The 57,671-nt window shown below is 71.2% G+C and carries 39 protein-coding genes and 3 pseudogenes (1 of these 42 running past the window's edge); 15 read left to right on the top strand and 27 right to left on the bottom strand.

Translation table 11 applies throughout. The features are described from left to right. Window positions 1-812: the 3' portion of a hypothetical protein gene (locus ABT160_RS31190; protein ID WP_351651278.1), read on the top strand. The gene continues 232 nt to the left of window position 1, outside the view; the window shows 812 of its 1,044 coding nt (coding positions 233-1,044); its start codon lies off the left edge, out of view; the stop codon is at window positions 810-812. Window positions 813-922: 110 nt separating this feature from the next. Here ABT160_RS31190 and ABT160_RS31185 read toward each other — a convergent pair whose 3' ends face one another. Continuing rightward, the gene (locus ABT160_RS31185) at window positions 923-1,231 is read right to left on the bottom strand and encodes a hypothetical protein (RefSeq protein WP_351651277.1); all 309 of its coding nucleotides are present in this window, start codon (window positions 1,229-1,231) and stop codon (window positions 923-925) included. Between the two features lie 344 nt (window positions 1,232-1,575). Here ABT160_RS31185 and ABT160_RS31180 point away from each other — a divergent pair, with 344 nt between their 5' ends. The 3 genes from ABT160_RS31180 to ABT160_RS31170 are packed head-to-tail and all read left to right on the top strand — an operon-like array spanning window position 1,576 to window position 4,190. Beyond that, the gene (locus ABT160_RS31180; RefSeq protein WP_351651276.1) at window positions 1,576-2,319 is read left to right on the top strand and encodes an ATP-binding cassette domain-containing protein; all 744 of its coding nucleotides are present in this window, start codon (window positions 1,576-1,578) and stop codon (window positions 2,317-2,319) included. 3 nt (window positions 2,320-2,322) lie between these two features. Further along, complete coding sequence (locus tag ABT160_RS31175; protein ID WP_351651275.1) at window positions 2,323-3,591, top strand: DUF7224 domain-containing protein; 1,269 nt, start codon at window positions 2,323-2,325, stop codon at window positions 3,589-3,591. After that, window positions 3,588-4,190, top strand: coding sequence for a hypothetical protein (locus tag ABT160_RS31170; protein WP_351651274.1), 603 nt, complete (start codon window positions 3,588-3,590; stop codon window positions 4,188-4,190). The genes ABT160_RS31175 and ABT160_RS31170 overlap by 4 nt, the downstream gene beginning before the upstream one ends. 246 nt (window positions 4,191-4,436) lie before the next feature. On the opposite strand, the gene ABT160_RS31165 is transcribed toward ABT160_RS31170, so the two are convergent. Further along, a complete protein-coding gene (locus ABT160_RS31165; protein WP_351651273.1) occupies window positions 4,437-4,610 on the bottom strand; it encodes a CsbD family protein in 174 nt (57 codons plus the stop codon). Window positions 4,611-4,748: 138 nt separating this feature from the next. On the opposite strand from ABT160_RS31165, the gene ABT160_RS31160 reads away from it, so the two are divergent. The 3 genes from ABT160_RS31160 (at window position 4,749) to ABT160_RS31150 (ending at window position 6,674) form a co-directional block, all read left to right on the top strand. Beyond that, complete coding sequence (locus ABT160_RS31160) at window positions 4,749-4,910, top strand: DUF5670 family protein (RefSeq protein ID WP_351651272.1); 162 nt, start codon at window positions 4,749-4,751, stop codon at window positions 4,908-4,910. A gap of 472 nt (window positions 4,911-5,382) precedes the next feature. Continuing rightward, window positions 5,383-5,979 (top strand): VanZ family protein, encoded by a 597-nt coding sequence (locus ABT160_RS31155; protein WP_351651271.1) that lies wholly within the window; start codon window positions 5,383-5,385, stop codon window positions 5,977-5,979. Between the two features lie 428 nt (window positions 5,980-6,407). Next, window positions 6,408-6,674, top strand: a complete 267-nt coding sequence (locus ABT160_RS31150; RefSeq protein ID WP_351651270.1) for a hypothetical protein — start codon at window positions 6,408-6,410, stop codon at window positions 6,672-6,674. 110 nt (window positions 6,675-6,784) lie between these two features. Here ABT160_RS31150 and ABT160_RS31145 read toward each other — a convergent pair whose 3' ends face one another. Then, a complete protein-coding gene (locus tag ABT160_RS31145) occupies window positions 6,785-7,471 on the bottom strand; it encodes a DUF4328 domain-containing protein (RefSeq protein WP_351651269.1) in 687 nt (228 codons plus the stop codon). Between the two features lie 456 nt (window positions 7,472-7,927). Between ABT160_RS31145 and ABT160_RS31140 the strand changes: the two genes are divergently transcribed. After that, window positions 7,928-8,788, top strand: a complete 861-nt coding sequence (locus ABT160_RS31140) for a hypothetical protein (RefSeq protein ID WP_351651268.1) — start codon at window positions 7,928-7,930, stop codon at window positions 8,786-8,788. 496 nt (window positions 8,789-9,284) lie between these two features. Here the strand turns inward: ABT160_RS31140 and ABT160_RS31135 are convergent, their stop codons facing one another. Next, window positions 9,285-9,671: a hypothetical protein gene (locus tag ABT160_RS31135; protein ID WP_351651267.1), complete on the bottom strand. Its 387-nt coding sequence runs from the start codon at window positions 9,669-9,671 to the stop codon at window positions 9,285-9,287. 289 nt (window positions 9,672-9,960) lie between these two features. Between ABT160_RS31135 and ABT160_RS31130 the strand changes: the two genes are divergently transcribed. Further along, window positions 9,961-10,629 carry a DUF6193 family natural product biosynthesis protein gene (locus tag ABT160_RS31130; RefSeq protein ID WP_351651266.1) on the top strand — a complete coding sequence of 223 codons (669 nt, stop codon included), beginning with the start codon at window positions 9,961-9,963 and terminating at the stop codon, window positions 10,627-10,629. A gap of 377 nt (window positions 10,630-11,006) precedes the next feature. Here the strand turns inward: ABT160_RS31130 and ABT160_RS31125 are convergent, their stop codons facing one another. Further along, entirely contained in the window at window positions 11,007-16,778 is a 5,772-nt protein-coding gene (locus ABT160_RS31125; RefSeq protein WP_351651265.1) for an RHS repeat-associated core domain-containing protein, read from the bottom strand. A 767-nt stretch (window positions 16,779-17,545) separates the two neighbouring features. On the opposite strand from ABT160_RS31125, the pseudogene ABT160_RS31120 reads away from it, so the two are divergent. Then, a pseudogene (locus ABT160_RS31120) lies at window positions 17,546-17,755 on the top strand (diadenosine tetraphosphate hydrolase); the annotation flags it as partial. A 180-nt stretch (window positions 17,756-17,935) separates the two neighbouring features. Here ABT160_RS31120 and ABT160_RS31115 read toward each other — a convergent pair. From ABT160_RS31115 to ABT160_RS31085, 7 genes and pseudogenes are all read right to left on the bottom strand, one after another. Next, window positions 17,936-18,241, bottom strand: a complete 306-nt coding sequence (locus tag ABT160_RS31115) for a hypothetical protein (protein ID WP_351651264.1) — start codon at window positions 18,239-18,241, stop codon at window positions 17,936-17,938. A gap of 38 nt (window positions 18,242-18,279) precedes the next feature. After that, window positions 18,280-18,513, bottom strand: a complete 234-nt coding sequence (locus ABT160_RS31110; protein ID WP_351651263.1) for a hypothetical protein — start codon at window positions 18,511-18,513, stop codon at window positions 18,280-18,282. A gap of 327 nt (window positions 18,514-18,840) precedes the next feature. Then, window positions 18,841-19,404: a hypothetical protein gene (locus ABT160_RS31105; protein ID WP_351651262.1), complete on the bottom strand. Its 564-nt coding sequence runs from the start codon at window positions 19,402-19,404 to the stop codon at window positions 18,841-18,843. 351 nt (window positions 19,405-19,755) lie between these two features. Beyond that, the gene (locus tag ABT160_RS31100; RefSeq protein ID WP_351651261.1) at window positions 19,756-19,971 is read right to left on the bottom strand and encodes a hypothetical protein; all 216 of its coding nucleotides are present in this window, start codon (window positions 19,969-19,971) and stop codon (window positions 19,756-19,758) included. Window positions 19,972-20,086: 115 nt separating this feature from the next. Further along, window positions 20,087-20,458: pseudogene (locus ABT160_RS31095) on the bottom strand (glycoside hydrolase domain-containing protein); the annotation flags it as partial. A 67-nt stretch (window positions 20,459-20,525) separates the two neighbouring features. Further along, on the bottom strand, window positions 20,526-21,221 hold the full coding sequence (locus ABT160_RS31090) for an ADP-ribosyltransferase (protein ID WP_351651260.1): 696 nt from the start codon (window positions 21,219-21,221) through the stop codon (window positions 20,526-20,528). Between the two features lie 122 nt (window positions 21,222-21,343). Further along, window positions 21,344-23,611, bottom strand: coding sequence for an alpha/beta fold hydrolase (locus tag ABT160_RS31085; RefSeq protein WP_351651259.1), 2,268 nt, complete (start codon window positions 23,609-23,611; stop codon window positions 21,344-21,346). Between the two features lie 429 nt (window positions 23,612-24,040). Here ABT160_RS31085 and ABT160_RS47145 point away from each other — a divergent pair. After that, window positions 24,041-24,179: pseudogene (locus tag ABT160_RS47145) on the top strand (transposase); the annotation flags it as partial. 386 nt (window positions 24,180-24,565) lie between these two features. Beyond that, window positions 24,566-27,580, top strand: a complete 3,015-nt coding sequence (locus ABT160_RS31075; protein ID WP_351651258.1) for an AfsR/SARP family transcriptional regulator — start codon at window positions 24,566-24,568, stop codon at window positions 27,578-27,580. An 80-nt stretch (window positions 27,581-27,660) separates the two neighbouring features. Here ABT160_RS31075 and ABT160_RS31070 read toward each other — a convergent pair whose 3' ends face one another. The 10 genes from ABT160_RS31070 to eccD all read right to left on the bottom strand — a co-directional run bounded on the left by ABT160_RS31070 (window position 27,661) and on the right by eccD (window position 45,322). Continuing rightward, the gene (locus tag ABT160_RS31070; RefSeq protein ID WP_351651257.1) at window positions 27,661-29,061 is read right to left on the bottom strand and encodes a hypothetical protein; all 1,401 of its coding nucleotides are present in this window, start codon (window positions 29,059-29,061) and stop codon (window positions 27,661-27,663) included. Between the two features lie 55 nt (window positions 29,062-29,116). Then, window positions 29,117-37,099 carry a WXG100-like domain-containing protein gene (locus ABT160_RS31065; protein WP_351651256.1) on the bottom strand — a complete coding sequence of 2,661 codons (7,983 nt, stop codon included), beginning with the start codon at window positions 37,097-37,099 and terminating at the stop codon, window positions 29,117-29,119. Window positions 37,100-37,108: 9 nt separating this feature from the next. Further along, window positions 37,109-37,423 carry a hypothetical protein gene (locus ABT160_RS31060; RefSeq protein ID WP_351651255.1) on the bottom strand — a complete coding sequence of 105 codons (315 nt, stop codon included), beginning with the start codon at window positions 37,421-37,423 and terminating at the stop codon, window positions 37,109-37,111. Next, a complete protein-coding gene (locus ABT160_RS31055; RefSeq protein WP_351651254.1) occupies window positions 37,420-37,941 on the bottom strand; it encodes a YbaB/EbfC family nucleoid-associated protein in 522 nt (173 codons plus the stop codon). Before ABT160_RS31055 ends, ABT160_RS31060 begins: the two co-directional genes overlap by 4 nt. Window positions 37,942-38,072: 131 nt before the next feature. Then, a complete protein-coding gene (locus ABT160_RS31050) occupies window positions 38,073-40,943 on the bottom strand; it encodes an AAWKG family protein (protein ID WP_351651253.1) in 2,871 nt (956 codons plus the stop codon). Window positions 40,944-41,024: 81 nt separating this feature from the next. Further along, window positions 41,025-41,510, bottom strand: a complete 486-nt coding sequence (locus tag ABT160_RS31045; protein WP_351651252.1) for a type VII secretion system-associated protein — start codon at window positions 41,508-41,510, stop codon at window positions 41,025-41,027. A gap of 51 nt (window positions 41,511-41,561) precedes the next feature. After that, entirely contained in the window at window positions 41,562-41,906 is a 345-nt protein-coding gene (locus tag ABT160_RS31040; RefSeq protein WP_351651251.1) for a WXG100 family type VII secretion target, read from the bottom strand. Between the two features lie 51 nt (window positions 41,907-41,957). Continuing rightward, window positions 41,958-42,302 (bottom strand): hypothetical protein, encoded by a 345-nt coding sequence (locus ABT160_RS31035; RefSeq protein WP_351651250.1) that lies wholly within the window; start codon window positions 42,300-42,302, stop codon window positions 41,958-41,960. 158 nt (window positions 42,303-42,460) lie between these two features. Then, entirely contained in the window at window positions 42,461-43,918 is a 1,458-nt protein-coding gene (gene eccB / locus ABT160_RS31030; RefSeq protein ID WP_351651249.1) for a type VII secretion protein EccB, read from the bottom strand. Window positions 43,919-43,930: 12 nt separating this feature from the next. After that, window positions 43,931-45,322: a type VII secretion integral membrane protein EccD gene (eccD, locus tag ABT160_RS31025; protein WP_351651248.1), complete on the bottom strand. Its 1,392-nt coding sequence runs from the start codon at window positions 45,320-45,322 to the stop codon at window positions 43,931-43,933. Between the two features lie 162 nt (window positions 45,323-45,484). On the opposite strand from eccD, the gene eccCa reads away from it, so the two are divergent. After that, entirely contained in the window at window positions 45,485-49,462 is a 3,978-nt protein-coding gene (gene eccCa, locus ABT160_RS31020; protein WP_351651247.1) for a type VII secretion protein EccCa, read from the top strand. 72 nt (window positions 49,463-49,534) lie between these two features. Here the strand turns inward: eccCa and ABT160_RS31015 are convergent, their stop codons facing one another. Then, window positions 49,535-50,719 carry a S8 family serine peptidase gene (locus ABT160_RS31015; RefSeq protein ID WP_351651246.1) on the bottom strand — a complete coding sequence of 395 codons (1,185 nt, stop codon included), beginning with the start codon at window positions 50,717-50,719 and terminating at the stop codon, window positions 49,535-49,537. Between the two features lie 82 nt (window positions 50,720-50,801). Further along, window positions 50,802-54,074, bottom strand: a complete 3,273-nt coding sequence (locus ABT160_RS31010; protein ID WP_351651245.1) for a right-handed parallel beta-helix repeat-containing protein — start codon at window positions 54,072-54,074, stop codon at window positions 50,802-50,804. 226 nt (window positions 54,075-54,300) lie between these two features. Between ABT160_RS31010 and ABT160_RS31005 the strand changes: the two genes are divergently transcribed. After that, entirely contained in the window at window positions 54,301-54,720 is a 420-nt protein-coding gene (locus tag ABT160_RS31005; RefSeq protein ID WP_351651244.1) for a DUF8189 domain-containing protein, read from the top strand. Window positions 54,721-54,807: 87 nt separating this feature from the next. Here ABT160_RS31005 and ABT160_RS31000 read toward each other — a convergent pair whose 3' ends face one another. Then, a complete protein-coding gene (locus ABT160_RS31000; RefSeq protein WP_351651243.1) occupies window positions 54,808-56,364 on the bottom strand; it encodes a carboxylesterase/lipase family protein in 1,557 nt (518 codons plus the stop codon). Window positions 56,365-56,459: 95 nt separating this feature from the next. Here ABT160_RS31000 and ABT160_RS30995 point away from each other — a divergent pair, with 95 nt between their 5' ends. Beyond that, window positions 56,460-57,032 carry a TetR/AcrR family transcriptional regulator gene (locus tag ABT160_RS30995; RefSeq protein ID WP_351651242.1) on the top strand — a complete coding sequence of 191 codons (573 nt, stop codon included), beginning with the start codon at window positions 56,460-56,462 and terminating at the stop codon, window positions 57,030-57,032. Between the two features lie 172 nt (window positions 57,033-57,204). On the opposite strand, the gene ABT160_RS30990 is transcribed toward ABT160_RS30995, so the two are convergent. Then, window positions 57,205-57,465, bottom strand: coding sequence for a hypothetical protein (locus tag ABT160_RS30990; protein ID WP_351651241.1), 261 nt, complete (start codon window positions 57,463-57,465; stop codon window positions 57,205-57,207). Beyond that, the coding region (locus ABT160_RS30985) for a DUF6247 family protein (protein ID WP_351651240.1) at window positions 57,462-57,671 on the bottom strand (210 nt) is incomplete at its 5' end. The genes ABT160_RS30985 and ABT160_RS30990, both read right to left, overlap by 4 nt.

Genomic DNA, 57,671 nt, shown 5'->3' with positions numbered 1-57,671 from the left:
GGTGGATCGCCCTGAAGAACGCTCACGCTTTCACGGACCGCGCGCACCGGGGCGATTCCATCGCCCTGTATTCCTGGCGCGGTGACGTGCGTACGGTGGTCACCGGCAACCGCTCCTACGACACTGCCCGTACACCTGTGGGGAGTTGGGGTACGGCGATGGGCTGGGCGGCAGGATTGTTCCCTGGCGGGCTCGCCGTCCTCGCCTGCGGATGGTGGTGGCTGGCACGCGGCGCCGCGCACAGGGCGGCGGCTCCGTGGCAGGTGGGCCTGATCGGCACAGTGGGTATCGTCACCGCGGTCTTCGTGGGCGTCTGGGCCGGTCAGGGCCCGGTCACCGTCGGCCAGGCCCTGCGTGGCGCGGGGGCGGCCTACACCGCCGGGCTCCTCCTGGTGCTCCTCTGCTGGCCATTCCTCGCCCGCAGGGAACGCCGACGTGGCGACAGCATCCGCGTCACGCCCCTTCACGGCCCCGCCGAGCAGGTCATCGCGGTCAGCATCCCCGGCGAATCCCGCTACGCGGGCTTCCCCTACCTGGTGGTCCGGCCGGACGCACTGGCCATGAGCACTGATCCCACCGGGCGCGTGGGCTGCCGTCCTCTGCCCAACGACTTGTCCCTGGTCCGGGTCCGCCGACAACGGCGTACCGACCCCTTCCCCTACATCCATGCCGGACGCTCCATCGAGCCGTACGTCATCGGCGAATGCCACGCAGGGGAGAACACGCTGCTCTTCGCGGGGAAGGCGAAGGCGTTCGACCGCATGGCCGGGGCACTGGCGGCACGGCGGCCGGACGTGCGGCAGCCCGCATAGGGGGTGGTGATGGAGTCGCAACCGTCACCGGGTTCCTGCTGAGGGGCCGTGCCTGGCCGGAGCGGAACTGGACGATCACCGGCCCTGCCGTCCAAGGCCACCCCGGCACATCAGCAGCGTACGCGCGCCCTCTGGCCGCCGATGCGAACAATGCACTGGTGGAAGAGGGGTAAGGTCCGGCCGTCTATCTCGTCGACGAGCGTCATCCCCAGGGCCATCAATGGCTTGATGTACGCACTGTTGCGCTGCCCGTCCGGATCGGGACCGGACAGCGAATCCCAGCCTTCGAACAGCGCACGGACCTCCTCCCAGCCAGGCCCGGCCGTGAAGTGGCACAGGAACCAGGGCTGGTCGACTCCGTCGAGGCGTAGCTCACCCACCAGTGTGTCCCCATGCATCAGCCGCCAGCTGCGTTCCATGCCGGACCCTTCCTGCCAGTGATGGTGTGCCACCCACGACGGCAGGGCGGCCCGCGCGGACTCCCGCGGCCGGATGCTCTCCTGGTGCGTGTTCGACGGTAGCTGCTCGGGTCGTGTCCCGTAGGGCGGTTGGACCAGGCAGCCCGCCGGGACAGCCAGAGGCGCTCGGCTTGTCCTCGGCCTGCGCCTGGGCGCGGCCTGCCCGGTCCTTTCCCGCGTCAGGCGCGTGATGTGCGCCTGAGGAGAGGGCAACAACGCAGTAGAGGGCGACAGTGCGCTCCTGCCCCAACTCCTCTTCACCAGGCGGCTCCTGGGCTGTCGGGTGGCGGATTACGCTCTGCGTCATGGCTCTGCAGTTCAGCGATATCGGCTTCCGATACAACCGCAAGACTCCGGTGCTCGACGGCCTCGACCTCCGCCTCGACGCCCCCTCCACGGTCCTGCTGGGCCCCAACGGAGCGGGTAAGTCGACCCTGATGGCGCTCGCCGCCTCCCAGCTGCGGCCCGCACGCGGCACGGTCACCTGGAGGAACCTCTCCTCCACCGGCCGCCGCGACCGCACCGCCTACCGGCGGGCCGTGGCCTGGATCCCGCAGCAGATCACCGCGGTCCCCGGGCTTACGGTGCGCGAGCAGGTCGCGTACGCGGGCTGGCTCAAGGGCCTGTCCCGCACCGCCGCCTGGGAGGCCTCCGGGCAGGCCGTGGCGCGGGTCGGGCTGAGTGAGCTGGCCGGGCGCAAGAGCCATCAGGTCTCCGGCGGTCAGCTGCGCCGCATGGGCATCGCCGGGGCCCTGACCCACCGCAGCGACGTGATCTTGATGGACGAGCCGACCGCCGGCCTGGATCCCCAGCAGCGCGCCGTCTTCCGCACCCTGGTCGAGGAACTGAGCGTCAGCGTGCAGGTGGTGGTCTCCACCCACCAGACCGAGGATCTCGCCGACCTCTACCAGCAGGTCGTCGTCCTGGACCGCGGCACGGTGCGCTTCCAGGGCACATCCGGTGACTTCCACGCCCTGGCCGTGCCCACCCAGTCGCCGCGCGAGCAGGCCGAGGCCGCCTACGCCCAGCTCGTGGGCCGGGAGGTCTGAGCGATGCTGCTGCGCACCCTGATCCGTTCCTCGGCGGCCACCTACCTGCTGCCCTTCCTCCTCGGCTTCGTCCTGATCGCCCTCAACGATGACCTGTCCAGCTGGGTGACCGCGCACTACTGGCTGTCGGTGACCGGCACGTCCACGTTCACGCTGCCCTTCGTCAGCGCCGCCTGCGCCGCTGTCGCTGCGTGGGAGGGAGCCCGCCTGCACCGCGGGCGCGTCTTCGACCAGGCGCCGGTCCGTAGCCAGCTGGCCATCAGCCTGCCGGTCCTGCTGCCGGTGGCGGTCATGGGGCTGCTGGGCATGCTCGCCGCGCTCTTCGCCGCCGCCAGCGCCGCCGACGTCGGCCCCGGCCTGCCGCACCCCGGGATCCTGACGGTGATCCTCGGGGTCCTGCTGGCCAACACCTTGGTCGGCTACATCGTCGGCCGCGTTCTGTCCGCGGTCCTAGCCGTGCCGCTGGCCCTGATCGGCAGCTTCTTCGCAGGCGCCTACCCCTCCTCCTGGAGCATCTTCTGGATGCGCCACCTACTCGGCGGCGCCCTGGACAACTGCTGCGCCGCCGACGGCCAGGTCGATGCCCGCGCCCTGGCCGCACCGCTGGTGTTCACCGGCGCCGTGATCATCAGCGCGCTGCTCCTCATCCAGCTGCGCGGCCGCACGGTCACCCTGGCCGCGGCCGCCGTCGTGACCGCCGCCGGGATCGCGGGCGCCGGCTACCTCGCCCGCGACCTCGGACCCGACCCCGTCACCGCCCGCCCCACCAGCGCCCTGCAGTGCCAGGGGGAGGCGCCCCGCATCTGCCTGTGGCCGGAAGTCGAAGACCCCACCGGAGTCGCACGTCAGACCCGGGCGGCGGTGACCCGCCTCACCCAGGCAGGCCTGACCGTACCGACGACCCTGACCATGGCCGCCCATCCCGCGGCCGGCGCTGCCAAGCTCGGCATCGCCACCAACCCCCGCCCCGCCGACATCCCCGGCGGCGTCGCCTCCGGGCTCCTGCCCACCGAGCCGCCGCAGTGCGCCCGCGACGGCCAGCCCTACCCCGGCGGTAACGCGATGATCCCGCTCACCGCCTGGCTGTACGCCACCGCCGGAGAGCCCGCCGACAGCGTCGCCGGCCGCTTCGGCCCCCAGGACTTCGCCGTCGTCCAGCCCGTCCTGAAGCAGCCCCGCGACGTCCAGCTTGCCTGGTACCGCACGAACCTGAGCGCCCTGAGCTCCTGCGGCGTCCAGCCCCAGCTCGCGCCCAAGGGGAGCGCGTCGTGACCTGGTGGCTCAAAGTCCGTACGGCTCCGGGCCTGCTCGCCGCGCTCGGCGGAACGATGCTCCTCGGCCTGCTCATCGGTGATGCCGAACTCCCGGTGCCCGCGCTGACCGGGCAGTCCGGCCGGTTCCTGCTCGGCCACCTGCTCACCCTCACACCCGCCGTGGTGTTCCTGTTCGGCACCGGCCGCGGCGACACCGCCTCCGAGAGCGTCGCCATACGCCCCGTCCGCCGCTGGGACGTCGCCCTCGCCCTGACTACCGCCGCGCTGGCCCTGGCCGCCGCCGGCGTGGTGCACACCCTCGCGCCGGACAGCATCGCCCTGACCCTGGGCAGGAACACGACCGGCTACCTCGGCCTGGCCCTGCTCCTGTACCCCTTCCTCGGCCACCGCCTGGCCGGCGCTGCGATCTGCGCCGTCCCGCTGATCTGCGCGGGCGCAGGATGGGCCCAGGGCGGCCAGCCCGAACCCTGGGCCTGGATCCTCTACCCGCCCAACTCCGCCCCCGCCCTCACCGCCGCCCTCACCATCCTCGCCACCGGAACCATCGCGGCCCTCACCTGGCAGCGCCAGCCCTGGAACCCCCAGGCAGCCCGCTGACCCCGGAGCGGACCTGAGGGTGGGCGTGCGTCGGCCCCTGGCAGTGGTCTTGGAGAAAGAGTGCGGGGCTCTCGCTATTCGACGGCAGAGCACATGGTGCGAGTGGCCCACCGGTGAGGCGGTGCCGGTAGAGCCTGCTGGCTGGTCTTCGTCGCCGGCGGGTGCGTGGGCCAGTACTTCACGTAAATGGCCTCCCCAAGAACTCGGGGAGGCCATTCCTTTTACTCTGTCGCGTGTGCTGGTGAGTCAGCGTTTGAAGGCGTCGCTGGCCTTTTCCTTGGCCGCGCGAGCCTCGCCCTTACTCTGCTCGATCTTGCCTTCGGCGGTCATCCGCTCGTTGCCCACGGCGTTGCCCAGGGTCTCCTTGGTCTTGCCCTTGGCCTGCTCCGTGGTGGCCTTGGCCTTCTCGCTGGCGCTCATGGAATACGCCTCCTCAACGCTGTACGGATCATGATCGGTACACCCCCTGGTGCCCGGACCGGCTGGCTGTAAACAAGGTGATCAGCGGCGATTGGACGTGGAATTGCGGGGCACTCGGAGCCCTGGAGGTTGATAACTATGGTTCCCCTGCTTCTGGTTCTTCTGCTCGCCCTGATTCTCTTCGGTGCCGGTTTCGCGCTGAAGGCACTGTGGTGGATCGCGGTGATCGTGCTCGTGGTCTGGCTGATCGGGTTCGTTGCCCGGCCCAAGGGCGGCAGCGCCCGCTGGTATCGCTGGTAACGCGGATACGTCCGCACATGCGTGTGGGGGCGGCCACCTTCGGGCGCGGCCGCCCCCACACGCATGCTTTGCGCTATTTACGTCTTTGGTCCCGTGTGCGGGTGGAGGGTCCGGGTAGGCGGCTCGTGAGCCGGTCTGTGCGGCCAGCAAGGGAAACCCACGCCTCCATCCGCACAGGCCGGCTTTTCTCCTGCGGGGACAGGCACTGCCTTTCACTGCTGTGCCCGGGAGGCCGGGGACGACGCCGCCCCGGCCTGTCGCCGACGTGGCGCACGGAGGCGGTGTCACCGCCCAGAACAAGTACGTCGAGAGATGCGGCTACGTCGGCGGCACGTCCAACGAAGCCTGCAACCGCGGCGCCTTGCAGTACGACGGCTCCACTTTCGTCACCAAGTGGCGCTGCTAGCCTCCTGGTCCCCTCCGGTCGGCACGCACCGTGCCGCCCCGGCCTCGCCGTCCCGCCGGAAAGACCATGTGGCAACTCATCTTCTACGTAACCCCGCTGACAGTCGCGACGTTCATCGCCCTCTCCGCGGCCCTGAGCGCCGCGTTCGCCGCCTGGAGCGCCCGGCAGCCCGACCATGCCTACAAGGCAGCCACCGTCCTGTTCGTCCTCCTGCTGCTCTTCATCCTGGCCGCCACCCTGATCCCCACCCAGGCCATCGGCAGCGGCGACCACACCACATCGCTGCGCCCAGGCGAAGGCCTTCTGGATGGGGGGCGGGGCATGCTGCCCGAAGAGCGCCGCATGGCCGTGCGGCTCCAGATCGCCAACGCGGCGATGTTCCTGCCCCTGGGCGCGCTCGGCACCTTCCTGGCCCGCACCATCCCGACCTGGATCGCCTTCGGGACCTGCACAGCCTTCAGCGTGATCATCGAGACGGGCCAGTTCCTGATGAACGTCGGCCGCGTCGTCGACATCGACGACGTCCTGCTCAACAGCCTCGGCGGCGGCATCGGCTGTCTGCTCGCCCGGGCTGCCATGACCATCATCTCGCCACGGCGCGGCCCAGGGCGGCCCCGGCACACACGCACATCCGCCCGGGCAGGGCTGTCCCGCGACGCATAGAACCCACGGAGCGCCTTGCCCCACCCTGACCGGGCCCAGGTCACAGCCCGAGCCCTCGCGCTCTGCCGGGTGGACTGCAACGATCACGGGACCGGACCCGGACTCCTCAGCGAGCGACGCCGACGCCAAGGGCGCTCGTGCCGGACAGGAGCGCGGCACGGTAGATCAGGAGGAAAAGGCGCCAGCGGCCTACGAGTTCGAGGCTCCGGCCTTGATGGAGTACGGCGGGTAACACGACACGAACGGGTGCTCAGTCGCTCACCGGTCTTCGTCCACAGGGCCCTCTTGTCGATGGCCTGCAGGTGCAACCGGAAGTAGCCGGTCTCCGCGATCAGCTCACCGCAGAAGTCGTCAGCGTTCCCAGGACTGGCCGCGACGATGCACCCATATGTCCGCGTCTGCCATACCCGAAGTAGAGTGAAGGCGCGATGGACAATGACGATGAGACCGAGACTGCCTGCCGGATCTGCGGCTACGACGACGGCGAGGCCGTGTTCAAGCACGGTGTGCCGGAGTACGTGATTTGCCCTTGCTGCTACAACGAATCCGGTATCGGCGATGACAACGTGACGCAGGTTCGCCAGCTGCGCGGGTACTGGGTGGCGAGCGGCAAACTGTGGCACGACCCGAAGTTCCGGCCGGCCGGATGGGACCTGCTCAAGCAGGTGGCCAACATTCCGCCCCCGTGGCGCTGACACTCTGTGACAGTTCGGGCCGGACTGGTGGCCGCACCAGTCCGGCCCTTGTTCTTCACCGGTGACGCGCTTCCCGCCCGTTCAGACCCGGGTTTCAGCCCGTCCGGATCTCAGATGGTGGCCGGTGCCGGGAGGGCGGTGGGGTCCTGCATCGCGGTGAGCTTGCGGACGAAGACGATGGCCAGGAGGGCGGCCGCGAAGGTCAGGGCGTCGGCGGCCATGGTCACGTCCACGGCGCGCTGGAGGGCCTGCGGGGTGGTGGCGTTGGACTGCATGGTCATGCCGATCCTGGCCAGGACCAGCGCGCCGACCCAGGTGCCCCACCACAGGTTGAGGGGCCGCCGGGAGACCTCGCGCCACGATCCGTCCGGCGCGGTCTGCGCGCTCGCGGTCCAGATCTCCCTTGCGACCGCGGCGGGGAGCCACAGGTTGCCGATCGGGATGAACCAGGCGCCGATGGCCCAGCCCCTGCCCCGGGTGCACACGTCCTGCGCGAACACCTCCGCGTTGCAGCGTGCCCGGTAGAACCAGATCAGGAACACCACCGCGGTGGCCGCGATGGTGAGCAGCTGAAGGTTGCCGGCCAGGCTGTAGAGGCTGTCGGCCGCGTCGATGCGGTCCTCGCTGGCGGTGAGGAGGTCGCCGCTCACGTTGTGCATGACGGTGCCGGCGTAGAGCGCGAAGAGGTCGGCGGCGGCGGCCAGCCCGAGCAGCACGCTGGCGGCTGTGGCGAGCCCCTTCAAAGGGCGCAGGGCCGCGGCCGGTGGCGGCATGACGGGGTAGGGCTGATTGGTCATTGGTGCATCCCCCCAGGAATGTGAAAGACCCCGCGATCGCTCCGGCGGGGTGCCGCAGGACCGTACGTCACACACGCCGCCGTGAACAAATCCATTTCGCGCAGATCGTCCGGTCGACGCGGCAGGTCAGGGGGCTGCTGCTGTGTGTCGGGCTCCGGGCAGGTCCGGGGTCGATCACTGCCCGCGATGCGCCTCGGATCTACGCGGGTGGCGGGCTGCCGTCAACAACGGCTGCTGTCCGTGCCAGAGTTGCGCCTCCGGTGAGGTACGGGGCAGGCGTCTCGACGGATGCCGTCCGGTCCGAAGCTCACTTCGCCGCCCGGAGTCGGCTACGGGGATACGGAGCAGTTCTCTCCGGCTCGTGTGCCGTGCTGGAGCAGCAGCCGCATCATGCTTTGAACGTGTTCAATTCGTGTGGCAGTATGCCGGTCAGGCTGCGTCAAGGGGGGCGTGAAGGTGCGCGAGGACCAGGACAGGGATTACGGGAGTCTGCTGATGCTCTCGATGAGCGTGCTGTTCGTCGAGGCGGTCCTCGCCACGACCACACAGCGGCTCTACGCGGACACCCAGCCCTCCCCCAGCATGGCGGGCAGTGGCGTCCCCGGCATGCTGTTCCTGCCCGTCTTCCTGGTGGTGGGCGCGTTCTTCGGATGGGTCGTCTCGCACGTGCTGGTGCTGCCTGCGGTCTGGATCAGCACATGGCTGGGCCGGCGCCATCCGGCGTGGGCCAGATGGTGGGGGCCCGTGGCGGTGGCCGCCGTCCTCTGCCTGGCGGCAGTGGGCTGGATCGGCGCGCTCGCCGGAGTACGCGAGCCGTCGACGTTCGCGCTCACCTGGCTGGTGACGACGCTCGCGGTGGCCGTGCCCGCCCTCGCCAGCCGCTCCCGTCGGCCCTTCGCCGCAGCGGACACCGCGCTGTGGGGTACCTTCGCGGCCCTGACCACCGCCGTGCTGGGGCTGGTTGTCTCAGCGTCCGGTGTGCTGCCGCGTTACCACCCGCCGACGCTGCAACCGGCCACTCTTGTCGGGACATGGTCGGACGGGAACGGCGGGACCGTCACCTTCACCCGCGACGGAACGCTCCAGGCCGAGAGCATCAACACCTACTCCCTGGACAAGCACAGCGGCACGTGCACGGGCAGCGGCACATGGGCGCTCGGCCAGCCACGCGCCTACCAGGACCTCACGCTGAACTTCAGCGTCGCCAGGTGCACCACGCGCGACTGGGAGGTCGGCGGCACCAACAGCGACATCACGCTCCACCACTACGTCGGGGACCCGGACAGCGGGCACCTGTACGAACTGCACAAGCGCTGACCACCCGTCACCTACCAACCAGCCGACCACCGCAGGAGACAGCAAGCACCGCGCAATCACCCTCCGGCGCCCGACGGCGGTTCTGGACACCCGGTGCGAGATCGCTCTGGTGGCCTGGGTTTACACGAGGCCGGAAGTCTGGAGTCGGGGGACGAGTCAGCCGTAGCCGGTCAGCGCCCAGTGGTTCGCGTCGGGGAGCAGCACGCGGTGGCCGGGAAGGCCCGCCCAGGACGACTCGCTCCCGGGCGGCGCCGTTGCATGCGTTGGTGAGGAACAGCAGCAGCGGCTGGTCGAGGGCGGTGGGCGTCGGGTACAGGTCGAGATGGCCCCAGGTTCGCCACCCCGCCGACCCGGCGGTCGTCACGGGCCACGTGCAATCCGATCCGGTGGGAGTCCATGACCCGGGCGAGCGGTAGGTCGCCGGGTCCGGTGGCCCGAAACAGCATCCGGTACCTGAGCCGCGCATCCCAGGGCTCCTCCGCAGCCCGGTCCCACCTCACTCGATCTCGATCTCGATCCGCTCCGGTGACGGCAGGGCCGTGGGCATCTCCTCGCCGTACCAGGCGTACTCGATCCCGGCCAGGAAACCGTTGCCAACCCAGATGAGGATCTCTCCCTCGAACGGCATCTCGGCCCCGGGCAGCGCTCGCACCGCGCCGACCACGTGCAGAACTCCGTCACCAACGCCGGTGGCAGGGACGGTCGCGGTGGTCGGTTCGATGTCGACGCTGACCGAGTCCGAGGCCCACTGGGAGACGACCTGGCAGGTCTCCACCTGCGCGCGCAACGCCCCAGCCCAGGGCAAGTCCACGGACAAGATCTTGCCCAGAACGGCGCTTTCGGCGTCGTTCAGGTGCCGGGGCGTGATCGGGATGACGGGCATGGTGCTTCCTGGAAGGTGGCAGGGGCTGCACGGCTCCCGTCCACGTCTGCGCCGCACACGACGCCGCCGGCCAGGCCGGCCGGTTGACTTACGGCTACAGCGCGAGCAGAGCCAGTTGAACAGCGACAATACCTCGCTGGATCCCGCGGGCCGCGCGCCTGCCCGCGTCCTGTATCCGCGCGCTGCTCACGGCTGCCTCAGCGCTCACGGGTGATCCGGCAGATCGAAGCAGCCGACCGAAGGAACAGACCCGGGGGGAGACCTCGCAGACGCCAGGCACACTGAGGGGATGGATCGTGATCTCATTCCCGATGTAGTGGCTGCCGGAGGCCTGGTTCCCGCGTTGCGCCAGGCGGGCGCGGAGCTGGGCGTGAACGTGACGGTGGAGGCGGACGGCGCCGGGGCTCGGATCCGCTGGGAGGGACAGGACGGAGCCGTCGTGCGTGATCCGCTGCAGGTAGAGCTCAGTGCGAAAGAGCGGACGTTCTTCACCACGGGCATGGGGCCGGGTCGTGGTGTGGAGCTCGTGTCCGGGACGGTGACCGGCCTGGGGAACGTGGTGCGCCTGGCCGCAGCCTGGGGGCAGGGGGTTGCGCTGTCCCATCTGCACGCCCAGTTCCCTGGCACCTACTCCTCCAAGCTCGCGCTCGCGCACGAGCAGGGCCTGGAGGCAGTCCTCGCTCTGCAATGGCAGATGCTGCACGACCAGGCCGCGGAGGAGGAGTCGTTTGCCGCGTTCGGGGAGCTGGTGCGGGCCGCGTACGCGGAGCCGAGACTGCGGCGGCTTTCGGCGTTCACCAGCCACTGGGTGCTGGGATTCAGCACCAGCGTCCATCCACGAGCCCGGCCCGTCATCGCCCTGGGCAATAAGGTCTGCCCGCCGTGCGCGGGGGCCGCACAGGTGATGGGCCCCGACTGGCCTTCACGGCCGGCCGGAGCCCATCGCGCTGTTAACTGAGTCTAATTTTCTCCTAAGCGAGAGCTATGGCCAGGGGAAGGGAAGCCACGAAAGCTCCTGCACCAATGGCAAAGGCTACGCGGAGTCCGGTTCGCCAGGACTCGTCGCTGGTCTTACCGCGGCGGCGTGCTCGGATGGTCACTAGAGACCCCGCGACAAAGGGGGCCACAGTGACGAGTACCAGCGTCAGCCCGAGGGGCAGTGATGCCTGTGTGTTTCCCGGACTGATCACTTGCATGGCCCGGAGCGTTTGGTCAGCCCCTATCGGGCCCAGGCTGAGCGCTGTGAGCATTGCCGGCGCGAGCGCGGCGAGCGTCAGAAGTGCTGTGACCAGGCGATCAGGACGGAGGTGGTCGGTCATGGTCATGCTGTGCCTTTCACCAGCGTGGGGCCCAAAGGCTGATGGAGGTGGCGAATATGGTCCAGCCTGTATAGGCGCCGACCTTGTTGCCGAAGGAGGTCACCATATGCTTGTGGAACCACTTGTCGTTCGCTCCGCTGGCCTGAACGGTGAGTTTGACTCTGCCCCAGCTCTTCGAGAACGAGAACTTGATCCACTTGCCTGCGCCTTCGATGTGACCGGCGAGTGAGATGAACTTCCAGGAGGTGCTGCTGAGCTCTGTCACACGAACGGGGAAAAGCCCGTATGCGAGGTTGCAGCGTTCGCCCTTGGACAGGGTGGCACCGCAGCCTGAGAAGGGGAATACCCAGAAGTGTGTGCGGACCCATCCGAAGACGGACTTGGCCGAGTTGAAGAAGAACCCGAGGTCGAAACTCCATTTGTAGGAGTACTGCCCTGAGAGGTCGGTGCAGTTGACCGGGTCTGCGTGGCAGTACTCATAGGCGTTGGCATTGCCTCCGTGTACGGGGTCCAGGGAGAGGAAGCGTCCGGTGCTCGGGTTGTAGAGACGGGCTCCCATCAAGGTGACGTTGCTCGGTGTTTCGGCGGAGCGCTGTTTGGCCCCGAGCCATCCGTAGCGGGCCGGTGCCTGGCCGGTACGGGGGTTACCGTACTCGTCGCTGTCCAGGGCGGTGGGTGCCTTGGTCGCGTCGAGGGGGAGCTGGAGGGCGACGTCTCCGTGGATGGTGGTGAGCTGGAGAGTGGTGTCGCCGGTCTTGCTGGTCGTGGCGGCGAGGTTGCCAGAGACGGAGTCGACCATGCGGGTCAATGCTCCGGTTGCGGCGTCCTCGGTGATCCATCGGGGGCTGTCGGTGTCGCCGTCGTAGTGGTTGGTCTTGGTGCTGGTGGGGCTCCACGTGGTGCCGTTGAGTGCGGCGGTGGTGGAGGAGCGGAAGCGGAGGGCCGGATCGAGGGTCCAGCTCTGTCGCTTGGTACCGGTGGTCTGCTGGGCGACGAGGTCGTTGACGTAGTACGTGGTGGCGGTGCCCGGCAGGGCTGTAGTGCGGCCGAACTCGTCGTACTTGTAACCGTCGGAGATGAGGCGGTCGGCGCTGTCGTAGCTGTAGGGGGTCTCCTTGACCCCTTGTGCGGTGCAGGGCATGCCGGGGGCCGCGGTGGTGGTGCCGAGCCACGTGCGGTTGGCGCGCTTGTCCAGGGCGTAGTCCCGGCGGGTGCAGACCTGCTGGACGGTGTCCTGTGTGGCGGCCAGGCGTCCGGCCTTGTCATAGTCGTAGGTCTGGTTGGACCAGCCTGCGTGGTCGATGACCTGGCCGTGGACGGATTCGGTCACGGTGTCGGTGTAGACGGTGGTGTTGTCGCTGTCGCGCGTGTAGGAACGGGAGACGGTGCTGCCGGTGGTGTCCTCGGTCACGTTCAGGGTGTAGCCGCCGGGAAGCTTCTCCGTTCTGACCGAGCCGTCTTGGTCGTAGGTGGCTGAGAAGGTGCCTGCGACGGAATCGGTGACCTTCGTGGCCAGGCCGCGGGGCTCGGCTTCGTGGTCGTAGGTGAAGGTGACCGTTGACGGTGAGGTGTCAGCGACCTTCAGCGGGCGGCCGAGCAGATCGAAGTCCGTGGTGGTCGTGCCGCCGTCGGCGTCGGTGTAGGAGATCTGGCGGCCGAGGCTGTCGTAGTCCTTGCTGATGGTGCCGGCGGTTGCTGACACGATGCGGACGGGTTTGCCGGAAACCGGGTCGTAGAAGTTTTCCACGGCGGGTACGGGCAGGCCGACGCCGTCGCTGACAGCGGTCTTGGACGGGCGTCCGGCACTGTCATAGGAGACGGTTGTGGTTCGGGTTTTGCCGTTGGCGGTCTCGGTCACCGTGGCGGGCAGGCCGTAGTAGCCGTACTCGTTGGTGATGCCGGGCAGCTGCTTGGGCTGGTCGCCGCCGCCGGATATGTCACCGCCGGGTCCGGTCCAGCACACCAGGTCGGCCCATTCGGGCCGGCCCTTGCACTGGCCCGAGCCGGTGGCTTCCCAGTACTTGGTCACACGGGTGGTCGCGTCGCCGCCGGTAGCGCCGGGCTGGATCTGTGAGGAGATCCGGCCCTGGGCGTCGTAGCGGGTTTCCGTGGTGAGGTCCAGGCTGCCCAGTGCCTGGATGAACTTGGTGGACAGTCCCTTGGCCCAGTCGTACTCCATGCGGTTGACGCGCTGTTCGGCGACGGTGTCGTAGTCGCTCTGGACGCGTGCGCCCGCGATGGTCGTGGTGACCTGGTCCTTGACGATGGCCGAGCCGTCGGTGGGGCGTCCCTCGTCGTACTTCTTGATCATCCAGGAGCGGGCCGGTACGGACGTGCCCTTGGTCAGGGTCAGGCCGTCGCGGCCCTTGAACTCCTCGGTCAGCTTGACCCGGTGCAGGGGGTCGAACTTCTGCAGTTCGCGGGTGCCATCAGCGCTGTATTCGGTGATGGTCGACAGCAGTTCGGCGCGTTCGTGCCATTGGCGGCCGATGATGCCGAGGTCGGTCAGCGTCTGCTTGTCCTGGCTGCTCTGGCCCAGGGCCAGGGTGCGGTTGGCCGCCGAGAGTTCCCTCACGGTGTTGCCGTATCGGTCGTACTCGGTGGTGGTGATGCCGCCGCCCGGGGAGGCCGTGTTGACCGTGCGGCCCGATGCGTTGAGGTAGTGGACGGTGGCGCGCTTGTAGTCACCCTTGCTCAGGCTCGGTCCGGATGCCGCGACGGGCACGGAGTCGGCGGGGAAGACGGCGGTGGCGTCGGTGGGCTTGTCCAGCTGGCCCCAGTGCCGGACGTCCGCCATGTCGTAGGGGGCCTTGTCACCACTCAGGGGTGTCCCGTAGACGATGCTGGTGGTGGCGTTGCCCTCGGTCTCGTTCTTGCTGCCCGGCTTCAGCTTCGCTCTGGTGACCTTGATGAGCATGCCTGAACCGGGGGCCGCGCCGGACTTCACCGTGTCGAAGGAGAAGGTGTACGGCTGCTCGCCGGGTACGGCCATCCACACAAGGCGGTCTTCGAAGTACGCGTACTGGGTCTGGGTGTCCTGACCCAGACGCGGGTCCCACTGCTGACGCAGGAAGCCGCTGTTGTCGTAGCGGTAGGTGGCGACGCTGGTGGCCGTCGCGTTCGCGGCACCGGGTCCGTTGGACCACAGGCGCAACTGCTTTACCTGTCCGGTGAAGTCGCCGAAGTCGCTGCTGTTCTTGTCGCCCTTGGCCGTGGTGGCGGTGGCGTAGTCGAACTGCAGGACGCGGCAGCCCTTGGTGGCCGGGTTGGCCTCGCAGGCCGCGGTCGTGGCAGCGGTGGTGGGGGCGATCAGCATCTTGGGGCGGGCCAGCTTCTTGCCGGCGACGGTGACCGTCTCGGACACCACGGTGCTGGTGCTGTTGTCCCTGCCTTCCTGCCGGGTGCTTGAGAGCTGCCAGGCTCCAGCTGCGGCGTCAAGCTTGGAGAACGTGGCGACGGCGCCGTCGGTGTCCGTCAGCGTGAACCCGCCCGGACCAGCTGCGCTGCCCGTGAGGGTGAGTTCCTCCCACCCGATTTCAGGTATCCATCCCGACTTGGTGGCGTTGGCAGTGAAGTGGATTGCGTCACCACCCGCCAGCATCACGTCGACCGCGGTGTCGGAGACCTTGCGAACGTGGCTGTATCCGGAGGCTTCAGCGACGGTGCCGGAAAGCCAGTGCGGGCCGAAGACCGGCGCCTGGTCCTCGTCGTACTTGGCCTGGAGGGGTGAGCGCGAGGAAACCGATCGCGTCACGCTCATGCCGAAGTACGAGGCGTCAGTCGCGCTCTGTGTGAAGTCACCTGTCAGCAGGTTGAGTTCGCCGGGGCCGACTTGAGTGGTGGCGGCGCCGTCGCCGTCGCCATCGAAGACGACGACGAGCGGGGCAGTGGCACCAGTCGCCCCTCCGGGACCGGTGAAGTCGGCCTTGATCTGGACGTTGCCGCTCTTGCCGACGGTTTCGGCGGCGTTCCACACCAGGGGTGCGTTCTTTCCGTCGCTCAGTGCGACGGGCCAGCCGCTCAGCTTGACACCGTCGGCGGTGACGTTGGCGGCCGGGATCTGCTGCCAGGCGTCGGCCTCGGAGCGGCGCCAGGAGAACGTCGCCTTGTCGTACTTGCCTGCCTGTGTCTCCACGGCCAGCGGAAGGCGGCCCGCGGTGCGCTCGCCCTCCATCGGGGTCACGAACCCTGACGTGCCCGCGTGGAAGACGTAGCTCAGCGGCTCCGACTTGTTATCGGCCCGGTCAACGCTGCGGACCTGAAGGGTGTGCGTTCCGTCCCGCGGGGGCGTCACCTTGATGGTGACATCGCTCTGCGCGCCGCCCGCAGCGACCTTGGTCCACGTGATGCCGTCCAGGGTCCATTCGAGCCAGTGGTGGTCGCTGCCGGCCGGGGGCTTGACGGTGAAGGTGCCGGCCTGGCCGGTGCCCTTGACCCAGCCGGTGCTCGGGTAGTCCGTGGAGGAGATCGACACGGGTGCCGACGGCGGCGCGGTGTCGACGGTGAACTGCTTCCACTCGCTCCAGGCCGTGGAGGTCTTGCCGTCGAAGGTCTGCGTCTGGAACTTGTAGGTCTTGCCGCTCACGAGCAAGCCCGCAGGAACGGTGACGGACGCTGCCTGGCCGGAGTTGACGTAGTCCGAGGTGAGGAGGTCGCCGATGCGGGCACCGGTAGCGGGGTCCTCGACCTTGAAGACCGCACGGACCTTGTCACCGTCCGGGTCGGAGAGGGCGTCCCGCAGCAGCGGTGTCACCGTATTGACCACGTAGGTGCCGCCGTAGCTGAGGAACGGCGGTCCGGCTTCCCGCCATGAGCCCTGGTTCGGCGGAGCCGCGTACGTCGCCGACAGTACGGGGATGTTCGCGGCCGCGTTCGGGGATGACAGCTTGGTGAGTCCGGCGGCGGGCTTTTCGTCGGCCACTCGCAGCGCCACCTGCGCCTGGGGCGTCTTGGCTGACGCCCACTGCCGGGCCATCGCGGTCACGTCGGCCGACAGCCAGCCCTTCGCTCCAGGGTGTGCCAGGGCTGCGAGGGGCTTCTTGTTCTTGACCGGGGTGGAGACTTCTACTGGGGCCTCCTTGCCGGCGCCGAAGAGGCGCAGCTCTGCCTTCTTCACCGTCGCGCCTGCCAGTGCGGCTGTCTCCAGGGACAGCGAGGCACGTTTCGGCGCACCCCTACCGGTGCTGCCCAAGTCCATCGTCGTGCCGGCCGGCATGGCGTCTGCGGCCGTCACCGCCGAGGTGACCGTGAGCGGGAAGACGGTTTTGGCGTCGGTCAGGAAAGCGGGATCGGGGGTGATGACGAGTTGGTCGGTCGTTCCCTTGCGTTGCAGGTCCATCCGAACTGGCGCGCTGCGCGGCGTCTTCGAGGAGTCGGTGATCTTGGGAAGGGCCATGGTTGCCCAGCGCCCGCCGTCCTTGCGGGTCAGGATCAGATCTCCGGCTTCGTTCCGGCTGGTCTTCAATCCCTGTGCGCTGAGCGGCAGGCGATAGGAGAAGCCCTTTGCGGGCCGGGTCTTCAGCACGACCTGCTGGGTGAAACCGCCGCGCGTGGACTCCACCGTCACGTCGGTGCCCGGTGCTGCGTTCGCGAACACGGCGCGCGTGCCTGCCGCCTTCGGTGCGGTCAGCGTGCCCGGCCACTGCACCGACAACTGCGCGTGTGTGTCGCCCACGGAGACCAGCGGTGTGCCCGAGCCGTTGGGTATACCGCCGACCCGAAGCCCCAACGGGTGTGCTTGCGCGACAGCCGTCATACCGGTGGGCCGCAGCGTGAGGTCGATGTCCACCCAGCGCCCGTCGCGCTTCACCCGCACCGGTGCAGCGGCCGTACTTGTCGTCAGGCTCCCGTCTGGGTTGGCCCATGTCGTCGATGTCTCAGTGCGCTCTGACAGTGCCTCAACGCGGAGGCGCGTTAGCCGGGCTGCCACCCGAGCCGACGAGATGTCAGCTGCGGAAGTCGCTGCAGGCTTGTCAGCAATGGTCTTCTGGTTGGCTTCGATGAGCTGTGAAGCGGCCGCTGCCGTCCCTTCTGCGGCTCCCACCGAGACGGTAAGAGCCAAACCGCCTGCTATCCACCGCAGACCGCGGGACTTGCCCCCCCGCCCGGATTGCCCCTTTAGGGAACCCGGATCCTTCTTCTTCAGCACAGCACTCACTTCAGTTGGGTTGGTCTTGTGAAGACTCAATGATGAGTCGGCAAAACTTAACCCATAGATGTGACTTGGTCACGCGCCGCACCTTGCCGCAGCGAGGGCAAGCCCGTTGAGCCGCATTCCGGAGCCCAATACCGAGACAGGCCGTTGCCACGCAACAACACCTACAACGGACGGAGTTGGCGGCCGACCCGCGGTGACGTGCAGCGGGCCGACGTCGTCCGAGGCGGCTCGGAGGAACCTCTCCACCCGTGATTGAAGGACCGATTCCGCTTGCGACACGACCACTTGACGGAAACCCCAGCCGCATCCCAAGTAGGCGGAATGCTGTGCTCCGGATTCTTGGCGCATGACGGCTCGCGAGCGGGCCTTTCCGCGCTAGGTCCTGTCTGACAAATGATCACCTGGAGATTCTGGGGAATACCGACCCGCTCTTGCATGCGCACGTCTGGCCGCGGTTCGAGTGGGAGCCGGCCGAGCTGGTGGGTAAGCCTGACTGGCTGTATCCGGGCGACCGGTGGAGTGATGAGGAGTTCAGGCTGGGGCCGCAGCATGACGTGCTGCGGGACGGGATCGGAAGCGAACTGGACCGGTTGCGTTCGATGGGCTGACGGCGTGAGCCCATCGGCCGTCAGGTCGGTGGGCGCGGTGATCCGTGACGGTCCGCGCGGCTCGAACCCGCTATCCTCGGATAGGAGTTGGAAGCCAGGAGGACTTGGCGAAGATCGCTGGCGCCAGCGAACCCTGCCACAGCCCTGTGACAGCTCCCTCCGAATTGTTGGCCCGAGCTGCTACCGGCTGGCTCCGTGGCCTGATGACGGGACAGGGATACAGGGCGCGCCGTGGTGGCGGAACTGGGAGCACAGTGCACACCAGTCCTCTTCCAGGACGGCGACACCGGCGATCGAGCGTTGCGTAACGCTCGTGAGGGTTGGCAGGTCGGTGGCGTGCCGGGCGAAGCAGCGTACGTGCCAGGTGTCGCGAGCGTTCCACCAGGTGTCGAGCTGGAGGTGGATGGCGATGCCGTCGGCCAGCCACCACCGGTCGGCGGGCCCGGTTGCCTCCGTATCAGGCGCGGCGATGTCCAGGCCGTTCACCTGCGGTTCCGCGTCGCGCTCGGTTGTGGTGGCCAGGGTTACGTGCGGCCAGGAACGGACGTGGACGAGCTGCGCGTGGGTTTCCAGCCGTACGGGCCCTCGTGGACGACGGGTTCACCCTCCAGCCCGTGGTCCATTCCGTTGGAGCCGAGGACCGGGTACCACAAGCCGCCGTACCGCTCCTCGAAGCGGAGCAGGGCGTTCACTTCCTCCTGCGACGCTGCTCGCGTCCGCCCGTCCGCATCGACCGCGGCGGCCTGCTCCTCGATCAAGGCAGTGGGCGTAGCCGGGTGTCGGCGCGCGCGGGACAGCAGCCCCTGAACGCGGGCCGGATGGTCTGGATCATCAAGGAGGTGCACGCGGCTACGGTAGACGGTCCTCGCGCTCAGCAGGGATGCCGGGAGAGCACGGACGGCGGGGCGTCACGGTGGGGGCGGCGTGGGGCGGTGGCCGTCAGGAGCCCCCGGATGCCGTCGCGTGAGCCCGCTTGGCCTCCCGCTCCAGGGCTTCTGCGCGGGGTCGCGGGCTCACGCCATGTGCTCGCGCTGGTCGCGATCGTGCCGTGCAGGTGTGTGGGGGCTGCTGCTGGGCTGGGTGGGTCAGGGTGTGGCCTTCGTCAGGGCGTGGGGCGGGAGGCCGGCGCGTAGTACGTCGGTGTTCGCGCCGAGGAGCAGGTTGCTGCCGCAGGTGAGGACCGCGTCGCGGCCGGGCTGGCGGGCCAAGCGGGCGGCGCGCTCAGCATCGCCGTCTTCGGCGCGCTGCTCGCCGGGGACTTCGCCGCGGGCATGCGCGAGAGCCTCTTGGTCGCGGCCGGTCTGCTCCTGGTCATGGCCGTGGGCGCGGGGACGCTGCTGCCCCGGCGCTGACGCGGGCGGGCCCCACGGCGCGCGGCCCGCGCGCCCCCAGACGCCCGGCGGCCGGAAATCCCCCGTACGGTCGCCGGGTTCCACACGTCCGGCGGACCACCCCGAGCGGGGCGGTCCGCCGGACGCGTTCGTCCACGGCGTCTCCACCGCTCTCCCGCACGGGGCGTGGTCGCCCACCAGCGCCCTCTCCAGCAGCCCGACCGGTGGCATCCCGAGCGACAGCAGTGCGTCGTGGAAGCGGCGATGGGTACCGTGCGGGCCCCAGGCGATGCGGGTCAGGGCACGGACGCGGAGCATCTCCGGCTTGCCCAGGATGCAGCGGTCGTGCGTGGACGCGGTGGTCGTGCGTGGGATCGGGCGTGCGCGTAGTGGCCCGGGGTCAAGGCCCATGCTCTGCGAGCCCTTCTCGCAGCGCCTGGTTGGGTTCCTCAGGCACAGGCATCCGGCGTGAGGGAGCCTGCGCCGCCCATGGGATGAGGTGCGGTAGAGGTGCGGTGAGGGACTACGGGTGGCTGTTTCCCCGAGGTGACCGGGGCACCGTCGCCGCAGGGGGACTCCTCATCCCTGGGGCGCGGCCGCGCGGTCGAGGTACGCGGTGACGAACCCGGACACGCAGCCAGCGCTCCCCTGGCGGTTCGCCGACGGGACCTACAGCCCCACCTCGCCCGCCGCGTCCACGAGGCGGGCGAGTTCCTCGTGCGACCAGCCCGTCAGGGACGCCACCCGGGTCCAGTCCTCGGGCGTCTGCTCGGAATCACGGAGTGTGACGGCGGCTTCCGCCTCCAGATCGGCGCGGGCGGCGTCGAGGGCGGCGACGCATTCCCGGTAGCGCTGCACGGCCAGTTCGATCTTTGCTGTATCCACGCACCGATTCTCCCCCGCCGCGGCCCTCGCTCGGTCCGAAGCAGGGTCCTACCGCCCGCTCGGGCGACACTTCGGCACGGAGGCGATCAGATTCGGAACTTCGCGGCCAGCTACTTCACCGGAATGAACGCGGAAACGGACCCGATCCAGGGATGGTCGACGCGTACCGGCCCGCGCCCCCGGGTTCGCCCCTGGTGGAGGATCTCGCCACCGGTTTCCCGGGAGACCTCGCCTGGAGGTTGGGAACGGGCAGCAGCGGGTCGTTGCCCGTGTGGGCGAGGTCGTTGATCCCCGAGGAACTGCTGCTGTACACGGCCGACTTGTGGCCCTTGGCGTGGAGCCGCTCAGTCCACGCCTCCAGGAAGGCCAGGACGTCCGCCTTCTGACCCGGACCGTAGGCCTCCATGTCGTAGTAGGCCGTGTTCACCGGCCGGAAGCCGCCCCCGGTCTGCCCTTCTGCCGTTGAACACGCCACGGCACTGGCGGAACGCGCGCCACCGCCGAACGTGCCGGCTCTCCGTTACCGCTGCCAGAGCCAGCATCAGATAGCCCCTTTAACGGACCTCGACTTCTCCAAAGATCTGCCACTGCTTGCACGTTCCGCCAGGGTTACGGATCCCGCAGAATGAACGGGATACCCGGATTTCGCTTCCCCTCGCGATCAGCAACTCTTTCTCCTCGGGGCTCGGGGACAACGATTCTATGTAGCCTGCTGACACACCCTTCGGGACACGGAGGTGCAGGATCGAGTTCTTGTCCCTGAAGTCCTTTGGAGGTACCGGCCCGACGGAGGTGGACATGTAGCCCTTGTGCTCGATCTCCTTGCCCGTGAGGTTCTGGAACTGCTGCTCGGAGAATCGGAGGTTCGTGCCGCGCGTCACGATGTACTCCCTGTCGGTGCGCCGACCGGAGAGGATCTCGTCAAGGGATTTCAGCTGACGCGCCCTCTCCTCCGGCTTGAGGTAGTCGCCAGGGCTCCAGCCCCCCTCATTGAGGTGCCTGTTGAGATGGGCGCTGCCACCCCCGGCGTAGTCGCCGACGAACCACTTTTCCTGGGCCGAGAGATGGCTCATGTAGTCGTTCCATTGGGAGCGAGCCTGTTCCGTGAGGTCCAAGTCCCAGTCGGTTCCGGTCGACAACTCGCTGGCCACGCGGTTCTGGTGTGCGCCCGCGAGTGCTGGAGTTGCGATGAGCGTCGCCAGCGAGAAGGCGATCAAAGTCGCTGCCATACTCTTTCGTACGGGATGCATGCGAACTCCTTTTTGCAAGCGCCGCGTTGCTGTCGCGCTGAGTGATCATGACGAGTTGCGGGTGTTCAGTGCGGTCGCTCGTGCCCTCTGCGATGAGAGTGGAGGCGCTCATCGGGCGCTGGTCAGGGTTTGGGCAGCTTGCAGGCCTTGCGGTCCAGGTCCAAGACGTTGCCCGGGGTGATGCAGTCGTTGATGGCCGCGGTCTGGGTGGCGTAGCCGCGTCCCTTGTGGACGGTGGTGTCGTCCGCGCCCTGCGTCCGCTTCACGTCAGTCGTGTCCTTGGTTCCGACCTCGCAAGGGTTGTTGAGTGTGCACGTCCCTCCGTCGCGGTTGCTGGTGCTGTTCACGGCGATGAGGGCGCCGCTCTTGGCGTCGAGCACCGCGGAGCCCGAGCTCCCGGGCTTGGTGTCGCAGTCCTTGGCGTACCGCACGGCCGTCGTCGAGGTGTAGTCGCCTTCCCTGAGGGTCGGCACGATCGCCTCGGCCTTGCAGGACCACACGCTCTCCAGGTAGCTGGAGGCCACCTTGATGTCCTGCCCTGGTGCGGGGCCGGTGGAGCTGAGGGGGAATGCCTTGACGCCGTACTTGCCCTGGATGTCCGCGTAGCTGCTGTCCAGTCGGACCAGCATCATGTCGGTCCCGGTCATGGTGGCGTACAGCACGCGCTCGCCGGTGACCTGACCGAGTTCGCGACCGGCAGCGCTCATGACGGTGGCGTTCATCGAGGTCGCCTTGTCGGTGATGACCTGGCCGGGCTCGGGCCTGTCCCCGGGGTAGCAGTGCCCGTTGGTCAGCAGCAGTGCCTTGTCCTGGTCGCGGGCGCCGGGGGGCCGGACGAGGGAGGCGGAGCAGTTGTCGAGCTTCACCGTCCCAGCCAGGTTCCCGATCGGTCCGGCGGTGTTCTCGGCGGGCTGGCCGGGGCAGCTGCCCCGGGCGGCCGTGCCGTCGCGGTAGAAGTCGGTGACCTTGGATCCGCAGGCGAGCGTCTTGTGCTTGATGCCGGAGTGCACGTTGTCCTTGACCGTCAGGAGTGTCCCGCCGATCTTCCGCTGCATCTGCTGTGCCCAGGGGAAGGGGGTGACTTCTTCGTACTCGTGCCCTGAGAGCTGGAGTTGGCTCTTGCCGGGCTTGAGGTCCCAGTGCTTGCCGGCCGGCCATCCGCCGCAGCCGATCATCTCCAGGTCCCGTCCGTTGTCGGGGCTGAACGGGGTCTTCTTGCGCCGGTCTTCCCTGTGTCGGAGAACGTCGGCGTAGTCGCGCCCCTCGGCGGTCGCGTTGCACAGGAAAGCGGTGTTCGTGATCCCGTAGTTGTGTCCCTGCTTCCCGAAGCCGTAGGAAGCCCGGCCCGCCCGCGTCGGAGGTCCGTCCGCTTTCTTGCTGCCGTTCTTCTTGCCTGCGTTCTTCTTGCCCGCGTTCTTCTTGCTTGCGTTCTTCTTGCCCGCGTCGCGCACCTCGGCCAGCTTGGCCGCGGACCGCTCCCAGACGCCCGGCAGGTTCCGGAGGTTCTCGTCGAGGAGCAGGTCGGTCGCCTTCGTACCGTGTGCCGCGCGCAGGTCCTTCAGCCGCGACTCCACCTCCTGGGCGGTGCCGCCGAAGTGATAGGTCGAGTCGCGTTCGGCCAGCCAAGCGAAGAAGCGCTTCAGGGCCGCGTAGTGCTGCTCGTCCAGGGCCGAGATCGCTGCGCTGCCGACGTCGGGTGGCATGATCGACTCGAGCCACATGCGGTGGACGTGGTTGTCGAACATGGAGCGGTAGACCGCCCCGAGAGCGGTTCCGCCGGAGGTTCCGTAGAAGTCGATCTTCTCGTACCCCAGGGCTTGTCGGACCCTGTCCATGTCCCGGGCGGCGTTCTCCATGGACATCGAGACGGCGAGCTCCGGATCCTTCGCGATGCACGCGCGCTGCCAGTCGGCAGTCGTCTTGAAGTCCTCCTCCTCCGTCGCACCGGGCTTGTACTCGGCGCTTTCGCAGGAGATCTGGGCGCTGTAGCCCGTCCCGCGGGTGTCGATCCCGATGAAGTCCCGCGTGTCGTTCAACGGCCCCAGATGGCTGTCCAGCCATTCCCTGGGTGCCGGGGTCCCCGCGAGGCCGGGTCCGCCCGGGTTGGTGAACAGGGCGCCGGTGCGCTTGCCCGTCGCCTTGACCCGGCTGATCGCGATGTTGATCTTCCGCCCCTCCGGCTTGGAGTAGTCCACCGGCACCTGGACGAAGGCGCACTCGCTCTTCGTGTCGTCGCTGCTCCAGTCCTCCGCCGTGTCCTTGCACAGCGTCCACTTGACGCCCTCCCCCGGGGCGGACGGCGCCGCGACGGCAGACGAGGCCAGAGGCGTCGCGAGGGAGGCGGCCACGCTGATGCCCACCGCCACGGTCGAGAGCCTGTTAACGCGCATAGAGACTGACCACCTTCAGTTTCCTTCCGTACGGGCTGTGCGCCTCTTCCCCTGTCCGGGCGGGTACCGGCCGCTCCCCGGCACTACGAGCCTGACGTGCACCGCGACATCGGCCGTCGGCCGAAGCCGCGGACCGTCTTGGACCTGGGGGTACGCGTGTCGATGCGCTCCCGATCTCCGTGTGGAGCACGGTGAGGCACAACAGACGCGGGCTGAGACGCTGTTGGATCACGGACATCAGCGTGGTCAGCCACTTCAGCAGCCGTACGGCGAGTTCGTATCAACCAGCACACGATTGACACGCGCCTGATCAGACGCCGCTCGCACGGCATCACGGACAAGCCGCGACGGCCGCGGGAACGATCCCCGTTCCGGAGCCGTGCTTCCAGGAGCGGAGCAGGCAATGAAGGAGTTCGTCATCTCTGGCCCGGGCGCACGTATCCGGCCGTGGTTCGCACTTGGTCCCCGGGCGCGGCAGGACTTCGTGCCCTATCCGGCGTTCCCGCCGGAGGTCAGGAAGGTGATCTACAGCACGAACATGATCGAGTCGTTCAACGCACGGCTACGGAACGACAGTTCTCCTGGGTGGTTTCGGAGGTTGCAAACAGCTGCCTCCATTGCTCGGCACAGGTCTCAGCTCCTCGGTGCGGCTAGGGCGTCAAGAGCCCTGCCCAGGCCACCCAGGCCAACGAGTCCACCGACGGGATCGAGGGCCCGCCCGCACACAGCCCCCGGCGGGCGGGCCCGCCCCGTGTCTGCGCTGTTCCTCTTCGTACCGATCAGATCCGGCCGCGCATCGCCTCACCGCCCCGCGCGCCGGTGGTGCGCGAAGGTGGACGAAGGGGACAGGGGACGGGCGCGCCAGGTGGCGGACGGGTGACCTGGGTGCCCGGTGCATGAGGTGCGCTGCATAGCCTTGGGGTGTTCGTTCGTGCGAGGCGGTGGGGAGAAGTCGTGGAGTTTCGCCTGCTGGGCGGGGTAGCGGTGGGGGCGGGAGGCGGGGAGCTCCCCCTTGGTCCGGCCAAGCGGCGCAGCGTGCTCGCCGTGCTCCTGCTCCGGTGCAACACTGCCGTCCCGATGCCCCAGTTGCTGGACGCCGTGTGGGAGGACTCCCCTCCTGCCCATGCCAGGACCATCGTGCAGGGCCACGTCTCCCAGCTGCGCATGCTCCTCGCCGAGGCGCGCGCCCAGGACCACGCGGTGCGGATCGCCACGCACGGCTCGGCGTACGTGCTGGAGACGCCGGAGTTGCTGCTGGACGTGCACCGCTTCGAGGAGCTCGTGGCGCGCGGAGGTCAGGAGCCGCGTCCCGAGGCCGCCGCGCCCCTGCTGCGCGAGGCCCTCGGGCTCTGGCGCGGGCCCGCGCTCACCGGGACCGTGCCCAGCGCGGTGCTCGGCGCCGCCGCCCAGGCGCTGGAGGAGGCCCGGTTGTCCACCGTGGAACGGCTGGCGGAACTCCAGGGTCGGCTGGGCGACTTCGCCCAGGCCGTGGCCCTGCTCAAGACGGAGGCCGCCGCGCACCCGCTGCGCGAGTCGCTGACCACGGCGCTGATGGTCACGCTCTACCAGGCGGGTCACCAGTCGGATGCCCTCGACTGGTACCACCGCACCCGCGGCCTCCTGGACGACGAGCTCGGCGTGAGCCCCGGCCCCGCGATGCGGGCCACCTACGAGGGCATCCTCCGCGGCGACCTGCTCGGCGAGCGCACGTCGGCGGCGATGCCCCGGGGCCTCTCGGTGGAGTCGTCCGGTGCGCAGCCGTCGAACAGCGCGGCCCCGGGGATGCGGCCGGCGCGCATCGCGGCGGGCGCGGTGCGCGATCACGGTGCTTCGGACGGCGCGGCCGGTTCTCCCGGGGATGGCGGGAGGCCGACTGCCGCGCCGCGGGCGTCCGTCGCGGTGGCGCCCGGCTCGTCCCCCGGCCCTTCCCACGCGTACTCCGGAATACCCGGTGCGGCAGGCGCTCCTCCCGAGCCCGACCTGCACGCACCGGTCGCCCCGTCCGGCGACGGGGGTCCCCGACAGGTTCCGCCCTCCCCTCCGAGCCCGGCCCCGGGTTCCGCGGAGCAGCCTTCGGGCACGAGCACCGCGCTGCCGGTCCCCCGGCTGCTGCCGCGGGCCGCGCGGGGCTTCCACGGCCGCCGCCGCGAACTCGCCGCCCTCGACTCCGCCGCGCAGGGCGGCGCGGTCGCGCTCCTCACCGGAGCCGCCGGGGTGGGCAAGACCGCGCTCGCGCTGCACTGGGCCCACCAGCGCCAGCGCCGCTTCCCGGACGGCGTGCTCTTCGCCGACCTCCGCGGCTTCGGCGACGACCCCGTGGAACCCGACGAGCTCGTACGGGAGTTCCTGCTCGCCTTCGGGGTCAAGCCCCGCGACCTGCCGGAGACGGCCATGGGAGCGGCCGCGCTGTACCGCGAACTCACCTCGCGGCGGGCCCTGTTGGTGATCCTCGACAACGCGCACAGCGCCGACCAGGTGCGTCCCCTGCTGCCCGACGGCGACCACGCGACGACCGTGGTGACGTCCCGGCTGCGCCTGACCGGCCTGATCGTCGGGGAGCTGGCCAGGCCGGTCCCGCTCGACGTCCTCGGCCGGGACGACTCCGTGGACCTCCTCGCGTCAGCCGTCGGAGGGGAGCGCGTGGCGGCGGAGCCCGAGGCCGCTGCCCGGCTGGGGGCGCTGTGCGACGGACTGCCCCTCGCCCTGCGCATCACCGCCGCGCAGATCGCCACCCGGCCGGGCTGGAAGCTGTCCGACCTCGCCGCGGAACTGGCCGACGAGCAGCGGCGGTTGTCGCTGCTGTCCCTGACGGACAGCGAGGACGCGGGCGTCGCCGCCGCGCTGCGCCTGACCGTCCAGGGCCTGCCCGCCGAGTCGGCGCGCCTCTTCGCGCTGCTGGGCACGCTGCCGGGCCCGGACCTGGACCGTGCGGCGGCGGCCGCCCTCGCCGACCGCGACCCGGTGGCCGCGGGCGCGGCCCTGGACCGTCTGACGGGCGCGCACCTGCTCACCGAGCACGCGCCCGGCCGCTACTCGCTGCACGACCTGGTGCGGCTGTACGCGCGCGGCCTGCCGTCCGACAGCGCCGCCCTGCCGCGGCTGCTGGACTCCTACGTCACGACAGCGCTCGCCGCGGCGTCCGCGTCCGCACCCGACGACAAGCCCTGCTGCACCCTGCCGGACGGCGCCTACACGGTCGGCTCCGTACGGAAGTTCACGGACCGTCAGGACTCCCTGCGGTGGTACGCCACCGAGCGGGAGAACCTGGCGGCGGCCGTCCTGGCGGCACGCGCGGCCGGGCACGACGACCGCGCGTGGCGGCTGGTCGTCCTGCAGTGGCCGTACATCACGTGGAACGTGCGGGACGGCTGGACGCCCTTGCTCGAAGAGGCGCTCGCCGCGGCCGTGGCCCTCGACGACCCCGACGCGGAGACGCGGGTGCGGGCCCTGCTCGGCTGGGTCCTGCTGGAGGAGGACCGGCTCGCGGAGGCGATGCCCCACCTCGAGCTCGCACCCGGTCTGGCGGCACGCGCGGGCGACGCGTCCAGCGAGGCGACCGCCCTGGTGAACCTCGCCCTGGCGCTGGAGCGCAAGGGCGACCTGGACCAGGCGGTCGCCCGCATGTCCCGCGCGACCGAACTGGCCCACGCCGGCGGGGACCTGCTCACCGAACTGCTGGCCCTCGAGCTCAAGGCCCGGCTGCACCTGGCGACCGGCGCCATGGCGGACGCGGTGGGCTGCACGGCGTACGCGCTGACCGTGCTGGCCGACCGGCCCGGCCTGCCCGCGATGCGCCACGTGATGCTGCGTCTCACCAGGGCGCAGGCCCTGGGCGCGCTCGGCGAGCACGAGGAGGCGTCGGCCTGCGCGGCGCGCGCCCTGGCCGACGCGCAACGCCTGGGCTACAAGGAAGGCGTCGCGCGCGCCAGGGAGTTGGAGCAGCGCATGCGGCTGGGCGCCGGTGCCTGACGCTGAGGCGGGTGTCGTTCCGGCGTGCTCCCCCGGGGTCCGCGGGCCGGCCAGGGCTTTCGTGGGGCGCAATGGCCTTGCTAGGCGGTGCAGTTGATCCTGACGGGGGCCGCCGCCGCGTGGCGGTTGCCGGAGGTCTTGCCTCGATTGTCCAGGATGACCGAGAGGCGCCCCTGGTCCACCTTGAAAGTGCCCGCCGAGACCCACTGCCCCAGGTGTGCCGTCTGGTTGACCTCGAAGGTGCCGACCTGGGTGTCGGACTGGGGCTTGAAGGACCGGTAGACGGTGTAGTGGGCCGGGCTGGCGCCGACGTACGAGACGTCGCGGACGGAGGGCACGTAGACCTGGACGGCGCAGGTCCCCTTGGTCACCTTGCCGGTGGGGAAGCGCCACTGCGCGTAGGCGCCGGACGCCTTGGAGCTGCTGCCGGACAACGGCAGGCTGTAGAAGAGCCCGTTGCAGCCGTAGCTCTTCGTGCTGTTCCAGCTGCCGCGCCAACCCTTCGTGCCGTTGGTGAAGCGGTCCGAGGTGGCGAAGCCCGCGGTGTCGCAGCCCGGCCCGATGAAGTGCGTGTACGTCGCCGCTGCGGGCCTCCGCACCGGCTGTGTCCCGCCGCCGGTGCCGCCGCTCGCACCGCCGCCGGGAGCGGCCCCGTTCCCGTTTCCGCCCGAACCCCCGGACGGCTTGGTGCCCGTGGAAGGCGTGGTGTCCACTCCCTTGGGGCTTCCTGGCCCGGGCTTGTTGCCAACGGGCTGTGTACCTCCTTCGTGGAGGGCGGTCCCGCCCTCGTGGAGGCCGCCGACCGGCCCTCCACCGCTCGCGCGCGGTGCTCCGGCCTTCGGCTTCGCGCCGCTGCCCGGGACCCGGCCGCTGTCGGGCGCGTCCTGCTGTCCGGGGACGACTCCGGGCCCCGAGCCGTCGGGTCCGACGCGGCTCCCTGCCGGCTCCTGCCCGGAGGCCGACGGGGAGCCGTCGTCCGGCCCGGAGAGCCCGGCGACGAGGAACGGGGCGCCGATGAGGAGCAGCCCACCCACCAGGGCCGCGGCGATCACCGGCTTGGTCGGGCGGCCGGGCGGATGTGCGGCGCCGCGGGCCGCCGCCCAGGGGCGGGCCCGGGTGGCGGACGTGCTTGTTCTGGTCCGGGTAGCGGTGTGCGTCGCGCTGCGCGACTCGGACTCGGGGGTGGTGCCTGTCTCGGGGGCGGTTCCCGTCTCCGGTTCCGTACGGGGCTCGGCCTCGGCGGTGGTCGCCGGTTCGCCGGTGCTCGTCGCCGGCGCCCCAGGGGGAACGGCGGACGCCTTGGTCGCCAGGCCCTCGGTCTCTCCGGCCCCGGGCCCCGCCCCGTCCGGATCCGGCCCCGCGGCCGCGCCGCTGCCGGCTTCCGCTGCCTGGACCGCGACCGCGGTGGAGGCGGACGCTGCCGTGGAGGCCTGGCCGGGGGAGGTGGCGGGTCCCGTGCCCTGGGGGTCTCTGCTTGCCATGGGATGTCCTTCGACGTGGTGGTGGGAGGGAAGGTGGAGGGAGCCGGGGCGGGTGTCAGCGCTTGCGGGGGGCCTGGAAGCCGTCGTCGCGATGTGCCTCCTCCAGGTCCAGTGCTTCGATGAGGCGAAGGACCCTGCCGTTGGCCCACAGGGTGGCGAGCGGACGGTCATCGGTGAGGGCGCGCACCCGGGCGAGCAGCGGACGGAGCTCCGACAGCGTCGTGGCGTCCCCGGTGCCCGCGATCGTCCGCAGAACGCGTACGAGGAGTTGCTGGCTCTCCGGGGTGAGGGAGGACCACCATCGGGCGCCCATCCCGAGCAGCTCGCTCAGTTCCGTGCTGTCCCCCTCCAGTGCCGACTCCGTGACGCTCTCGATCCGGGCAAGGATCTCCCGGCCCCTCCTCTCGGTCCCGGCCTCGCCGCCCGGCTGTCGGAAGTGGTCGTGGAAACTGTCGGGAGCCGCCGTGTCGGGTAGCAGGGCCGCCATCGTCCGGTGCACCTCGTGACTGCGCAGGCCGACCACCGTGCGGACGGCCGCGTCGAGGAGACCCCGCTCGTCCTCGGTCAGAGCGGCGAGTTCCTCCCGGCTCAGCCCGAGCCCGGTGGCCAGCTGGGTCGCGGCGGCCATCCGTCGCCTCTCGGTGGAGTCGGTGAGGTCGGTGATCCTGGCGAAGGTCTCCGGGTCGTCAGCCGTCATCCTCCGGACCTCGTCGAGGACGCTCCACACGGTCTCCCGGTCGCGGGCGGCCAGCTCCCTGACGTCCGAAGCGCTCAGGGTGAGCCAGTCGCGCGCGCCGAGCCGGAACTCCCCGAAGCCTCCGGGCAAGTGCCGGCCGAGACGCTCCTGGACGGTGGGCCGGAACAAGGCGATCTCGCCCCCGCTCGCCGCGTACCGCTCCCGGGCCCGCTCGAACCAGGGGCCGCCCAGGCCGGTGACCGCCGTGACGTCCCGTACCCTCAAGCCGCTTTCCTCCATCATGGTCAACAGGAACCACCAGTGGAAATCGGTGAGCGACGCGGGGTGCTCGCTGGCCGGGACGACCTCGCGCACACGCGCCAGGAACTGAAGCCTGTCACGGGCCTCGTGGCCGGTCCTGTTGTGGAAGAGCTTGAAGGGGGTACTGCCGCTCACGCCCATGGCCTTGCCGATCTCCTCGAACGTGGACGACAGGTGCAGCTCGCCCCCTTGCCCGTGGAAGCGGATGACGAGGTCGCGCAGCCTCTGGCGGGCATCGGCTCGCCCCGGCGTACCGAGACTGGCGCGGAACTCCCGGTAGGCGTCGCTGAGTTGCCGCCGCTCCTCGGGGTACAGCACGTGCAGCGCGGGTCGTCCTCCGGAGGCGGTGGAGGAGCCCTCGCCCAGGACGTTGAGCGTCGGCTCGATGTACGGGGCACGCCGCCGGGCCACGGACCGCCCGTCGGGTTCGACGTCGGTGTCCGAGGCGGTCACCACGCTGGTGGACACGACACGCTGGGGCGGCAGGAGGATCTCCTCGCCTCCCGGCCGGCCGGTCCGGTGGCCGTCGGGCGGCCGCATCTCCGACACGGCGGACGTGCTCATCCGTCCGTCGTCCGTCCGCTGGAGCCGGTCGTCGAGCAGCCTCCAGTAGTGGGCGTCCCGGCCGATGTCAGGCAGGTGGTCCCGGGTGTTCTTCACGGCCGTCTTCCAGAAGTAGCCGTGGTTGTCGTTGAAGGCCAGGCGGCTGAAACCGGACCTGTCACGCGTGTAGGTGAGCGCCGCCGCGCACCCGGCGCACGGCCTGAACCGTCCGTGCACGACGAGGGGTCCGTGGAGTGCGGCGGGGTCGTCGATGCCCCGGTGGAGGGCGGCGAGGAGCTTCTGCTCGGCGTGGAACGAGGTGGGGCGGCTGCCGGAGTCGACCGCGTCGGGGTCCTGGGTCACCAGGATCACGGCGCCCTCCATGCCGGGGTCCGTGAGGAGTGTGCTCAGACGAGGGTCGTCGAGGTGCGTGAAGTCGATCGGCCGGTTCAGGGCAGTGCGCAGGGCGGCCGCCGAGGCGTCCTCGGCGCGCGGCGGGTGCGTGCTGATGCGCCGTACCTTGGCGTCGGCACGGACCAGCCGCTTCTTCTCCTCGTTGCGCAGCCCTTCGAGCACCGCCGGGGCCAGTCGGCTCTCCGACGTGCTCGCAGCACCTTGGGAGGGTTCCGGCTGCCCGGCCGCGGAGGTTCCCGCGTGCCCGGGAGGTGTGGGGGTGGGTGTACGGAGAAGGTCCAGGACCACGCCCAGGGTGGGCGGCTCTCCCCCGCGTCCCAGTTCCGCCACCCGGTTCCGCAGGGCTGTCACGGCCTGGTCGATGTTGGTCGCGAAGACCAGTCTGCCGTTGACGAGCATGCCCTGGGTCTCGCTGTTCTTCAGCGTCGCGCGCTCCCCCGTCCGGGTCTGGACCCTGGTCGGGCGCACCAGGCGCATGACCTCGTGGAGGAGGCTGGACACGTGCGTCAGGGTCTGGGCCGGCCGCTCATCCGCCTTGGACCGCGCGAACCGCAGGCGGACGTCCGGCGTGACACCGCTCTGTCCCTTGCCTGCGCCGTAGAAGCGGAAGTCCCTCCTCAGCGCGGCGTTCAGAGCCCTCTGGAGGGGATCGGGTTCGGTATCGGCGTCGTAACCGTCCGCCTCCTCCCACGCCTCCGGGGTGCCCATCCTGGGCATCTTCCGGTCCTCCTCGGAACCCGAGTCGCTGCCCAGGCGCCGCTTCCTCGACTCCCCCATGCCGGACGCCTCTTCGGCGGCCTCGTGCGCGTGCGCGGCGGTGGCCTCCTCCGGGAAGAGCTGCCTCAGCCGCTCGGTCTCGTCCTCGGCGGAATCCCGCTCCCGCGCGCGTTCCTTCCCGTTGCGCGAGTTCCTCTCGGCGCCCGCGCGACTGCTCTCGCCGGGGTCCTCCGGCGCCTGGCTGCTGCGTCGTTCGCGCGGGGTGTCGCCCGGCGCGAGGAGGTGGTGGTCCGACGACGTGGTCGCGGGCACGGGGGACGAAGCGTCCTGCGGGGACGTGGAGTTCGAGCCCGGGCGGGGCGGGGACTGCGTCGTGGTGTGCCCGGTGCTCGCGCTCGTGGTGGCGCGGGGAGGCACCACGAATTCGTGGGCGAGGGTCTGGGCGTACAGGTTGCGCGCCCGTGCCAGGTCGGTGGGGTCGACGGTCTGCGCGAGGGTCTGGAACTCGGCCAGGGCCCGCTGCCACTCCTCCACGACCAGGGCGGCCTCGGTCTGCTCCTCCGCGAGCTTCGCCTGCTCCTCGATGATCTGCTGGTTCGTCTTGTCGATGTTCTTGCGTATGCCGAACGACTTCGGGTTCTGCTTCTTGCCTTCCGCGGGCTCGGCCTCGGCAGCCAGTGCTGCCTGCAGGTTCTTCTCGAGCTGTACGAGGTTCTCCCGGAGCTTGTCGATCGTCTTCTCCCTGCGGCTCTTCCCCTCGGCCGGTGGACGCGGCGTGGAGTCGATCCCGCGCAGGGCCGCCCGCAGCGTCCGGCCGTCGGGCAGCACCGGATCCGCCAGGCCGTGCGCCGGGTCGCCGGTGCGCAGCCAGGCGCTGATGCTGAGCACGTCCTCGTCGTGGAAGCCCTTGCGCCGCGAGATGCCTCCGTCCAGCGCCTTCGCGGCCTTGTCGTCCCGGTGCCAGTCACCGTGCTTCTGGGCGCCGGCGATCGCCTCGTACCCCAGCGACAGCTGGTGGCGGCCGGTGCGGGTCGGGGGCTCGTTGACGAGGATGCGCTCGTAGCCGGTGGCCATGCCGCCCAGTGCGGTGAGCGGCGCCGCCTGAGGACTGTCCGCGTCGGACGGGGCGTGGACGGCGTGCCACTTCGCCATCCGGCTGCCGCCCATGATGCTGTTCGGCTCCTCCAGGTAGCGCACCTGGTAGCCCAGGAGGGCCATGGCCTCCAGGTTGCCGCTGCGGAACCCGACGTGCCGGGTGGTGAAGTGACGGTCCAGGTGTTCGTAGAGCCGGAACTGGGACGTGCGCAGGCCGCGCCCGCTTTCGCTCCAGCTCCCCACCGCCGAGGCGTGGGTCACCCAGAACTCGGTCAGGTTGACGACCGCCGCGTGGAAGTCCGGTGCGTACGTGCCGTCCTCGTCCGTGGTCCCGGCGGCGTCCGGAACGGACGCGGGGTCCTGCTCCCGCTGGAGTGTCGCCTGCCTGAGCCGGTTGTAGTGGGAGGCGATCTCGTCGTACTTGGAACCCCGGTCCTGCTCGACGCTCCTGGGGTCCGCGTCGCCCACGATCAGTACGGCGTCGAGGTCCCCGAGCTCCCCGATGAGCTGGGCGACACCGCTGTGGCTGGTGTCGTGCTCCAGGTGGACCTCGCCGTTCTTGCCGCTGAAACGCGACCAGACGACGGCGACGCGCGGCCGCGCTCCCCCGTCGGCCGTGCGGAGCCGGAGGCCGAGCCGCTCCTCCAGCCACGTGCCGACCGCGCTGTCGTACACCGCGTCGTTCTCGGTGTTCCGGCTGACGCCCCACGCCGTGCGCAGGCTGTCGCGCAGGCCGGACGTGAAGGTGCGCGCGATGCGCTCGGTGGCCTCGCCGACCTCCAGCGGCTTGGGCCCCTGGGGCGGCGCGGGCTTCTTGCCGCGCGCCTTCGCGCCCCCGGCGCTCTCCGCAGCGGGGACCCCGGGCGTCTTCCTCGCCTCCTTGGGCGCGACCTCGATCCTGTTCCGGGGGATCTGCGACTCGGCGTAGAAGGCCGCGAGGCCTTCGGCCTTCTTCTTGTTCACGCCGGCCGCGTCCGGCGCGTACTCGATGCGTACGGACAGGTCCGCGTCGCCGACCAGGGTGGCCGCGACGGCGAACTGGTCCCCGGAGGCGTAGTGGTCCTGTCGTACGAACCGGCCCCCTCCGAACGGCGGGCCCGTCTCCGCCGCGGGCACGGCAGCGGGCGCCTGGTCGTTCCGGGCCGCCTCGTCGATCCTCGCCTGGGCTTCGTGCTCCTCCGGGAACTGCTCGCGCAGCTCGTCCAGTTGGCCCTCGTCCCGCGACGGCCCGTGTACGACGCGCTTGCCCTTGGCGGCACTGCTCGGACCGGGCTCGTCGGCCTTGGACGTGGGCCGGGCGACGGGCGCGTCCGGCGCGAGGGAGCTGGTCCTCGGCGCTCCGGCCGCCTGGAGTCCGGTGTGCAGGGGGATGCGGACCGTGTCGCCGACGTCCTCGATCAGGGCGAGGTAGTCGTTGGGCAGCTCGCGCAGGCCGTCGGCGGACAGGACGGCCATCAGCCCCGTGGTGCGGACACCGGTGAGCCGGGCGTCCCTGCGGAAGAGGTGGGGATCGCCCTGCGCCCTCCCGCTCGTGTCCTCGTACTCGTCCTTGAGTCCGAGGTAGTGGAGGACCTCGTGGGTGAGGGTCGCGTCGTCGTGGGAGAGGTCCCAGCTGGTCTGGTCGGCGCGGGCCGGGAGAAGCGTCTGGTCCAGCGAGATGGCCTCCCCGTGCTCCGGGGCCGACAGGAACTTCACGCTGACCATGAGCTGGTCGCCGGAGCGGGGCAGCCGGTAGCCGCGGTTGAGGTGGGTGTCCAGCGTCCCCTGCACCCGCTCTTCGAGCGCCGCGAGGTCCGAGGCGTCCAGGTGGTCGGCGAGCTTGAAGGGCAGGGTCACCAGGAGGTGGCGGACCGTACGCCCGTCGTCCGTCCGTTCGCGCCGCACGTGGTGGCGGATCAGCGTCTCGGAACCGGGGAGGCGCCCCGCGGCTTCCTCCGCGCGGTCGCGCGCGGTGGTGGGATCGAACCGCTCGGTGTGCACGGCGGCCGTCGCCGTGCCCTGGAAGCGGTGCAGCTCGGCCCGGCCGACGGGGCGGTCGACCAGGCTGCCCGGGGCGCGCACCTCGGGGTCGCGGTCGGGGAGCCTGCCGTGGCCGGCGGGGACGCCGAAGCGGCGGCGGTCCTCGTCCAGCGTGCGGACGGGCGGAGCGGGTGGCGGTGCGGGGACCTCGCCGGGAGTGAGGAGGCTGAAGACGTGCGCGGCGGACGCGGGCGCACCCGGTGCGGGTGGCGTCGGGGCGGCGGTGGCGCCGGCGGGGGCGGTGGTAGCGCTGGCAGGGGTGATGAAGGCGTCCTTGGACGCGGACGTGTGCTCCACCCCGGGGGCAGGCGCGGACTCGGTGACGACGGGGGCCTCGTGGGCACCGGTGAGGGGTGCGGAGGACGCCGTCTGAAGGGGGGCGCCGCTCGTGGTTCCGGTGCTGCCGACGCTTGCCGTGCTTGCCGTGCTTGCCGTGCTGCCCGAGGTTTCCGTACTGCCGGTGCTTCCCGTACTGATTGTGCTCGGCCGGTGGGGCGCTTCCGGCCGTCGGCCTGTCTGGTCGCCGGTCTTCTCCGGGCTCTTTTCCTGCTTGCCCTGCTTGTCCTGCCTCTCTTGCTTCTCCTGGCCGGCGTTCTGCCCGGACTGGGGCTGGGAGTGGGTCTGCCCCTGCTGCCCCTGGTTCGCCGTCTGCGCCGTCTGCGCCTGCTGCGCCGCCGAGGACTGGCCCTGGCCCTGCCCTTGCGTCTGTGCGGGGCCGGTCGTCGCTGCCGCTCCCGCCGCCGGTGAAGACGTCGTGGGCACGGGGGCCGGTACGGGCGTCGGTGCGGGCACCGTCGCCGTACCGTCGTCGTGCTCCGGGGCCGGGCTCTCCGCCGCAGGCGAGGCCGTGTTCGCCGTGCCGTCGCCGGCGCCGTTCGGGGAGCCCTGGTTGCCTTGTCCGGACAGGCCGCCCGAAGTGTCCATGCCGCCGGTCAGGAGCTTGTGGCGGGCGGCATCGCCGAGGTGTTCGCCGCCCATCTCCAGCACGTGGCCGAGCCGTCCCTCGACGATGCCCGAGCCGAAGGTGAGCGCGGACGTCTTCAAGGTGTGCTCGTCGCTGAAGATCAGGTTGTACATGCCCTCGGAGACGGCCGCGTGCGCGCCCTCGAAGAGGCCCTTGCCCGCGCCGTGCGCGCCGGTCTGGGCCCAGTGCCGCAGCATGCTCTGGGCCAGCGCGTCAGCGGTGCCCTGGGTGAGGACGTGGGTGGCGTCCCGGCCGAGCGTCTTCCTGACCGGCCCCAGGGCGTCGTCCAGGTTGCGCGTCAGGTCCTTCTTTCCGGTGTCCCGCAGGAGGGTGCGGGCCCAGTTCTCGCCGACCTCGCGCGCTCCCTCCCGCTTGACGTGCTTGTCGAAGGTGTCGCCGACGGACTTCACGAAGTCCTTGGCGGCCTTGTCCGACAGCTCCCGGGGTCCCGCGGTCCTCGGCACGTGGTCGCCGAAGTTCTTCGCGAGGTCGTCGCCGAAGGACTTGGGCGCGTTCGGGCCGGGCAGCTCGGTCTTCTTGTGCTTGAAGGCGTCGTCGAGCTGCTTGCCGATGTTCTTGCCGCTGTCCTTGCCGAAGAGGTGGGCGAGGCCCTTGCCGAACTTGTTGCCGAGGAACTGGAACGGTCCGGCCAGGAATCCCTGGATCATTCCGGAGAGCGCCGCGTTCTTCGTCAGGTCGCCCTCGAACTCGTCACGGGTTCCCTGGTTGAGCTGGGCCCACTGCACGAGCAGGTCCATGGCCACGCCCATGCCGACGTTGATGATCTGGTGGCTGATCAGCATCAGCACGAGCCGGCCGAGCCGGAACTTGATGAGCCACCGCACGAAGGCCACCTTGGCGAAGTACGCCTGGAGCGAGGCTCCGAAGAAGAAGGCGGTGGCGGCCGCGATGACCGCCTCGACCAGCAGTTCCACCAACTGGGCGATGATCATGTACTTGGTGTACTGGAGCTGGGTGGCACCCTTGCGGCTGAACTCGGCGAGGAGCCTGGCCTGGTCGGCCACCGCGTCGAAGTAGTTCAGCCCCTCTTCGCCGATGAAGCTCTTCATCGCCGCCTGGTACATCTCCGCCGCGTCGCCCCTGAACGACTCGCGGGTGTACCCGAGGGCTTCGGCGACCTGCTGCTTCAGGTCGTTCGTCAGCTTGCCGTGCAGGTCCTTGTGGACCTCGGCGAGCGCGAAGAGCTTGTCCTCGTCGCCACTCGGGGGCTTCTCCCCGGTCAGCGCGGCGAACAGCCAGGCACACTGGGGCGGGAACTCCAACGACACCGTACGGCTCTACCTTCCGTGCCTGATCCGCGTGTTGATGTCCTCCGACAGGTCACGGGAGTTCCTGCTGGTGTCCAGCTGACTCCTGGCGCTGCCGGACAGTCCCTCGTAGAGCCCGGTGACGCCCTCCTTGAGGTCTCTCTCGGCGGGCACGTACTTCTTCGCGAACGCCTCGCCGAACTCACCGTCGCCCCAGCAGCCGTGGTACGTGGTGAGCTTGTCCAGGTACTCGTCGCGGATCAGCTTGATCCGGTCGGCGACGTCGCCCATGTTGCGCCCGCTCTTGTCCAGGCCGTCGGGGTCGACGTCGAAGGCGTCGCTCACCGGGGCTCCTCGCCACCGCGGACGGACCGCGCCGCGGGCTGCTGCCCGGCTTCCCCGGTCTCCTCGCTCTCCTCGACCAGTTCGTCCAGGAGCGCGCCCGAGGAGCCGCGGGGTGCCTCGGCCGGTGGCGTGAGGATGCCCTCCTCGCGGAACGGGGCGAACATCTCCTTCCAGTCGAGTTCGGTGACGCCACCCTCAGCGTCGTCCGACAGGCGCGGCAGCGCGCCGAACGGCCGGTATATCTCGGCGAGTTGCTCGGCGGCGCGGGCGCGCGCCTCGTTGATGGTGGAGGTCAGCACCCCGGCGAGCTGCGCGGGAGGCATGCCCCGGTAGGCGTCGGAGGGGAAGCGGATGCGCGTCAGCTCGCCCTGGGCGCCCATCGTGACCTCCACGGAGCGGTCCTTCGCCGTCACCGTGGCGCTGACCCGGGCGGCGGCCTGCGCCGCCTCGGCAAGGCGGGCGCGCGACTCCTCGAATTCGGCCAGCGCTTCCGCCAGCCGCTCTTCCATGTGGTTCATGTCCCTGGTCCTGTCGTCGGTGATCGGGGGCGGTCGTGGTCGGTTGGGGGCGGTCGTGGTCGGTGGGGCGGGTTCCAGGGCCTGTCGTGCGGATCAGGGTGGCGTCGGGGGTCCTGATCTGCACGAGTGCCCTAGCGGCCGATGGCGCCGCTCACGCCTTCGCCCTCCGTGCCCCAGGTCTCCTCGTCCTCGCTCACCCAGGTGGAGCGCTGGCGCTCGTCGCTCTGGGTGCTGGGGGCGCCGCCCATGCCGCCGCCCATGGGCGGCATCATCGGCATGCCCTGGGACGTCGTGCCGGGCCGCCGGCCGACCAGGGCCGCCTCCTCGGCGGCGAGTTGCGCGGCCCGTCCGCGGGCGGCCGACGACTCGGCCGCCGCCACGGCACGGGTGCGCTCGGCGCCCGCGGCCGGGCCGCCCGGCACACCGCCCGGGGTCAGGCCCTGCGTGCCGACCGGGTTCATCGGCAGCAGCGGCATCCGGGGGCCGCCCGAGCCCGGACCGCCCGGACCGGAGCCGGTCGGTGAGCCGGTGCCCTTGCGGTCCGGGTAGTCGTAGTAGCCGTGGTCGGACAGGCGCGACGACGTGCGGTCCGGGGTGAGCGCGCTGCCGCCGGTGGTGCGGCCGTACGCGTCGGTCGTCACCGTGCGGCCGTCGGGGTAGGTGATCCGGTGGCCGCCGTCCTTGAGCGTCTTGTCGACCGTGCCGTCCGGGTACTTCGTCGTCGAGGAGCCGTCCGGGTGGTGGGTGGTCTGCGGGCCGCTGCCGCCGCCCGTGACGTTGAGGTGCTCGGTGGTCTTGTGTCCGCCCGCGTCCACGGTGGTGTAGGTGCCGTCCGGGGCGAGCCTGGTGGTGCTGCCGTCCTTGTACGTGGTCGACACGGTGCCGTCCCGGCCGACCTGGGAGACCGACCCGTCCGCGTACTGGATCGTCGACGTGCCCTTGCCGAGGTGGGAGACCGTCTTGGTGCCGTCCGGGTCGAGGGTGGTGACCGTGCCGTTGGGCGCGACGGTGGTCCTCGTGCCGTCCGGGCGGGTCGTCGTGGTGGCGCCGTCCCCGCCGTAGAGCGTGGTGGAGCCGTCGGGGTTGCGGACGGTCGATCCGGGCCGCGGGTGGCTCGTGGTGCTCCGGCCGTCGGCGTCGGTGGTGGTGAGGGTGCCGTCGGGCGCGTGCCGGGTCGAGGTGCCGTCCGGGTACGCGGTGAGCGTCGAGCCGTCCGGCCTGACCGTGGTCTTCGTGCCGTCCCGGTAGGTGATCGTCTCGCTGCCGTCCTTGTTCAGGACCGTCTTGGAGCCGTCGGGGTTGAGCGTCTCCGTGGTGCCGTCGGGCCGGACCGTGGTGGAGGTGCCGTCCTTGTGGGTGGTGGTGCGGGACCCGTCGCTGTTGTAGGAGGTGGTGGAGCCGTCGGGGCCCTTGGCCTTCTTCACGACGGTGAGCGAGCCGCCGGGCGTGAGCCCGCCGGTGCCGTTCGGGAGCAGCGGGGGCGGTGTCACGCCGGGCGGGTACGTGGTCCGGTTCCCGTCGGGGGTCGTGACGGTGGTCGAGCCGTCGGGGTTGTGGACGACGGTGCCCTGACCGCCGCCGAGGCCGCCGCCCGGGCCGGTGGGGTTGGGGACGAGCGGCGGGAGCTTGCCGAGTCCGCCCTTGCCGGAGCCCGGGCCGTCCTTCCCCGCGCCGAGGCCTCCGCCGAGGCCGCCCCCGCCACCACCGCCGACCGCGTTCGGGTCGAGGGGCGGTATCTTGCCGGTGCCCGCACCGTCACCACCGGCGCCGCCGTCCTTGTACTTGTCCAGCTCCTTCTTCGCGCCCTCCTTCTCCTTCTCGGCGTCGGCCTTCGCCTTGCCCGCCTCGTCGGCCGCGTTGGCCTCCTTGAGGCTGGAGGTGCCGGGCGTGAACCGGAACGCCGGGACGCTGCCGGCCCGCGACAGGGCCTGGTTGAGGTCGAGGACCACCCGCGTGGCCGTCTGGTCGAGTGGCACCAGGGTGGCCTGCCAGTCCTGGAACGCCTTGCGGCTCAGCGCCTTCCAGGCGTCCGGCTTGGTGAGGTCGCCGTACTCGGGGTGGACGTACATGACGCCGCCGCCCTTGTCGCCGGCGTACGCGTACTCGTCGATCTGCCGCATCTTGGCGATGTTGTTCGCGTTGAGCCAGAGCGCGAGTTCGTCGAGCAGCTTGTCCAGGTGCAGGCTGCCCATCCAGAGGGAGCCGCGTTGCCAGGTGTCCCAGGCGTGCCACAGGGTGAAGGCGGCCAGGTGGATGGCGTTCTCGGCGTCGAGGATCTGGTCGCCGACGGCGGAGTCGGAGTAGTAGGTCGCGTACACCGGTTCGTTCTTCGTCCGCTGCGCCGCCGGGGAGATGCGCGTCAGGAAGTCCTTGTAGCCGACGCTCAGCGCGTCGACCAGGTCGCGGAACACGTCCGCGCCGCTGCCCTGGTACGCCGAGTGCTCGGCGTCGAGGTCCTTCAGCCATCCCTCGAGGACCGGCCCGCGTTCCCTGAAGTAGGCGGTGAGCCGGTCGTAGGCGGAGGCGACCAGGGGGAAGGTGGCGAGGTCGACCGAGTCCTCCTCCTTCACGGTGCGGGAGGAGCTGAAGCTGTACCCCCCGCTCCTGTGGTGGTTGAGGAAGTGGGCGAGGACCTGTCCGTAGCCCCAGTCGAAGGCGCCGGCGTTGCCGGTGTTGCTCCAGTCGGCGCCGTTGGAGGACTCCATGGGCAGGGACAGGTTCACGGTGTACACCGAGAGGTGCTGGGTGGCGCGGCCCATGACCCCGTAGAAGTGCATGGTCCTGCCCAGCTTGCTGCCGGGCGAGGCCAGTTCACCGGTGGTCTGGCGGGAGTTGTCGCCGTCCTTGATGGAGATGGTCATCCACTCGCTGCCGTCCCCGGTCTTGGCGTCCGCGCCCCCGACCGCCCCGACCTCCTCCCGGGTGCCGCCGTCGAAGCCGGTCAGCTGGGGGACGACCTGCTCCCATCGCCACGTCGTACCGCCGCCTGTCGGGATCGACACGGGGTGGGCCTCCTTCGGGGGTGCGGGGACTCGACTTCGGGTCCCCGGGGTCGGGGCGGGGCGGGGCGGGGAACGCCTCGCTCAGGGCTTCTTCTGCGTTCCCGCCAGATCGGTGTCGACGTTGCGCAGATCGTTGAGGAACGACTGGCTGTCGATGTCGTCGAGGCTGTCCTGCTGCGCCTTCTTCATGGACTCCATGACGGTTTCGAGGTTCGTCTTGATGTCGTCGAACAGCCTCTTCTGGTCGTCGACCACCGTGGACAGCTCGGTCGTTGACGTCTTGAGCGCGCTCATCAGGGGCAGCGCGGTCAGTGGTCCGAGCTTGCCGTCTGCGTTGGCCAGTCGCCCGAGCTTGAACTGGGCGCTGGTGAAGCCGTGCACGGGGTCGCTGAACTGGGCCAGCAGGTTCCTCATCGAGGGCACGCCGTGGGGGTTCGGTCCGTCGGCGACCGCGTCCTCCTGGAGCGCGGCGAGCAGTTTGACGAAGCCGTCCCGCACGTCGTTGTCGACGAACGTGCGCAGGGTGTCGAGGTCCAGACGGGTGAGGGGCGTCGGGGCGGGGCTCATGGCGGCTCGCATTCGGCGGGGTGGAACAGGGGCACGGGGGCAGCGGGGCTGTCAGCGGCCGATGCGCACGCCCTCCCAGTTGTCCTTGGTGCGGGCCTCGTGGCGGCGGTACTGGTCGGTGATGTCGTCCAGCGTGGCGCTGTGGTTGGCCAGGATCTGGCCCAGCTTGCCCGCGGCCGAGTTCCACTGGCCCTGGATCTCGCCGTACGTCGAGGCGTCCGCGCCCTGCCAGGCGCCGAAGAGGCCCGTGAGCTCCTCGTTCAGTGCGGTCACCAGCTTGTTGATGCGTTCGGTCTGCATGCGCATGTCCTCGGCGGCCTGGTTGACCGCCGTGTACTCGACGTAGATCTGGCCGTCTGTCTTGTTGCCGTGGTCGTAACCGGAGGGGGCGGGCACGGGGACTCCTCGGGGGTTCGGTGCGAAGGGGCGGGGGCCGGGCGGGGGTGGTCAGCCCATGAGGTCGTTGAAGGCGTTGTTGTTGCGCAGCGAGTAGTTGATCTGGTCGCCGGTGTTCACCTGGAGGTTCGTCTGGTGGGCGCTGGTCTCCTGGAGCTTGGTGACCATCTGGTCTATGTTGCGCACGATGATGTCGACCTGCCCGCTCCACTCCGACAGGAGCTGCTGGTAGGCGCGGCCGTCGGCGCCGCCGTAGGAGCGGGCGAGTCCGCCCATGGTGTCCTTCACGTGCTGCTGCGACTGCTGGATCTGCGTCTTGGCCTGGGTGAGGGCGGTGTGGCCCTTCTGGTTCTCGGACTGGGACGAGCTCTGGAGGTTCCCGGGCTGGGCGACCACGGCGGGGTTCCTTCCGCTGGAGGGACGGGGCGGGCGAGAGGGTGGGGCGGGCGAGGGGCGCGAGCGCCACCGGGCCCCGGCGACTCGGCGCCTCGGCGTGAGACACCGAGTGTCGGCGGTGGTGCTAACGGCCCGCTAACGAAGCGCTGCCGGAGGTGTCAGCGGCAACTCCCCTCCCGCTGCTGCGCCTTCGTCTCGCCCCGGGCCACCGCGGCGTCCAGCACGGGTCCGGTGGGCAGCATGTCGAGCAGCCGGGAGGGCACCGCTTGGGCGCGGCCGCCCTTCAGGCCGAGCCGTTCCAGCGAAGTGGCGTCGGGCAGGCGGTACTTCACCCCCACGTCGGTGACCAGGTACGTCGTGGTTCCGATCGGCGACCCGCCCGCGCCCAGGGCCTGGACGAGCGCGCCGCCGCCGGGGCGCACGGACAGCGCGTCGACCGCCAGGCAGGCGGGGGCGGTGTCCTGGCCGGACACGGGTGGGGGCAGGGGGGCGCCCGACGGGCCGAGGGTGACGCTCACGCGCGGGGTCGTCCCCTCGGGCTGGAGGCGCGCGCAGAGCGAGGTCGCTGCTCCCGGGTCACGCACCGCGGGCACCCGGGTGGGCCAGCCGTCCGGGTCCGCTACCGAGGTCTTGGCCTGATGCTGCGTCAACTGTGCCGCGCTGAGGGGCAGTACGCCGGTTGTGCGGCCCGGGTAGGCGAGCTTCGCCGTACGGTCGTCGCCCAGCACCAGGGCCGCCGTGAGGACGCTGACCGGCCGGAGGCCGTCGCGTTCGAGCAGGTAGTGCTGGCGCGTAGCGCCGGGTGAGGTCAGGGCGTACACCTGGCCGGTGCGGCTGGGGCCGCTGCCCAGCGCCGGGCCGGCCGTTCCGCGGCCCGCCACCTCGGGGGCCGCGAGGTCGGTCCCCGCCGGGACGCCGTCCAGGAACGCCGCGGACACCGGGAGCACCGGCGCCCCCGCGTACCCCAGCGCCTGGAGGGCTCCGTGGCCGCCCAGGCGGAGCCGGTGGTCGCCCCACAGCAGGAAGCGCGTGCCGTCCGGGGAGCGCACCATCACCGCCTGCCCCGCGCCCAGGGCCCGGCCATCTGACGCGGGTCCGACGCGGAGCGAGGTCACCGGCAGCCGTTCGGAACCGTCCGCCCCGGTCCGCCGTGGTTCTTCGGCGCACACGGTCCAGGGGCCCTGCTCCAGGTCGGCGGGGCCCGGCAGGGCGTCCGGGGCTCCGGGGATGCCGACCGGGGGGCCGTGCCGTTCGCCGGTGAGCGAGGCCGCCGAGACCTGGACCGGCGTGAGCCGGTCGGCGGCGATGAGCTTGGCGGAGGCGTAGTTGCGGATCGGGCGCAGGACTCCGCCCAGGTACAGGTACCGGGTGCCGGTGTCCTTCTGGACGATCAGGGCGGAGTCCTGGCGCCACGTCTTCGTGCCGGCCGGGGAGATCATGCCGAAGAGCAGGAACCCGACGACGAGCACCACCCCGGCCACGGCGCCCCACACCATGCCCCGGTTCGTCCGGCCCACCGGTGACTCCGGCGCGTCCGGGTCGGCCCGGAGCATGCCGCTGGTCAGGCGGCCCATCACGAACATGTGGGCCTGCACCTGGTCGCGTCTCGACTGCATCGTGCCGCCCCCCTATCCGCTGATGCCGCGGAGCGTGGCGTACACGCCGAGCACCCACAGGGACAGGGGCAGCAGCGCGACGGCGCACAGCGTGTGCAGGACGTCGGCGCCCCTGCCCCAGTACGGCAGCAGGCGGCGCCCCGGCACCGTCCAGGAGGCGATCGCGGTCGAGGCGGCGAGGGCCAGCAGTACCGCGAGCAGCGCCGGGCGCCGTTGCGCGTCCATGGTGGTGGCCAGCTGCACGGCCATCAGCACCAGGCCGTACAGGCCCGGCGCGAGCACGGCGGGCCGCTGCCAGGCGTGGCCCACGCCCCGTGCGTGCAACAGCAGCAGCACGCTCAGTACGGCAGCGGTGACCAGGGCGGGCGTGCCCGGCCGGCCGGCGACCAGGACGGTCACCAGTGCCGTGCACACCAGTCCCGTGGCCGCGTACAGCGCCGTCATCCACTCCTCGGCGAGCGCCGTGCGGTCCACGACCTGCTGGTGGGGGTGGGGTTCGATGCCCTCCTGCAACTGTTCGGCGTTCGTCGGCAGTGCCGGCAGCCGCAGGCCCGAGAGGCGGAACGAGATGCCGGGCACGAGTCCGCCGAACAGCACCGCCGCCACCGCGACGACGCTCGCCGCATGCCCCGCGGACACGTCGAGGAGCATCATCAGGCCTCCCCACAGCACTCCCGCCACCGCGACGACCGCGGCACCGGCCAGCAGGGGTACGAAGGCGGCCACCGCCGCCACCGCGAGCACGGCGCCTCCCGCGCCGGCCGCCGAACCGGCGAGGAGCCGCGCGCCCGTGAGCTGCGGCCCCGGCACGCCCTGCGGCAGCAGCGCCCCGGCCAGGGCCAGGTACGGGGGTACGAGCGCGCCGAGCGCGGCGCCCGCCGCGGAGTCGCCCACCGCACGGCTGGCCGCGACCGCCCCGCACAGGACGAGCACCGCGGTGGCCGCGGCGGCCGCCGCCCGCAGCGTCGACGCCCCGCCGGTCAGCGAGAGCACGACCAGGCCGGCCGCGAGGAACGCCACCGTCGCGGCGCGCAGCAACCAGCGGCTGGTGCGCTCGGCCCATCCGTGCGGGCGGGTCCGCATGGTGGTGGCGACCGCGTCAACCAGGTCATCGAAGTGCAGCGGCGGCAACGCCTGGGAGCGCGGTCTCAGGTGCAGGGTCTCGCCGTCGCGCAGGGCCAGGTCCTCCAGCGTGGACTCCGCGTCCAGCGGTTCCTCGCCCAGGCGTTGCAGCACCCATCCGTCGTGCTCGATGCCTTCCTCGGCCAGTCCGCCGCCCGCGTGGTCGAGCAGGGTGGGGAGCAGGTCGGCGACCGGTACGTCGGCGGGGACGGCGAGTTCGACGAGCCGTCGGGGGGTGCGGACGGCGAGGCGGCACAGTCCGGATGTCGATACGTCAGTCATGGCGTGGGGCCAGCACCTCTTTGCCGGGAGCGGGACGCCGCAGTTGAGCACGGGTGACTAACGTCGGACTGCCGTCCGGCCCTTAGCGCCCTCTGGTACGCATGTGGCGCCGCGCCGCAGCGAGCGACGCACCCCCCTTTCCGTACCTGCCGAGGAGCCCGTTTGAGTACGGTCCTGTTCCGCCGTCCCGCCCGCCGCCGCGGCCCCGACATGCCGGACGGCGAGCTGAGCCTGCAGGAACCGCCGTCGCTGCCCGAGGCGGAGCCGAACTCCTCGGCGGTGTGGATGTACCTGCCGATGGGCCTGACTTCGCTGGCGATGCTGATGATGTTCATCAGGCCAGGCCAGGTCAGCGCGTTCAGCTACTTCGCCATCGGGATGATGCTGCTGTCGTCGGTGGCCATGGTCGTCGGGCAGTTCCTGCGCAGCGCGGGAGAGCGCAAGCGCAAGCTGAAGGGCGAGCGCCGCGACTACCTGCGCTACCTGGCCCAGACCCGGCGCAGGATCCGGCACACGGTGGTCGGCCAGCAGAAGGCGCTCGCCTGGCGGCATCCGGAGCCGTCCGCGCTGTGGGCGCTGGCGGGCACCAGCCGCCAGTGGGAACGGCGCGCCGCCGACGAGGACTTCGCCGAGGTGCGCGTCGCACTGGGCGACCAGAAGCTCGGCACCCGGCTCGCCCCGCTGTCCACCAAGCCCGTCGAGGACCTGGAGCCGTTGTCCGCGCACGCCCTGCGCAGCTTCATCCGCGCCTACGGCACCGTCCCCGGCCAGCCCATCGCCCTGTACCTGCGCGCCTGGTCGAAGGTGCTGGTGCGGGGCGAGGGGGAGGCGGAGGACGAGGTGCGGGCGATGGTGCGCGCGCTCCTCGCCCAGCTCGTCGCGTTCCACGCGCCGGAGGAGCTGTGCGTCGCGCTCTGCGTGGCGGACGAGCGGCGCCCGGCGTGGGAGTGGGTGAAGTGGCTGCCGCACGCCCAGCACGCCTACCAGCGCGACGGTGCGGGCGCGGCCCGTACCGTCGCCACCGGACTGGTGGAGCTGGAGGAGTTGCTCGGCGCGGACTTCACCGAGCGCCCGGCGTTCGATCCGGAGACGGCGGCGAGCCGCGAGGAGCCCTTCACGGTGATCGTGCTGGACGGCGGCACGGTCCCCGCCGGCCACCGGCTCTGCGGCTCCGGCTACCGCAACACCGTGCTGGTCGACCTGTCCGGGGCCTGCGCCTGGAAGCCGGCGCGCGGCACGCTGCGCCTGCGTGTGGACGCCGAGGGGCTGCACCTGGTGCGGACCGACCGCGACCGCAAGGAGCAGTCGCAACTGCTCGGCCGGCCGGACGCGTTGGGGCCCGTGGCCGCGCGATCCCTGGCCGCGCGCCTGTCTCCGTACCGCCTGGGCGGCGGCTCGGTCTCCGCCGAGCCCTTCGCCACCGACACCGAGCTGACCTCCCTGCTGGGCATACCTGACCTGCGCCGGCACGTCCCCGCCAAGCTCTTCGGCCGACCGCTGGAGGGCCGGGACCGGCTGCGGGTGCCCATCGCGGTCGGCGAGGACGGCAGGCCCGTCGAACTCGACATCAAGGAGTCCGCGCAGGGCGGCATGGGGCCCCACGGCATGCTCATCGGCGCCACCGGGTCGGGCAAGTCCGAGCTGTTGCGCACCCTGGTGCTCGGCCTGGCCCTCACCCACTCCTCCGAGACGCTCAACCTCGTGCTCGTCGACTTCAAGGGCGGCGCGACCTTCCTCGGCATGGACGGGCTGCCGCACACCTCCGCCGTCATCACCAACCTCGCCGACGAGATCCCGCTGGTCGCCCGGATGCAGGACGCCCTGCACGGCGAACTGATGCGGCGCCAGGAGCTGTTGCGGCGCGCGGGCACCTACTCCTCGGTCCTGGAGTACGAGAAGGCGCGCGCGGCGGGGGCCGCGCTGGATCCGCTGCCGTCCCTGTTCGTCGTCGTCGACGAGTTCTCCGAACTCCTCTCCGCCCACCGGGACTTCATGGACCTGTTCGTGATGATCGGCCGGCTGGGCCGCTCGCTCGGCGTCCACCTGCTCCTGGCCTCGCAGCGGCTGGAGGAGGGCCGCATGCACCAGCTGGAGTCCCACCTGTCGTACCGCATCGGGCTGCGCACGTTCTCCGCCATGGAGTCGCGCGGCGTCCTCGGCGTGCCCGACGCGTACCACCTGCCGCCCACGCCCGGCAGCGGGTACCTCAAGAGTGGCGTCGAGGCGCTCACCCGGTTCCGTGCCGCGTACGTCTCCGGCACGTACAAGGTCAAGCGGGGCGGCGTCCGGCAGGCGCAGATCGCCCGCCAGGTAGTCCCCTGGAGCACCGGCTGGATCGTCCCGCGCACCCTGCCTTCGGCTCCTGACCCCGTCGTTCCCGAGGCCGAGGAGGACGAGACGCTCCTCGCCCTCGCCCTGGACCGGTTGCGCGACAGCGGCCCGCCCGCCCACCGGGTCTGGCTGCCGCCGCTGGACCGTGCCCCGGCGCTGGACGCGCTCCTGCCGCCGCTCGCCGCGGACCCGGTCCTGGGCCTGACCACGGCCGACGCGCCCGACCGCGGGCGGCTGCGGGTGCCCGTCGGCATCGTCGACAAGCCCTTCGAGCAGCTGCGCGAGCCCCTCACCGTCGACTTCACCGGCGCGGGCGGCCACCTCGCCGTCGCGGGCGGACCGCAGAGCGGCAAGTCGACCGTGCTGCGTACGCTCATCACGGCCCTGGCCCTCACCCACACGCCCCGCGAAGTGCAGTTCTACTGCCTGGACTTCGGCGGCGGCGCGCTCCTCGGACTGGCCGGCCTGCCGCACGTCGGCGGCGTCGCGGGACGCCTGGACACCGAGAAGGTCTCCCGCACCCTCGCCGAGGTCACCACCCTGCTGGACCGCCGCGAGGCCTTCTTCCAGGAGGAGTCCATCGACTCCATGGCCACCTACCGCAAGCGGCGCGCCGCCGGACTCCATGCGGACGAGCCCTTCGGTGACGTCTTCCTGGTCGTGGACGGCTGGTCGACGGTCCGCAGCGACATGTTCGACGACATGGCCGTCTTCAACGGCCTGGCCACCCGCGGCCTCAACTACGGCGTCCACCTGGTGATCAGCACGGCCCGCTGGCTGGACCTCTCCGGAGGGCTGCGCGACCAGATCGGCAACCGCCTCGAACTGCGCATGGGCGACCCGATGGACTCCGCCGTCGACACCCGCAAGGCCGCCACCGTGCCCGTCAGGCCCGGGCGCGGCCTGAGCGCCGACAAGCTGCACTTCCTGACGGCACTGCCACGCATCGACGGGGTCGAGGACGCCGACGACCTCGGTGAGGCGCTCGCCGACCTCGTCGCCAGGGTCGCCGCGCACTGGGAGGCGCCCGCCGCACCCCCGGTGCGGATGCTGCCCACCCGCTTCGACGCCGCCGAACTCCCGTCCACCGACAGCCCGTTGCGCATCCCCCTGGGCCTGGACGAGGCCGCGCTGGCACCCGTCGCGCACGACTTCGCGCAGAGCCCCCACCTGCTGCTCGTCGGTGACACCGAGAGCGGCAAGACCAGCGCCCTGCGGCTGCTGGCCCAGCAGATCGTGGCCCAGCACACGCCCGAGCAGGCCCGTGTCCTGGTCGTGGACTACCGGCGCGAACTGGTCGAGGCCGTCCCTCCGGAGTACCGCCTCGGCCACGCCGTCGCCGCCGGTCCGCTGCGCGAGCTCGTGGACGGCGTGGCCCGGGCGATGGAGGTGCGCACCCCGGGCGAGGAGATCTCACCGGCCCGGATGCGCCGGGCCGACTGGTGGAGCGGTCCACGGCTGTTCGTCCTCGTCGACGACTACGACATGGTCGGATCACCCTTCGAAGGGCCCTTCGACCCGCTGATCCCGCACCTGCCCCTCGGGTACGAGATAGGCCTCCACGTGGTCCTGGCCCGCGCGGCCACCGGCGCGTCCCGGCAGGACCCGTTGACCCGCAAGCTCCAGGAGGTCAACTCCGCCGGGCTGCTGATGTCCTGCCCGCCCTCGGAGGGCTTCGTCTTCGACGGGGTGCGCCCGCGGATCCTTCCGCCGGGCCGCGCGATGCGGGTCTCCCGGCGCAAGGCCGCGCTGATGCAGCTCGCACTGCCCGCGCGGACCGGTGAGGACGACCCGGAGGCGGCGTCGTAGGACGCGGTACGGGGCGGGGCCCGGGCGTGCTGCCCGGGCCCCGCCCCGTACCCGCGGTCGCACCGGTTCCGCTCAGGCGGCGTCCGGCCCGTCGCCCCCGAAGCGGCCCGGCCGCCAGTCACGGCGCAGTCCGCGCGGCACCACCACCGCCAGGAAGCCCGCCAGCAGCGCCGTCCCGGCCGCGGCCGCCGCCACGGCCACCGCCGTGCCCCGAGCCGCTTCCCCGTCGTCGGCCGGGCGCAGTCGCACCGCGGCCGGCTCCACGCCGGTGGCACGTACGGTCACCGCGGCGGCGCCCGCGACCGCGCCGTAGGCGTCGAGGGCGGGCAGGTCGCCCGGATAGGCCGTGCGCAGCAGGCGCTCGCGCACCTGCGCCGCGCTGAGCCCGGGGTGGTAGGCGCGCACGAGTGCCGCGGCACCACCGGTCACGGCCGCCGCCAGCGACGAGCCGGACCCGGTCCACTTGCCGTCCCCCACCGGACCGGGCCCCACCAGCGCGCCACCGGGCGCGGACAGGTCGGCCCGGGTGAACCGGGGCGCGTCACCGGGGCGGCCGCCGTCGGGCCCGGTGTCCACGACGGCCAGGACCCCCGGCGGCGGAGCGGGCTCGGGCGGCACCCCGGCGCCGCCCGCGGGCACGCTGTCGGCCGCGGCCGGGACGACGACGAGGGCGTCGGCCTCCACGGCGGCGGCCAGGGCCGAGCGGACCCGGGCGTCCGCCCCGTCGAGCGGGGCGCCGGCCACGATGACGCCCGCACCCGCCAGGGCCGCCTGCCGGATTCCCTCGGCCATGCGGACCGGGTCCGGCTCGCCCCTGTCTCCCGTACCCCGCACGGCCAGCACTTCGGCCAGCGGCGCGACGCCGGAGAAGCCCTGCCCCGGCACGGCCGCGCCGGCGGCGATGCCGGCGAGGAACGTACCGCGCCCCACGCAGTCGTCGTCGGCCCCGCCCACGGCACGCACCCGGCCCTTCAGGACGGCGGGGGCGTCGCTGACTCCGGTGCCGACCACCGCGAGCGTCACACCGCGCCCCCGCGACAGCAGCCACACCTGGTCGAGGCCGAGCGCGTGCCGCGTCCACGGCGCTTCGGCAAGGGGACGACCGGGGAAGGACGTGCACTTCTGGTCGGGCGCCAGGCGTTCGGGCATGCCCGGGAGCGTGACCCGCGGATCGGGTCCGGCGGCGGCGTGGGCGGGCACCGCGGTGGCCACGACGAGCGCGGCGGCGCACAGGAACAACGGGGAACGGCGGCGCATGGGTTGGCGCACCTCGCTTCGGGCGTGGTCGGCAGCCGGCGCGCACCGCGCCCCGGCCGTGTGGGGTGGGTGGCGCCGGGGCTCAGGACGCCAGGTCCTCGGGCAGCAGCAGCCGCAGGTCGTCCAGGCTGGGCGCGGCGATCGTGCTGAGCCGGCCCGCCTGACGGGTCATCATCCGCTCCAGCGTGCGGCGCGCCAAGCGCGCGTTGCCGAACGTGCGCCCGCGCGGAAGCGCGTCGAAGTGCGCGTGCAGCACGTCGGCGGTCTCCGGCGCGCACTCGTAGCCGGAGTCGACGGCGTGCCGGCGCACGATGGTCACCAGCTCGGCCGACGAGTAGTCGGTGAACTCGATGTGCCGCGTGAAGCGGGATTCCAGGCCCGGGTTGGACGCCAGGAAGCGGGTCATCTGCTCGGTGTATCCGGCCACGATCACCACGACCTCGTCGCGGTGGTCCTCCATCAGCTTCAGGAGCGTGTCCACCGCCTCCTGCCCGAAGTCGGACGACGTGCCGCCGTGGTCGGGCGTGAGCGTGTACGCCTCGTCCACGAACAGCACTCCGCCCAGGGCCCGCTCGAAGACCTGCTTGGTCAACTGCGCGGTGTGGCCGACGTAGCGGCCCACGAGGTCCGCGCGCGCCACTTCCACCAGCTGTCCCCGCGGCAGGACGCCCAGCGAGGCGAGCAGCTCCCCGTAGAGCCGGGCCACGGTCGTCTTGCCGGTTCCGGGCGGGCCGGAGAAGACCAGGTGGTTGCTCAGCCGGGGCGCGGGCAGGCCCGCCTCGGCCCTGCGGCGGGCCGCCGCGAGCAGGTTGACCAGGTCCCCCACCTCCCGCTTGACCCCGGCGAGACCGACCAGTCCCGCAAGGCGTGCCATCGGGTCCCCGGCGCTCGCGTCGGCGGCGGGGGCCGCTTGCGCGCCCGCGTCCTCGGCGAGCAGCAGCGCCAGGTCGCGCTCGTCCACGTCGGTGGCCGTGCCCAGCCGCGAGGCCTGGCGGTCGACCATCTCCTCGAACACCTTGCGGGCGGTCCGGCCGTTGCCGAACACCGCGTCGCGCGGGATCGCCTCGAAGCGGGCGTGCAGGGCGGTGCGGGCGCCGGGATCCAGCTCGTAGCGGTGCCCGGTGCACATCAGCTCGACGATCGTGACCAGTTCCTCGGACGTGTAGTCGGTGAACTCCACGGTCCGGGTGAAGCGGGACGCCAGGCCCGGGTTGGAGTCGAGGAAGCCGTCCATCTCGGCCGGGTACCCTGCGGCGATCACCACCACGTCGTCCCGGTGGTCCTCCATCAGCTTGACCAGGGTGTCGATGGCCTCGCGCCCGAAGTCGGCGCCCGAACCACCGCTGTCCGAAACCAGCGTGTACGCCTCGTCGACGAACAGCACCCCGCCCAGGGCCCTGGTGAACGCCTCCGTGGTCTTGATGGCCGTCCCGCCGACGATCTGGGCCACCAGGTCCGCGCGCGCCACCTCGACCAGATGGCCCGAGCGCAGCGCACCGAGCTGGGCCAGGATCGCGCCGTAGAGGCGCGCCACGGTCGTCTTGCCGGTTCCGGGCGGCCCGGCGAAGACCAGGTGCCTACTGGTCGGCGGTGCGGGCATGCCGAGGCTGGCGCGCCGTTGGGCGAGCCGGTTGAGGTTGATCAGGGTGAGCACCTGCTGCTTGACGTCGTCGAGGCCGATCAGCGAGCGCAGTTCGCCGAGCGGACCACTGTCCGGGTCCGTCTCCGACCCGGGCGGCGGTACGCTGCCCGCGCTGTCGCCCCACGCGTCCTGCACGCCGTTGCCGCTGCTGGTCAGCCCGTCCACGGTGATCCGGTCCCCGGCCACCGTCTGGCGCAGTCCGCTGCCGCGGTTGTCGCGCACGACGCACCCGCTGAGCGATACGGGGCCGGTCCCCTCCACCCGTACGCCGTCCCCTCCCGAACCCGCGACCTCGCACGCGCTCAGCGCGGCCCTCGCGCCGGGCCGCACCAGGACGCCGTGCTCGGCCGCGCCCGTCACCTTCGCACGGGCGGCCGACAACTCACCGCCGTCCTCGACCCGGACGCCGCAACCGCCCGCCCCTTCCACGGCCGTGTCGCGGAGCGTGAGGGCACCCAGGGAGCCGACGACGGCGGCCGCCTGCGCCGTGGACCGCAGGCGTCCGCCCGCCACGTACAGCGAGCCGTGCCCCGACACGTGCACCGCCGAGCCGCCGCTGTCGTCCACGACGCAGTCCTCCAGGCGACCCCGGCCGTCCTTGGCTGCTTCCACTCCGTGCCCGCCGCTGCGCGCCACGGTCGACCGGCGCACCAGCGGCTCGGCACCCGAACGGATGACCATCCCGCCCTCCTCGGCGCCGAGCACCTCGAGACGGTCGAACTCCGGGGCGGCGTCCTCGTCGAGGAGGACGCCGACGGCCCGCGCGTCCCGGACGACGATGCGCGACAGGCTGGGGGACGCGTAGTCCGTGACCCGCACGCCCGCCTCCCGTGACCCCGCGAACTCGCACTCCGTGTAGGAGCCCCGGCTCCGCTCGGTCACCAACAGACCGTGCCCACCGGTGCGTTCGCTCCGACAGCGGGTCAGTTCAGGAGCGCTGCCCGCGCCGACCACGAACCCGTGTCCACCGGTCTCCACGACCGTGACCTCGGACAGCACGGTGGTCCGGGTGCTGTGCACGAACACGCCCACCAGCGACTCGCGCACCGTGCCGCGCGCGAAGGACAAGGTGCTGTCCTCCTCCACGGCCACGCCGGGCTTGTCGGCACCGGAGATCTCGCAGTCCTCCAGGCTCACCGCGGCCCTGCCGTTGGCCAGCACCCCGTTGCCGCGCGCGTTGCGCAACCGGCTGCCCCGCACCGTCAGCCGGCCGTCCTCGCCGACCACCACCGCCGAGGTACCCAGGTGCTCGACGACGCAGTCCTCCACGAAGCTCTCCGCGGGAGACGTCGAGACCAGGCCCGCCCCGGCGGTGTTGGTGATCCTGCACTCGCGCAGCGCCAGCGAGCCGGTGCCGCGCGCGAACAGCGCCGCCCAGGCCGACCCGTGCACGTCACACCGGTCCATGGCGACCTGGCCGCGCGGCGCGTCGACCACCGGAAGCTCGTCGTCGTGCCCCCGCAGCACCAGGTCGCTGACCATGAGCGCGTCTCCCGTGAAGGTCAGTGCGACACCGCGGCGCGGGGCCACCTCCACCGTTCCGCGGCCCTCCGACGCGACGAGCGTGAGCGCGACGGAGACGCTCAGGGCCTCCTCGTACCGGCCCGGGGCGATGCTGACGACGGCACCGGTACGCGCGCGGGCTACGGCCTCCGCGATGGTGCGGCAGTCGCCTGTGCCGTCGGCGTCGACGGTGAGCAGTTGGCGTGACACGTGGCAGACCTCCCGGCCCCTGGCCTCGCGGAGAGTGCGGCAGGGCCCGCGGCGAGTGGGTTGCGGGTTGGAGGAGGGACGCTAGCAACCGCCGCTAACCACGCGGACGTTAGCGGGACGTGAGCACGACGTCAGCAGGGGGTGCCAGCCTGCGCACCAGGGCCGCGCCGACCCCGAGCGTCGCCGGCCGACACGCGAAGCACCCAGGGAAAGCAGGACGTACGGCATGAAGAAGGCCCAGGCACTCCTCGTCACGGCCGCGGTGGCCACCGGGCTCGTGGCCGCCACCGCTCCCGCGCGGGCCGCCTCCACGTGCAGGGCCGACGGGGCGGGCGTGTACGTCTGCGCGTACGGCATCACCGAGCACAAGCGGCCGTACGGCGAGAAGGAGCAGTTCGTCGTCGGCGCCGACTACGCGGTGTGGACGCGTTGGACCTCCGGCGGGACCTGGAGCAGTTGGAAGTCCCTGGGCGGCGTGGCGCGCAGCAAGGTGGACGTCGGTGACAGCGGCCTGTCCTGGGGGGACGCGATGGACACCGTGATCTACGTCATCGGCACCGACGGGGCCCAGTGGACCAGCAACCGCCCGGGCCTGAACAAGGCCTGGACCCCGTGGCGGAAGCTGGACCAGGGCGGCCCCGAGTAGGACGAAGGGGCGGCCCGGCCCTGAGGTGACGCCCTCGCGGGTCGGGGTGGACGGCTTGTGCGGCGGTCCCTTCGTCCAGGTCGGGGGTCAGTGGTTGTTCTTCCAGAAGGCGGTGTTGTGGTCGGTTGTGAAGTCGGCGCGCTTCCAGGTGGTTGAGGACAGGGTCTGGACGTAGCCGTTGCCGGTACGGAAGCGGGGCCAGGCGGTCCTGCCCGTGGCGGCGAAGTCGGTCCAGGTGCGGAGCATGCCGGTGCGGAAGCGGGATTGGTCCGCGGGGACGTCCTTGAACAGCGGCGGGTGGTCGAAGAGGTAGGGCAGCTCGGTCATGTGCGCGGCGTGCTGCTCGAAGCTGGGGGTCGGGAAGCCCTCGAACCAGGGGGTGTCGCGTTCGGAGAACTCGTACATCCGGGTCGGTGTCCACCGGGCCAGGAGCCGGGCGGTCTCCAGGGTCGGTGTGGACCAGGTGGCATCGGTGAGGGCGGCGGCCAGCGCTTCGCCCGCCGAGTCGTACCGGGTGAGCGGGTAGCGGGCGAGGACGGCGTCGGACGTGGCGCCGAACCGTTCCCGGATGGCCGGCTCGTACTCCTCGGGCTTCATGGGCGCGCCGGAGGCGAGTTCCTGGCCGATCACCCTGCCGCGTTCCTCGTCGTGGTTGACGCCGATGAGGACGGGGACCCGGTTGAACCTGCCGGTGCGCAGGGCTTCGGCCGGGGAGAGGGGCATGAGTCCGGTACCGGTGACCGGGCAGGGTTCGTTGTACGGGCCGTAGGCGGCGAGGAGTGCGGAGACGGGCTTGTGGCGCAGGCAGTCCGCGGTGTTGGTCCCGCAGCCCAGGGTCGCGATGACGCGCCGGGCGTCGGCCTCGGCCGCGGCGCGGGTGCGGGATCCGCCGGTGGCGCAGGGGGCGCTCTGGATGACGGCACGCTGGAAGAGGCCGGCGGAGGCGGGTGAGGCGAGGTGGCCGCAGACGCTGTAGCCGCCGCCGGACTGGCCCGCGATCGTGACGTTGTCCGGGTCCCCGCCGAAGGCGGCGGCGTTGGCCTTCACCCAGCGCAGGGCGGCCTGCTGGTCTTCGAGGCCGAGTGCGTCGGCGTCGGGCTGGGAGGGGTCGGTGAGGAAGCCCATGACGCCCAGGCGGTAGTTCACCGTGACGACCACCGCGCCCTGTTCGGCCAGGCTCGCGCCGCCGTACTGGTGGCCGGCGCCGTACATGAGGCTGCCGCCGTGGATCCAGACGATCACCGGTCGCTTCCCGGTCTGCTTGCCGGCCGGGGTGGTGACGTTGAGGTAGAGGCAGTCCTCGTTGTCGTTCGGGAGGCCGATCGGTATCCCCTCGGGCTGGGCGCAGGCCCGGCCGGGGGCCGTCGCGTCCCGTGTTCCGGTCCAGCGCGCGGCGGGCCGCGGGGACTTCCAGCGCAGGGCTCCGACGGGGGGCGCGGCGTAGGGGATGCCTTGGAAGGTGCGGACCTTGCCGTCGGCGTTGCCGCGGACCTTGCCGTTCACGGTGGTGATCACCGTCCGGTCGGCGGTGGTGCCTGCGGGGACGGGGGCGGCATGGGCGAGGGCAGGGGTGGTCAGGGCGAGGCCGAGGCTCGTCGACACGGCGACGGCGGACCACTTCGCAACGGTCTTGGTGTGCGTCATGGCAGGAACAGTAGAGAGATTGACTCGATCGAGCAATACGTTTGTGTAGATCGATCGAGTGAGGCGATCGCGCAAGAAGTGCTAGCGTCCTGCGCATGGGAAACCGCGAAGCCCTCCTGGTCGGCGCGAAAGCGTGTCTGCGGGAGAAGGGGTACGACCGCAGCAGCATCCGGGACATCGCCACCGCCGCCGGGGTGAGCTCGGCCGCGATCGGCTACCACTACGGGTCCCGCGAAGCCCTCCTGAACCAGGCGTTGTTCGAGATCCTCGACGAATGGGGCGACGCCATGGGGCGCGCCCTCGTCCCTGACGCCGACGGCTCCACCGAGCGGGACTTCGCCCGGATGTGGCAGAGCCTGATCGATGACTTCGCCGCCCACCCCGACCTGTGGCTCGCCTCGGTGGAACTGTTCATGCAGGCCCAGCGACAGCCCGGCCTGCGCACCGCCCTCGCCGGCGGTACGGCCCAGGGGCGGCGGGGCATGGCCGCCATCCTGGAGGGGGTGCCCGAGGACCAGGTCCCCGAGCACACCGTGCGAAGCATCGGCAGCGTCCAGCTGGCCCTGATGTCGGGCCTGATGATCCAGCACCTCAGCGACCCGGCCACCGCCCCTACGGCGGAGGAGGTCCTGGTCGGGCTCCGCGCGCTGGCGAAGTTCGCCAACTGAGCCGGCGACCGGTCCTGTCCGGTACCGGACCTTCAACGCACCCGACCGGGCCTGGTACGCGGTCGGCGCCACCGCGGGCTGGCTCGTCCACACCGCACTGCGACGCGACCTGAGTATCGTCCCGCGCGTGCCGCGCCGGTAGCGCTCTTCGGCTGCCCGGAAGGATCGCCGACTACCCGAGCCAGACGATGTTCAGGACCGTCAGGCTGTGCTGGGAACGGTTGATCCAGTAGGTGACGGAGAGCCGGCCGACTGCCGCGTAACGGACGTCCCCGCCTTCGTCGTCGTCGGTGTCGAACTGCGGGTAGCCCCACGGCCGGACGGAGGCCGTGGCGAGGACGTCCCACACGGTGTCCGCCGCGTGCTCGGGCAGCACGTCGAGGACCTTGGCAGCCGGGGCGGAGACGCGGACCGCGTACGGCGACGGCCTCACCGGCGCCGTCGGCGGACCTCCGCCAGGTCGACGGCGTCGCTGTCGTCGTAGCCGGAGGCGACGAACGCGTCGACCGCCGGAGCGTGCGCGATGCGACCCTGCCAGTCCTGGACGACCTCGTAGAGCCCGGCCAGGGAAAACGTCTGGCGGGAATCCTCGAGGGCGGCCGCGTAGTCCCGCTCGAAGGCCGGCACCCACGTCGCCGC

It is taken from the genome of Streptomyces sp. NPDC001941 (genome assembly GCF_040296945.1).
Taxonomy (GTDB): Bacteria; Actinomycetota; Actinomycetes; order Streptomycetales; family Streptomycetaceae; genus Streptomyces.
This window is presented reverse-complemented; position numbering and strand designations above follow the sequence as displayed.

Bases quoted from the DNA above. Each gene is read 5' to 3' on its own strand.
- ABT160_RS31185 (WP_351651277.1), bottom strand. From the start codon at position 1,231: ATGGAACGCAGCTGGCGGCTGATGCATGGGGACACACTGGTGGGTGAG.
- ABT160_RS31180 (WP_351651276.1), top strand. From the start codon at position 1,576: ATGGCTCTGCAGTTCAGCGATATCGGCTTCCGATACAACCGCAAGACT.
- ABT160_RS31175 (WP_351651275.1), top strand. From the start codon at position 2,323: ATGCTGCTGCGCACCCTGATCCGTTCCTCGGCGGCCACCTACCTGCTG.
- ABT160_RS31165 (WP_351651273.1), bottom strand. From the start codon at position 4,610: ATGAGCGCCAGCGAGAAGGCCAAGGCCACCACGGAGCAGGCCAAGGGC.
- ABT160_RS31160 (WP_351651272.1), top strand. From the start codon at position 4,749: ATGGTTCCCCTGCTTCTGGTTCTTCTGCTCGCCCTGATTCTCTTCGGT.
- ABT160_RS31155 (WP_351651271.1), top strand. From the start codon at position 5,383: ATGTGGCAACTCATCTTCTACGTAACCCCGCTGACAGTCGCGACGTTC.
- ABT160_RS31150 (WP_351651270.1), top strand. From the start codon at position 6,408: ATGGACAATGACGATGAGACCGAGACTGCCTGCCGGATCTGCGGCTAC.
- ABT160_RS31145 (WP_351651269.1), bottom strand. From the start codon at position 7,471: ATGACCAATCAGCCCTACCCCGTCATGCCGCCACCGGCCGCGGCCCTG.
- ABT160_RS31135 (WP_351651267.1), bottom strand. From the start codon at position 9,671: ATGCCCGTCATCCCGATCACGCCCCGGCACCTGAACGACGCCGAAAGC.
- ABT160_RS31130 (WP_351651266.1), top strand. From the start codon at position 9,961: ATGGATCGTGATCTCATTCCCGATGTAGTGGCTGCCGGAGGCCTGGTT.
- ABT160_RS31105 (WP_351651262.1), bottom strand. From the start codon at position 19,404: ATGCTCCGCGTCCGTGCCCTGACCCGCATCGCCTGGGGCCCGCACGGT.
- ABT160_RS31090 (WP_351651260.1), bottom strand. From the start codon at position 21,221: ATGCATCCCGTACGAAAGAGTATGGCAGCGACTTTGATCGCCTTCTCG.
- ABT160_RS31085 (WP_351651259.1), bottom strand. From the start codon at position 23,611: ATGCGCGTTAACAGGCTCTCGACCGTGGCGGTGGGCATCAGCGTGGCC.
- ABT160_RS31070 (WP_351651257.1), bottom strand. From the start codon at position 29,061: ATGGCAAGCAGAGACCCCCAGGGCACGGGACCCGCCACCTCCCCCGGC.
- ABT160_RS31055 (WP_351651254.1), bottom strand. From the start codon at position 37,941: ATGAACCACATGGAAGAGCGGCTGGCGGAAGCGCTGGCCGAATTCGAG.
- ABT160_RS31045 (WP_351651252.1), bottom strand. From the start codon at position 41,510: ATGAGCCCCGCCCCGACGCCCCTCACCCGTCTGGACCTCGACACCCTG.
- eccB (WP_351651249.1), bottom strand. From the start codon at position 43,918: ATGCAGTCGAGACGCGACCAGGTGCAGGCCCACATGTTCGTGATGGGC.
- eccD (WP_351651248.1), bottom strand. From the start codon at position 45,322: ATGACTGACGTATCGACATCCGGACTGTGCCGCCTCGCCGTCCGCACC.
- ABT160_RS31015 (WP_351651246.1), bottom strand. From the start codon at position 50,719: ATGCGCCGCCGTTCCCCGTTGTTCCTGTGCGCCGCCGCGCTCGTCGTG.
- ABT160_RS31005 (WP_351651244.1), top strand. From the start codon at position 54,301: ATGAAGAAGGCCCAGGCACTCCTCGTCACGGCCGCGGTGGCCACCGGG.
- ABT160_RS31000 (WP_351651243.1), bottom strand. From the start codon at position 56,364: ATGACGCACACCAAGACCGTTGCGAAGTGGTCCGCCGTCGCCGTGTCG.
- ABT160_RS30995 (WP_351651242.1), top strand. From the start codon at position 56,460: ATGGGAAACCGCGAAGCCCTCCTGGTCGGCGCGAAAGCGTGTCTGCGG.